This window comes from Shewanella sp. 38A_GOM-205m (assembly GCF_000518445.1).
Lineage (GTDB): Bacteria > Pseudomonadota > Gammaproteobacteria > Enterobacterales > Shewanellaceae > Shewanella > Shewanella algae.
The window spans coordinates 171167-227223 of the sequence record NZ_JADP01000004.1; the positions used below are offsets into that span (position 1 = coordinate 171167).

A 56057-nucleotide genomic window follows, 5' to 3' on the forward strand; every position below is an offset into this window, starting at 1 on the left:
CTGGGGCGGTGTTGGGCGCGGCAAGACCTATCTTATGGACACCTTTTTCGATGCCCTGCCGGGTGAGCAGAAACTGAGAGCGCATTTCCATCGCTTTATGCACAGAATTCATCGGGAACTGGACGAGCTCAAGGGAACCCGGGACCCACTGTTGGTTATAGCCAGACAGATGGCGCAGCAATATCGGGTGATCTGCTTTGATGAGTTCTTTGTTTCAGACATCACGGATGCCATGTTACTGGGCACGCTGTTCGAGGCCCTATTCAAGGAGGGCGTGGTCTTGGTGGCCACTTCCAACATAGTGCCGGACGACCTCTACAAGAATGGTTTGCAGCGGGCCAGATTTTTACCAGCCATCGCCGAAATCAAGGCCAATTGCCAAGTGCTGAATGTCGATTCTGGAATTGACTATAGACTGCGGACCCTGGAACAGGCCGAGATCTACCATCACCCGCTGGATGAAACCGCCGAGTGCAATCTGCAACGCTATTTCACCCAACTGGCGCCTGAGTCTGAAGTCTCTGAAACGCCGCTGGAGATAGATGGGCGCAGCATAGTGATCCGTAAGCAGGCCCAGGGTGTTTTGCTGGCCGACTTCCGCGCGCTGTGTGATGGGCCGCGCAGTCAGCGGGACTATATGGAATTGGCGCAGCTGTTTCACACAGTGTTGCTCAGTGGCCTGGAACAGATGGGCGCCCAGCAGACAGGGGATGATATCGCCCGCCGGTTTCTGGCGCTGGTGGATGAGTTCTACGAGCGGCATGTGAAACTTATCATCTCGGCCGAGGTACCGCTCGAGCAGATTTACACAGATGGGCAACTGAGTTTTGAATTTCGTCGCTGCCGCTCCCGTCTGATTGAGATGCAGTCCCGGGATTACCTGGCTTTGGAGCACCTGCCATAGGGGATGATTGCCCCTGTTTTGTTGCCGACAATCCAACCGAATGAGCGCGGTGACCAAGGCGTCGATGGTGCTAAAGCGGTAACGACTTGAAAAAGATCGTCTTTTACGGCGGGATCTCAAAAAGCAGGTGATTTTTAGTTCAGCTTTGTCTATAATCCGCCACCTGCCCACGTTACTCCGCCGATTGGGCGGATTTAAAAGCCAGATTCTTTGCTCGAAGGGGCATAGAAAGGCATTTTTGTGTTATCTGCATCCGCAGGTAGCATGTGACAGAATTTAACTTTGGGTTTTTGTAATAATGAAGACTTTTACTGCTAAGCCAGAAACTGTAGCTCGTGACTGGTACGTTGTTGATGCCGAAGGTAAGACCCTGGGTCGTATCGCCACTGAAATCGCTCTGCGTCTGCGTGGCAAGCACAAGGCTGAGTACACTCCTCACGTAGATACCGGTGACTACATCATCGTGATCAACGCCGAGAAAGTAACTGTGACCGGTAACAAGGCTGCAGGCAAGACGTACTACTCGCACTCAGGCTTCCCAGGTGGCATCAAGCAAATCAGCTTCGAGAAGCTGCAAGCTCACAAGCCAGAAATGATCATCGAGAAAGCAGTCAAGGGTATGTTGCCAAAAGGCCCTCTGGGTCGTGCCATGTTCCGTAAGCTGAAAGTTTACGCTGGCGCAGAGCACAACCACGCTGCACAACAACCTCAAGTTCTTGATATCTAAACGGGATTAAGCAAATGGCTGCAACTCAGTACTACGGCACTGGCCGTCGCAAAACTTCAACTGCTCGCGTATTCGCTAAAGCAGGTAGTGGCAACATCGTTGTTAACCAACGTCCTCTGGATGTTTACTTTGGTCGTGAAACCGCTCGTATGGTTGTTCGTCAACCGCTTGAGCTGGTTGAAATGACTGAAAAGCTGGACATCTATGTAACTGTTAAGGGTGGTGGTATCACTGGCCAAGCCGGCGCTATCCGTCACGGTATCACCCGTGCTCTGATGGAGCTGGACGAAGCTCTGCGTCCTACTTTACGTTCTGCTGGTTATGTAACCCGCGATGCTCGTAAGGTTGAGCGTAAGAAAGTTGGTCTGCGTAAAGCACGTCGTAAGCCACAGTTCTCCAAGCGTTAATATCGCTTTCGAGATACCAAAAACCCAGCATACGCTGGGTTTTTTTATGGCTGAGATTTATCCCTGGCAGCCCTGTATACTCAGGGTTGTTGTAGCAGGTTTAAATGGGGGTGAAACATGAGTTGGCAACTACTGTTGATGGCCTTGGGTTTGGTATTGATCCTGGAAGGGGTGGGGCCCTTATTATTCCCCAACCGCTGGCGTCGTTACCTGTTGGAAGTGGCTTCCCAACCGACAGTTATCATGCAACGCCTGGGCGGCGTCCTGGTTGTTGCAGGAATTGTCATATTGATTATTTTTTCATAAATACTTGCCCCTTCCATGCCAATATCTGTTAGAATCCTGCTTTAACCGCAACCTTGCAGCAAACAATGGGCAAAAATGTAGTTGTTCTCGGCACTCAATGGGGTGACGAGGGAAAAGGTAAGATTGTCGACCTTCTGACCGAACAGGCAAAATTCGTAGTCCGTTACCAAGGTGGCCACAACGCTGGTCATACTCTGGTTATCGATGGTGAAAAAACCGTTCTTCATCTGATCCCCTCAGGCATTCTGCGCGATAACGTCAAGTGCATTATCGGCAACGGCGTGGTTTTGGCGCCCGATGCTCTGATGAAAGAGATCGGCATGCTGAAAGAGAAAGGTATTCCGGTAGAGGAACGCCTGCTGATCTCTGAAGCTTGTCCTCTGATCCTTCCTTTCCACTGTGCGCTGGATATTGCTCGCGAAAAAGCGCGTGGCAACAAGGCTATCGGTACTACAGGACGCGGCATCGGCCCGGCTTATGAAGATAAAATTTCCCGTCGCGGTCTGCGCGTAGGGGATCTCTTCAATCCAGAACTGTTTGCCGAGAAGCTGAAAGAAGTGATGGCCTATCACAACTTTATGCTGACCGAATACTATAAGTGCGAAGCTGTTGATTACCAGAAGACTCTGGATGACGCGCTGGCACTGGCAGACTACCTGAAAGGTCTGTGTGTGGATGTCACCGAATTGCTGGATCAAGCCCGCAAGAATGGCGACAACATACTGTTTGAAGGCGCTCAGGGCACCTTGCTGGATATCGACCACGGTACTTATCCATTTGTAACCTCTTCCAACACTACCGCAGGTGGTGTGGCAACAGGTTCAGGATTCGGCCCACGTCACCTGGACTATGTCTGCGGTATCATCAAGGCTTATACCACCCGTGTGGGTGCCGGCCCATTCCCGACTGAACTGGAATGTGAAATCGGTGATCACCTGGGTACCAAGGGCCAGGAATTTGGTGCGACAACCGGTCGTAAGCGTCGTCCGGGTTGGTTGGACATAGTGGCTATGCGCCGCGCGGTTCAGATCAACAGCATCAGTGGTTTCTGCCTGACCAAGCTCGACGTTTTGGACGGCTTGAAAGAAGTGAAGCTCTGCGTAGGCTATCAGCACCCAGACGGTACTGTGTCCAATGTGACTCCGCTGGCGGCCGAAGGCTACGAGCACGTTACTCCTGTGTATGAGACTATGCCAGGCTGGAGTGAAAACACCTTTGGTGCCACTTCTCTGGAGCAACTGCCGCAGGCAGCAATCAACTATATCAAGCGGATTGAAGAACTGCTGGAAACACCTGTCGATATCATATCAACCGGGCCTGACCGGAATGAGACCATGATTCTGGTGAATCCATTCAGTTAAGTAAAAAGGCCGCCTAAGCGGCCTTTTTCGTTTATGGGGCTTACACTGTTTGCCCTTAAGAATTGGGTTATACTGCCGATGAAAAGACAGTCTATTTGTCATCAGGACAGCTTATGTTGCGTATAGCCCTATTACTCTTGTTAGTAACCAGTGCCAATGTGTTGGCCGAAGAAACCAAGGCCGTGGATATCTACAGCCAGGAAGAACTGCTGGAGCTTATTCGCAGCAAGCAATACCTGACCCGGGTCAAAGCCGATGACTGTCAGCTGGTGCAGGATATTGAGGCGCGCGCCGAAGTGCTCAAGCAGCCGTTGTACCAGTACCTCTGGGGTGAGATGCTTAATTTCGGCATCTGCGTCAAGGCCAATCCGCCCAGAGGAATATCGCTGCTCAGGGATGCCGCCGAGCAGGGCAGTGCCGAAGCCATGGTGCGCATTGCCGAGTATTATAAAGATGGCAAGTTTGTACTGCAGGACAAAGAACGTTCGGTGCAGTACCTGTTACCCGCTGCCGCCAACGGTGACCTGCCGGCCAGAATGATGCTGGTCGAACTGTTTGCCAAGGGTTATGGCAGCCCAAGGGATTATGTCTTGGGGTATCACTGGCTCTACAACCAGGTGTTCAGCGATGAACAGACCCAGCAAGACGCCAAAAGATTATTGCAGCTGTTAGCGGCTAAAATGCCCGCCAGTCAGGTGGAGAAGGCCAAAGAGGAACATCTGCAAAGCCGTTAATTAGCTTGTCGCACTGGATGCGACAACGAAAAAATTGGAAATTGAATGATAAAAGATCCTCATTTTGAGCGAGAACAAGATAAGTACGACAACCCCATCCCCAGCCGGGAATTTATATTGGAATATCTGCGCTCGCAGACCTCTCCCCTGAATCGTGAGCGGATCGCCACGGCCCTCAACATCTCCGACGAAGAACAACTCGAGGCGCTGCGGCGTCGGCTGCGTGCCATGGAGCGCGATGGTCAGCTGGTATTTACCCGTGGCCAGTGTTATGGCCTGCCGGAGCGGATGGACTTGATCCAGGGTACTGTACTGGGCCACAGAGATGGCTATGGCTTCTTCCGTCCCGATGAAGGCGGTGATGACCTGTTTATCAACCATGGTGACATGCTCAGATACTTCCATGGCGACAAGGTGTTGGCGCAAAAGGCCGGCGTCGATCGCAAGGGGCGCCGCGAAGCTCGCATAGTGCGCTTGGTCGCCGAGCGAACCGCCGCCTTGGTGGGGCGTTTCCATGTCGATTGCGGCATGGCCTTTGTTATTGCCGATGATAAGCGGATTACCCAGGAAATATTGATAGACAACGCCGATCGCAACGGCGCCCGTCAGGGCGATGTCGTGGTGGTGGAACTCACCCGCAGGCCGGGGCGCTATGTCAAAGCCGCCGGTAAGGTGGTTGAGGTGCTGGGTAAAGAGATGGCGCCGGGCATGGAGATAGAAATTGCCCTGCGCAACTATGATCTACCCCATACCTGGTCTGCCGCCATCGAAAAGAAACTGCGCAAAATATCCGATGAAGTGCAGGAAGAGGACAAGGTAGGTCGGGTCGACCTGCGGCAACTGCCCTTGGTCACCATAGACGGTGAAGATGCTCGCGACTTTGACGATGCTGTCTATGCCGAGCGCAAGCGCAGCGGCGGTTGGCGCCTGTGGGTGGCCATTGCCGATGTCAGCTATTATGTGCGTACTCAATCGGCGCTGGATCAAGAAGCCCGTGCTCGAGGCAACTCTGTGTACTTCCCGTCACAGGTGATCCCCATGTTGCCGGAAAAGCTCTCCAACGGCCTGTGTTCCCTGAACCCGGGAGTTGACCGTCTCTGTATGGTGGCCGAGATGACAGTGTCGGCGTCGGGTAAGTTATCCGGCTACAAGTTCTATCCGGCGGTGATGCATTCCCACGCCCGTTTCACCTATACCCAGGTGGCGGCCATGCTGGAAGGCGAAGAAGGCCTGGAAGAGCATAAGCCTTTACTGCCGCATCTCAAGGTGTTGCAGGAGCTGTATCTGGCGCTCGATAGCCAGCGGGCCAACCGTGGCGCCATCGCCTTTGAGACGCTGGAAACCCAGTTCATCTTCAATGAGCAGCGCAAGATAGACAAGATAGTGCCCAGAGCCCGTAACCAGGCGCACAAGATCATCGAAGAGTGTATGATCCTCGCCAACGTGGCGGCGGCCAAGTTTGTCAAAAAGCACAAGGGTGAAGTCCTCTATCGGGTGCACGAAGCGCCATCCGAGCAGAAGCTGACTCAGTTCAAGGAGTTTCTGGCTGAGCGGGGGCTCTCCATGGGTGGCGGTCTCGAACCTGAACCCAGTGACTACCAGGCTCTGATGGAAAAAGTCCAGGGGCGCGCCGATGCCGAACTCATTCAGGTGATGTTGCTGCGCTCCATGCGCCAGGCGACTTACACACCGGACAATGAAGGCCACTTTGGTCTGGCGCTGGAGGAGTATGCTCACTTTACTTCGCCGATTCGCCGTTATCCTGACTTGGTGTTGCACAGGGTGATCCGTTACCTGCTCGCCAAAGAGCGTGGCGAAGCGAGCGACAAGTGGACCCCGGACGGTGGCTATCACTATCAGCTCGATGAGCTGGATCAGCTTGGCGAGGAGTGTTCCAACACCGAGCGCCGCGCCGATGAAGCCACCCGTGACGTCTCCGACTGGCTTAAGTGTGAGTTTATGCAGGACCATGTGGGTGACACCTTCGATGCGGTGGTGGCTTCCGTCACCAGCTTCGGGCTGTTTGTGCGCCTCAATGAGCTGTTTATCGACGGCTTGGTGCATATCTCCACCCTGGGCAGCGACTACTTCCAGTATGATCCTATGCGCCAGCGCCTGATAGGTGAGCACTCAGGGCAGATCTACCAGATTGGCGATGCTGTGACGGTTAAAGTCGCCTCGGTCAATCTGGACGACAGACAGATTGACTTGCTGATGGTGGACGAAGAGGGACGCAGCCAGCGCCGTAAAGGCCGCAGCAAGAGTAAGCCGCTGACCGCACGGGAAAGGGTCAATATTGAAGGAGCCCGCCGCTCGGCCAAGGCACAGAAGCCGGCAGGTAAAGGGAGCGCCAAGTCTAAGTCCACAGGCGCATCCGCCAAGAGCAAATCAACCAAGGCTGCCGGCAACGCCGGGGCGAAAAAGCCCAAGGCAGCCAAACGAGTCAAGAGAAAGAAGTAAATGAAAAAACAGGAACTGGTGTTTGGCATTCACGCGGTCGAGTCTTTGCTGAAACACGCTCCGGAGCGGGTGCTGGAAATGTGGCTGCTCAGTGGTCGTCAGGATGACAGGGTCAAGCCCTTGTTGGAGATGGCGGCTCAGTGGGGCATTCGCGCCCAGCAGGCGTCCCGCAAGACACTGGATGACAAGGCCGAAAGTACTCAGCATCAGGGGATCATCATCCGGGTGCGTCCGGCCAAGGTCTTGACCGAAAACGATCTGGAAGCCTTGCTGGACAAGACGGACTCGCCATTTTTGTTGATCCTGGATGGTGTCACAGATCCCCACAATCTGGGGGCCTGTCTGCGAAATGCCGATGCGGCCGGGGTTCACGGCGTCATAGTGCCCAAAGACAACTCAGTGGGGCTGACGCCGACCGTCAGCAAGGTGGCTTGCGGCGCGGCCGAGACAGTACCGCTGTTTCAGGTGACCAACCTGGCGCGTACCATGAAGCGTTTGCAGGAAAGGGGTGTGTGGATTGCCGGCACTGCAGGCGAGGCCGACAGCACCCTGTATCAGGCCGACCTCAAGGGGGCTCTGGCCATTGCCATGGGCGCCGAAGGCAAGGGGCTGAGACGCCTGAGCCGCGAAAGCTGCGACACCCTGATCTCTATTCCTATGGCGGGTAGTGTCTCCAGTCTGAACGTGTCGGTGGCAACAGGTATCTGCCTGTTCGAAGCTGTGCGTCAGCGCCTCTAACTGCCGAATATGGCAGCCTCTCTTGAGAATACGGGCCATAAACTGTATAGCAGTGCCGGCCCGTATCTCATGCAACTGCAACAAGGCTATCTGGGTGAAATCTATGGCATGGCGTTCTTCGAGCGCCTCGGCCGGGATTATCATTCTCAGGTAACCGAGAGCCAGTTAACAGAAAGTCAGTTAACAGAAATCCACTTAACTGAAAGCCAGTTAACAGAAAGCCAAGCCGTGTTTTCTCTACTGTTCAAGGTGGAGCAATATACTGCCAAGGCTTTGCTGAAACTGCTGCCTGAGCTGACGAGTCTGGATGAGGCGTTGTTGGAGCAAGTGCGCATGCAGGCGCAGAAAGAGGTGGACAGTTGGCTTAAGCTTCCCTGGCATAAACTGCTTGCGGCGCTGCTTCTCTGGGTCGAACCTTACCAGCAAAAATATGCCAAGTGGGCGGATGATGCCCAGAGCAACTCTGAGTACGGCGCAGCCTTTCATCTGTTGGAGCAGCATGAAACCGCCATCTATCTTTACTTGCAGGCGCTTGAGCGCGGTGAAAAGCGCGCCGCGTTAATCCTGGAGCGTTTTCTTGGAGCTCTTTAGTTGAAAGAGCTCTTCAAGCGCGGGAGTTACTGAAAGGTATAGAGCAGGTTGAAGGTGGTGATGGTATCTGTCTGCTTACTGCCTTCCGGCACCACTTCTGTATATTTGACGTTGAAGCCTATCTTGAAGGCCCAGTCCTGAAACAGGGTGTTTTTATAGCCCATGTCCAGTGCCAGAGTATTGTTATTTTCGCCCACCTCGGCGGTCAGGTCGGCAGTGAAACTGGTGTACTCGTGGATCTTCTGTTCAAACTTGGCCGCGGTCCGTAGGATCACATCTTTCTCGGCCACAGGATCCGGCGCCGCGTCAGTTTCTATCGGCATGTTGTATCGGTAACCCGGGCCGACTTCGAGACTCAACTTGGTACGGCGGGTGCTGATGGCATCGAAACCATAACCGCTGGAAACCGTGTAGATCTCTGTGTAGGAACCGAACTTGTCCCAGATGAATTCACCACGGCCAAAGATATAGCCGCCGTTGAGTTTGTAGTTGGACTGCAGCTGCAGATCGTATTTTTCGGCAGTGGTTTTTTCAGAGTCAGAGGCGAAATAGGCCTTGAGGGTTCCTTCCTGCTTGGCGTTTTCCGTGTCGTAAACCAACTTGGTACGACCGTTGAAACTGCTTGAGTCTGTGTTACCTGTGTTGAGCTGAAAGCCGGCCTCAATTTCAGCGGTGAAGTCGCTTGGAGGCTCGCGATAATCCGGCGGCACCAAGGCCCACGCCGAAGTCGGTAGCGCAAACAATAACGCCAATACAGAGGATCTTGTCATTATTCTTATGTCTTTTGCTGTGACTGCCATAAATTTAGCGTCACATAATACCTGCTCATGGGGCCGAGGCAAAGTTATTGCTTGAGTTTACCGCAGCCTTTATGTACTATTTCGCGCCTAATTCAGTCACATTAATTTTCGTTCCTTGCCTCAATTTGGTCTGACTGAGCCAACAACGAGGCTAGATAACCGTAAGGAGCACTAAATGCGTCATTACGAAATCGTATTTATGGTTCACCCTGATCAGAGTGAACAAGTACCAGGTATGATTGAGCGCTACACAGGTGTTATCACCGAAGCTGGCGGTCAAATCCATCGTTTGGAAGACTGGGGTCGTCGCCAACTGGCTTACCCAATCCAGGATCTGCACAAGGCTCACTATGTTCTGATGAACGTTGAGACCACTGCAGAGTCTGTTGAAGAGCTGGAAACTGCTTTCCGTTTCAACGACGCCGTTCTGCGTAGCCTGGTGATGCGCACTAAAGCTGCCATCACTGAAGCATCTCCAATGGCCAAAGCTAAAGACGAGCGCGATTCACGTCGCAGCGCCGTTAGCGAAAAAGCTGCTGAAGAAACCCAAGAAAACGCTGAAGCAAGCGCTGAGTAAGTTTTTCTGTGACCACCAATCACTTGGTGTTGTCCGGTACCGTCATTCGGTCCAGACACTTTGATAGCCCGGCTGGAATACCTCACACGGTACTTCAATTGGAACACAGGTCGCAGCGTTTCGAGGCCGATTTGCCCAGAAACGTCTACTGCCAACTTCAAGTGATATTGAGTGGTGAACGCTTCAAGAGCGTAGCAGACAAGCTGAAAGCGGGTGTGGATATCCAAGTCAGTGGTTTTCTGGCTCTACAACAGAGTCGCAATGGCCAAAGCCGACTGGTGTTACACGCCGAAAATGTCGAATTGAAAAATTAGGAGACTGTCAAATGGCACGTTATTTCCGTCGTCGTAAGTTCTGCCGTTTCACTGCTGAAGGTGTTACGGAGATCGATTACAAAGATATCGCTACTCTGAAAAACTACATCACAGAAAGCGGTAAGATTGTTCCAAGCCGTATCACTGGTACTTCTGCCAAGTATCAGCGTCAACTGGCTCGCGCTATCAAGCGTGCTCGTTATCTGTCACTGCTGCCATACACTGATCTGCATCAGTAATCGGCACTGTTCTAGCTAGAGGAATTGATAATGAACGTTATTCTGCTTGATAAAATCGCAAACCTGGGCAACCTGGGTGACCAGGTATCAGTTAAGGCCGGTTACGCTCGTAACTACCTGCTGCCAAAAGGCAAAGCTGTTGTTGCCAACGCTGAGAACGTAAAAGTTTTCGAAGCTCGTCGTGCTGAGCTGGAAGCCAAGCTGGCTGCCGACCTGGCCGCTGCCACTGCTCGTGCAGAGCAGATCTCTGCTCTGGAAGCGGTTGTTATCGCTTCTAAAGCCGGTGACGAAGGCAAGCTGTTCGGTTCTATCGGTACCCGTGACATCGCTGACGCAGTAACTGCTGCCGGCGTTGAACTGGCCAAAGCCGAAGTACGTCTGCCACTGGGCGCTCTGCGCACTACTGGTGACTTCGAAGTTGAAGTTCAGCTGCACACTGAAGTAAAAGCGGTAGTTAAAGTAACTGTTGTTGCTGAAGCTTAATCCCGGCTTTTACTAGAAAAACACCGCCTTCGGGCGGTGTTTTTTTATGCCTGTTTGCTGGCCGGGGCCGACGGTTTTTCCCCTTTCTTCTTCGCCTGCTAATGCCAAACTTAAGCACACTGTCACTTACCCACAGTTATTGTGGCTATCTCAGGCAGAATCGCTGCTGACTGGATTGCTTATTACTACAGAGACAAAACACCCGCCGGGGCGGGTGTTTTCTGGGTTATTGCAGATTAGTGGCTATCAGTTGCGCACCAGTTCCAGCTCTTTGAGCAGGTTGTCGGCATGATCCACTTCATCCATCATCCACAGAATGTAGCGGATATCCACGTGCACGGCGCGGGTGATGGTGGGGTTGAAGTACCAATCTTTGGTGATGGCTTCATAGGTGGAGTCAAAGTTGAGGCCAACCAGCTCGCCCTTGCCGTTAAACACAGGGGAGCCTGAGTTACCACCTGTGGTATCCACGCTGGAGAGAAAGTTAACCGGTACAGAGTTGAACTCGGCCGGGTTATCCAGGCAGGAGAACAGGCGGCACAACCAGCTGCGGGGATCCTGATACAAGTGCTGCACCTTATGCTCGCCCAGTCGTCCCTGCTTGATGGCATCCAGCAGCTTTTGCGGTGCATTGTAGGGCTCTACACCTGTGTGCTTGGCAACTATCCCTTCCAGCTTGGTAAAGGGTTGCTTGTAGAGCGCATCACGGGACTGATAGCCATCGACCATACCATAGCTGATCCTTAAGGTGCCGTTGGCATCCGGATAGACAGGCTTACCCATGGCCTTGTTATAGGCAATGATCGCCTTCATGTAGGCGGGGCGGGCGATGGACAGCTTACCGGCCAGTTCCTTGTCGGCTTTTTCCTGCGCCATATTGGTGTCGTACAGGGCCACTGCCATGCGAATGAAGGGATCGCTGCTGCTCTCGAAAGCTTCCGGCTTGGCCTGCATCCAGTTGAGGCGTTTCTCTTGGTCGGTCAGCTCGGTCAGGGCATACATGCCTTCGAGCTTGTCGCCCAGGCTGATACCTTGCTCGGGTGTCAGCAACTGATCCATCACGGCGACCCGGTTATCCTGCGCCAGATAGGCGTCGATATCCATTTGCCACAGTGTCTTGTCGACGCTGATATCGAAGCTGGAGTCAAGTCGCTTGAGACGGGCGGCGAACATCTTCATGTCACGCTCTTGATAACCCGCTTCGCGCTCGGCATCCGGCTTTTGGTTTTCTTTGGCCAGGCGATAAAGCTGCTTGGCGGCGCTGAGCAAGGCACTGGATTGAGCATTGTCAAAATAGTAGCTCTGCTGATACTTGTGCTGTTGCTCGGCCAGCAGTTGTTCGAGCTCACTCAGTTGTGCCGTCAGCGGCTGTGCGTCTTTATCTTTGGCCAGCCAGTCGCGGAAGGCATTTTCCTCGACCTGCTTGATAGCGGCAATATCTGTGGCGTGGAAGCCATCCAACAAGCCGTTGAGTTTTTTCATCCGGTTGGCCATGCCGGCCAGAGTACCGGCATACTTGATGGCGATATCCTTGTCGGAAGCGCCCATGCCCTCAATGGTGTCGATTCTGGCCTGATAGCGGGCGGCTTGAGTCGGGTAGAGCCAGTCGCTGGCGAATCTCAACTCTGAGGTCAGGCGGTAGCGGCTGGTTGAACCTGGGTAACCGGCCACAAACACGCCGTCACCGGCCTTAACGCCATCGGCATTGACCTTGAGGAAGCTCTTGGGCTGATAAGGCACGTTATCCTCGGCATAGGCCGCCGGCTTGCCATCCTTGCCGACATAGGCCCTGAGGAAGGTAAAGTCGCCGCTGTGGCGAGGGTATTCATAGTTATCTATGTCGCCACCGTAACCGCCAACACTCTCGGGTGGCGCATAAACCAGGCGCACATCGCGAATAATCAGCTGTTTGATCAGGTAGTATTCAAGTCCATTGTGGAAACTACGTACTGAGCAGCGGTAGTTGTCGTCGGCTTCACACTCTTTGACCAGCGCCTTGCTGTTGGCTTGGATGGATTCATAACGCGCCAGTGGCTCGGTCGGCAGATTGGCAGTTATTTTATCTGTGACATCTGTGACCGCCTCGGTGACATAGAGGCGCTCGTTGGGGCCAGCCGAAGGCTCCAGGCGTTGTTCTTTGGCCAAAAAGCCGTCGGCCAGATAGTTGTGTTCTTTGGTGCTGTTGTATTGAATACCCCGATAGGCACAGTGATGGTTGGTGACAACCAATCCTTGGGGTGAGACGAAACTGGCGGTACAATAGCCGAGGCCCACCACGGCGTTCATGGGATACTTTCCGAGATCGGCCAGTTGCTCTGCCGGGATGGCGATGCCGCGCTCACTGAGCTTGTCGGCAATAGAGGGCATTTGGTAAGGTTGCCACTGCCCTTCATCGGCTATGGCGAGGCCAGAGGTCAGCGCCAAGGCTGCAGCCAATGCATTGCGCATGTTCATTCCTTATTTATTGTTAATGTCCGTTTGGATATGAAAAACAGGTTATTGTAGGTGTAAAATTCCTGTTCTGATTGAACCGGGTTTTATATCACATTTTGCCTGATTGTTGGAGAGTTGGAGATTTATGCAACAGCAAGGTGCCTTTAAGGCCAAAGACAAGCGAAGAGACGTCCAGGTTGACGCGCTCAAGCTGCCCCCCCATTCCATTGAGGCGGAACAATCCGTGCTCGGGGGACTAATGCTGGATGCAGAGGCTTGGGACAAGGTGTCCGAGGCCGTGGTCAGAGAAGACTTTTACTCCCGTTCCCACAGGCTGATTTTCGGTGCCATGCAAAAGCTGGTAGAAAACGGCCAACCCATAGATTTGATTACGGTTTCAGAACAACTGGAACTGACTGACGAGCTGGAAGATGCCGGTGGTTTTACCTATCTGGGTGAAATCGCCAAGAATACCCCCAGCGCCGGTAACATTCTCTCCTACGCCGAAATCGTGCGCGAGCGTGCCGTGGTGCGGGAGATGATCCGGGTAGCACATGAGATTGCCGACGCCGGTTACAACCCTGAGGGGCGGGACTCAGGCGCCTTGCTGGACTTGGCCGAAACCAAGGTGTTCAAGATAGCCGAGCAGCGCGCCAACGCCAACGAGGGCCCGGAGGGGATCAAGACCATCCTCGAAAAAACCGTCGACAAGATTGAGCAGCTGTACAACAACCCGCACAACGGTGTGACCGGGGTATCCAGCGGCTTCTCCGATCTGGATAAGATGACTGCAGGTTTCCAGTCCGGTGACCTGATCATTGTCGCGGCCCGTCCTTCCATGGGTAAGACCACCTTTGCGATGAACCTGTGTGAATACGCGGCGCTCAATGAAAACAAGCCAGTGCTTATTTTCAGTCTTGAGATGCCCTCGGAACAGATCATGATGCGTATGCTGGCGTCGCTTGGCCGGGTGGATCAGACCAAGATACGTACCGGCCAGTTGGATGACGATGATTGGGCGCGGGTGTCCTCTACCATGGGGATCATGCTCGAGCAGGGCAAGATGTATATCGATGACAGCTCGGGCCTGACGCCGACCGAAGTGCGCAGCAGGGCCAGGCGTATCGCCCGGGAATACGGCGGTCTGTCTATGATCATGGTCGACTACCTGCAGCTGATGCAGGTGCCGGCGCTGGCCGATAACCGGACCCTGGAAATTGCTGAAATCTCACGCTCGCTCAAGGCCTTGGCCAAGGAGCTGGAGATCCCGGTGATCGCTCTGTCGCAGCTGAACCGCTCATTGGAGCAAAGGGCCGATAAGCGCCCGGTAAACTCTGACTTGCGTGAATCCGGCTCTATCGAGCAGGATGCGGACCTTATCATGTTTATTTATCGTGACGAGGTGTATAACGACGATTCGCCCGATAAAGGCACGGCAGAGATCATCATAGGTAAGCAACGTAACGGCCCCATCGGCCGGGTCAGGCTGACTTTCCAGGGGATGTTCTCCCGCTTTGACAATTACGCCGGTCCGCAATTTGAAGAGGACTAAACCTCTGCGGACGGTTTTCCCGGCGCGGCCAGAGAGCGCGCCATCCAATCCAAGATTGAAGGTAAGCTTTGAAACCCTTTCCCAGAGCAGAGATTAGCAGCCGGGCGCTGCAACATAATCTGGCCAGGCTGCGTGAGATCGCGCCCGCCAGCAAAGTTATTGCTGTCGTCAAGGCCAACGGCTATGGCCACGGCTCGCTGAACGTGGCCAAGAGCCTGAGCAGTGCCGACGGCTTCGGTCTGGCGCGGCTCGAAGAAGCGTTGGAGCTCAGGGCCGGTGGTGTAACGGCCAAGCTGTTGTTGCTCGAAGGTTTTTTTCGCAGCACTGAGTTGCCTCTGCTGGTTGAGCATGACATAGACACTGTGGTGCATCATAAGTCGCAGTTGCAGATGCTGGAGCAGGCCAAGCTGGATAAGCCGGTAACTGTGTGGCTCAAGGTCGACAGCGGCATGCACAGATTGGGTTTTCGCAGCGACGAGTTTAGCGATGTGTATCAGCGGCTGCTGGATTGCCCGCAAGTGGCCAAGCCCATCAATCTAATGACCCATTTCGCCTGTGCCGATGAGCCGGACAATGACTATACCCGCAAGCAGCTGGAGCATTTCAACCAGCTCACCGCCGGGTTGGATGGCGACCGCAGTCTGGCCAACTCGGCCGGTGCCCTCTATTGGCCCAGCAGCCAGCAAAATTGGATTCGCCCGGGTATCGCCCTCTATGGGGTGTCGCCTGTTGTCGGTGACCGAGGCGCCAACCACGACCTGCAACCGGCCATGAGTCTGGTGTCACAGTTGATAGCCGTGCGCGAGCACAAGGCCGGGGAGAGTGTGGGCTACGGGAGTTTTTGGCGTTCATCAAGAGATACCCGCCTCGGCGTGGTGGCCATAGGTTATGGTGATGGTTATCCACGCAATGCCCCCGAGGGCACGCCTGTGCTGATCAATGGTCGCCGGGTGCCTGTGGTTGGCAGGGTGTCCATGGATATGCTGACTGTGGATCTGGGGCCGGATGCCCGGGATGCGGTCGGTGATGATGCCCTCTTGTGGGGCCCGGCATTACCGGTGGAAGAGGTGGCGGCTCATATCGAAACCGTGGCTTATGAACTGGTGACCAAGCTAACTCCCAGAGTGGCCGTCTGCCTCGATTAAGTGAGTCATGCCATTGAGTTGGCAAACAATAAAGGGCGCCTGGGCGCCCTTTGTCATTACTGATTCTCGAAACAGATCTCTATGTAGGCCGAGCCCTTGGGAGCGACAAAAGGCATGATGATCTTCTGGCCCTGGGCCTGATGGGAAATCTTGTGACCTATGCCGGAAACCACTACAGGGGTGGCCATTTCAAACTCATAGCCCTTGTCCGACAGCAGGTTCTTGGCGCCGCCGGTCACCATGTTGGTGATTTCCCCCACCAGATCTGTCACTTCTTCATTGATATTGCCGGGATTCTCTCCCAGCATATTTTGCATTATCTCCAGGATCAGTCCTTGTTCAAAGGTGATCGACAGCGACCCTTTGGTCTGCGGGCCCACCATACCGATAAGCCCGGAGACATCGCCCTTGGCCAGGTTGTCTGTCTTGAGTCTGGGCTTGCCCGGGGTCAACTGCATGTTGGCCATGGTGGAAACCACATTGAGAAGTGACTGAAGAAAGGGATTGATAAAAGTGACATTCATGCCGGATTTGTTCCTCTTGCTGCCTAGGGAAGTGCAGATAGCGTAAGGCTAATCCATAAGCGGTTTGACTCCCGCCCACTGGATCACACTCTTATTAGCTTAGAACAATGGCTTGGGCTCTGTGGCGATTTCTTGCCCGGAAAAACTGTGCCCGGTATAAAAACCGGGCACAGAGCGAGCTTCAGGAGACTTTTTCGATTTTCGCCGGTAGCCCCTGGCGGGCCGAGGCGCCGCTGGCCCAATCCACCAGAGGGTAGGAACCCGAACGGCTGGGATCCAGCACAGCGAGATCGTTGAGGTTAACCCCGGCGCGGATCAGCGGATTGGCAGCAACCTGCTTGCCATCTATGCTGAATGCCCGCGCGCCGAGCTCCTTGTGACCAAAGCCGTGTTCGATGGCGATGCACTCGGGATGCACGCCGGCGACGCACTCCACCAGTGCCAGCACACTGCCGTTGGGGGTGCTGATTTTCACTGTATCCCCTGTGGCTATCCCCAATCTTTGGGCCGTGTCTTTATTGATCCGCACCGGATTATTGGGGTGCACTTGCCTGAGCCTGTCAGAGCCGATACTCATGGAGCTCATGGTGTGTGACTTGTAGCTCGACAGCAACATGGGCCAGGACTGGCGGTCGAAGGCTTGCCTGAGCTCTGTGCCATCGACCAGGCGTTGACCATAGCTGCGCGGACAGCCACTGAGAAACTCGCCGCTCTGGGAGTGACGGCGACTGCCCACCTGGGGGTTCCACAACATCATAGGCTTGGGCCAGACTTTGGTGGGGTTGCCTTCGGCGTCCCTGGCCTTGTTCATTGATTCGAAACGGCCACCGCGGGCATAGAGATAAGCCACCCTGGATGCTTCCTCTTCGCCGAGACGGGCCTTGAGTTCGGGAATGATCCTGGCAACCCCGGACCAATAGAGATCTTCCTTGCCGATTGCGGGGACTTTCTCTCCCAACCAGGCGACGTTAGCGGCGCCGTAGAGAGAAAAGTCGGCGGCGCGGGTCAGCGGGTGGCGTGTGCCATCATGGGCCTGCACAGCGTTTTCACCGAAGCCGGGCAGGGCCAGCGCCATGGCAACCCGGGTAAGAAAGCTTTCCATACACACGGGATCGCCATCCACTGTGTGTTCCACCCTGGGTTTGACTATCGGCCAGCGGCCGGTGGCTATCTTGGTCATGGTGCCCTGCCAGGCCGAGGTCCAGCCCCAGGACTCATAGGTGAGGGTATCCGGCACTATATAGTCGGACAGTGCTGTGGTTTCGTTGATAAAGCTGTCGATACTGATAAACAGCGGCAGCACCTTGGGGTCTTTGAGTTTTTCGCCTATGGCGGCGCCGAGCCCGGCCTGGCCATAGACAGGGTTGCCCATATGGTTGATCCAGGCCTTGAGCGAATAGGGGTAACCGTTGACCGCCGCGGTTAGATGCTCGCTCAGCATGGGCGCCGAGATCGGGAACCAGGGTTCCCTGGCCGGGTAGGGGGACTCGCCGGCCTGCTGCTTGCGCTTGTATTCCGAGCTTTTTTCATAGGGAAAACGGGAGCGTGACAGGAATACTCCCTTAGGCTGTACCATGCCGTCAAACTCGGCCAGATTGTAGCGCGGGCCTTTGCCGAAGGCCGGGAAAGTGCCGCCCTTGGCCAGCGCGCCGCCCTTTTGGTTGATATTGCCTATCATGGCGTTGAGCATCATGATGGCCCAGGCGGTATAGAAGCCATCGCTGCTCATGGTGCCGCCATGGCTGATCACCGCCGCCTTGCTGCCATGGCTGGTGAACTTGTTGGCCAGGGCCTCAATCTCATCAACCGGCACATCGCATTCGGCGCTGTATTGCACCAATGTCTTGAGCCGGGCCGATTCGGCCAGCAGGCTGAAACTGCTTTTGCAGGCCAGGCTCTGGCCATTTGGGCCTGTGAGTCTGCGGTCCACTTCGAGCTGCGCCTTAGTGCAGGCCTCGGCGGCCATGGGTTCACCGCTGACGGCGTCCAGCACCAGCAAGGGGTCTTCATCACCGAAGGGCTTGCCGCTGAAGGCCAACCCCAATTCGCTGGCGCGCAGATATTGGCCGTATCTCGGATGCGCCTGGTCTGAATGCACCAGGAAACCTGCATTACTGAAACCGCGGAAACCGGCGGTTTTGGCGGCCTTGGCATTGGGAGCACTGAGAAACTCGGCGCTGTAGCGCTGATTGTCGATGATCCAGCGCAGCATGGCCATCGCCAGCGAGGCGTCTGTGGCCGGGCGGATCGGCAACCAGACATTGTCCGGTGCCGACGCCAGGTTGGAGGTGTTGGGCAACATGGGCGAAACCACAACATAGCTGAAGTTGCGGTTGTTGACCCTGGCATTGGCCAGTTGCCGAGCCTGGCGCTTGAAGGGGTTGCCGGACTGCTGCGGTGAAGTGCCGATGAACAGCAGAAACTCGGCATGATCCCAGTCCGGTTTCAAGTGGGCGTACTTTTTCAGATCGTCCAGCAAGGCGCCGGCACCGGCCCGATAGCTGAAGCCACAGTAAGAGCCGTGGTTGGCAAAGTTACGGGTGCCGAAGCTGTTGAAAGTGAAGCGTTTTATCAGCGTGTCCCGCCCTTCATCCGAGGCGTTGCTGACCAACAGCTGATTGGCCTTGGGGCCGTATTCAGGGTTGGCGGGATCCAAAGGCGTGTTGAGATCGCGAATCGCCCTGAGTCCATCCACATGGCCTTCACCAAACAGATCGCCGCCTTCGACAACCTCCTTGAGCAACTGCTCGAAGGCTATGCTCTGCCACTGGCCCGAACCTCTGGGGCCGACCCGTTTCAGGCAGCGCGTTACCCGATAGGGGCTGTCCAATAATTCCAGCATGGCGTTACCGCGGGCGCAGGCGGTGGAACGCCCGGCAAGCCCCTGCTCCTGCCAGGCGCTGGTGGACACCAGGGCATCGCGCACCGGGGTGTCAAAGTCCAGGTGTTCACGGGCCGACAGCGGATGATAAGGATTACCACTGATACGGATAATGCTGTCGGTTTCATTATCGATACGGGCTCGTACCCCGCACTTGGTCCAGCAGCCGAAACACATGGTGTTGGCCAGACGCTGGTTGTCATTGGCGCTCAGTTGGCCACTATTCAGGTCAACCCTGAGCTCAGGTGCCAGCGAGTTGCCATGAATCGCTTCTTGGGTGTTTTTGCCCGAGCTGCCATTGACCAGGCCCTTGCCTAGCTGGGTCAGGGTATGGCTGTAGCCTGCAACAAACAGTCCGGTACCACCTGTGATGGCAGCCCCTTTGATAAAACGGCGCTTACTCTTGTCCATTATGCGGCTCCTTTCAGTCCGGTGGCAGACTGACGTATCAGTTCGGAAATCAGGGTGATCAGGGCCAGCCATAGGCCAAAGGTACCCAGGATCCCCAGCAGCCCCTGTGGGCCCCAGGGCAGTTCATAGAAGTAGGTGCCGGCGCCATACTTGGGATCTGTCTGCGCCTGGATAAGCACCAGCCAGCGAAAACCCCAAGCCAGGTGGATGGCGGCAAAGCTGCCAAACAGCAAGGCCCAGCGGGGTAGATGTCTGAAGGCCAGCAGCAGCGCCAACAAGGCCAGGGTGGCCAGCACCCAGATAGCGGCCAGTTGCCAACTGGGGCTGTCGCCGAGCAGTAATCTGGCCTCATTGGCGCTGTTGCCGCCACTGAGAGCCCAGCCGATAAGCAACAGGGCAAACAGGGCGAAGGAGCCACGCAGCCAGAGCAGCAGCTGTTTGTCGGTCTCCTGCTTATGGCCGTTGAACAGGCGGTTGAGCCAAATCAGCATGCCGCTGCCGGCGGCCAGGGCGCTGGCGGCGAATAGAGGCGGCAGCCAGTAGCTGTGCCACAGTGGCCTGGCCTTGATGGCCATGGTTTCCATGCCGGTGTAGAGGGCGATACTCAGGCCGCTGAGCAGGGCAACCCAGGCCAGAGGTTTGAGCCAGGGCTCGCCTTGCCAGTTCCCCAGGCGTAACCAGTATCCCAGGCGGCTCCAGCCATCTTTGGGCTGAGTCGGAAGGGAAGGGCGCAGCAAGAGGTAGGCAAAGGCCAGCGCCGCTGCCATAAATAGCGGCAGTAACCAGGCGCCATACCACATCCAGGAATCCAGCCTGAGCTGCATATAGAAGTGCCAGGCGCGGGCGGGTTGGTGCAGATCGGCCAAGAGTGCCACAGGTGCCACTATGGCTGTGCTGAGGATCAGGCTGCCGCAGAGTGTCAGCAGGCGCCTATCTTTGGCGCCGGGGCGGATAATGGTCAGCGCCGCAATCCACACCGCGGAATAGGCCAGTCCCATCATAAAGAAGTACTGCACCGCCCAGGGTAACCAGGTGATGGCGATATCCGGGGTCAAGATCTCTTTAATGTCCATGGTGCAACTCCTCTCCAGTGGCGGTCATCAGGCTGCGAACCGGTGCTTCGCCGCGGATCCTTTCTTCAAATGCGGCTGTCATCCCCAGATAGAATACGCAGGGCGAGGTTTCGGCCGAGGGCTTGAGTACCTTGATCTCGTCTCTGTACTCGGCCAGCATGCGACTGATTTGGCTGCCGGGATCGTTGAGATCGCCGATGATCCTGGCTTCACCGACACAGGTTTCGACGCAGGCGGGCAGCAAGCCCGCCTCCAGCCGATGGGCGCAGAAGGTGCACTTGTCGGCGGTGTTGGTGTCATGGTTGATAAAGCGCGCATCGTAGGGACAGGCCTGGACACAGTAACCGCAGCCAACACACCAGTGGCTGTCGACCACCACTATGCCGTCCTGGCGCTGGAATGTGGCGCCTGTGGGGCAAACCGGGATGCAGGGGGGATTTTCGCAGTGGTTGCAGAGCCTGGGCAGCATCATAAAGGCGCTTTCCTGCCCTTGAGTCACTTCATACTGGTTGACTGTGGTACGAAACTGTCCCAGTGGGGGTTGGTTTTCTATGGTGCAGGCGACAGTACAAGCCTGGCAACCAACGCAGCGGCGCAGATCGATCAGCATGCCATAGCGTTTGCCACTGGTTGCCTGGGGCTTGGAAGTCGATGCCTGGGCGACGGGCAAAAACGCAGCTCCGGCGCTGATGGCGGCGATTTGCCCCAGTAGTTGACGTTTACTCTTGTCCATACAGACTCCTGAGTCTTGCGGTGATTGGAAACCCACCGGGCTCCTATTGCCTGTATTCTCGGCAACTGGCGCCCCTGGTCTCTATAGTGGTTTTCCACATATCGGGGCCGCTATTGATCCAGCGCAAGAAATTGAGGCTAGAATGGCGGGCAGACTGATGCTGACCCAGCCGCTTGTGGCCGCAAGATTTCCTAACCGGAGCCAAAATCAAGAGATGAGAACCCTGTATCTGCTGTGTTATCTGTTTGCGACTGTACTGCTCGGCCATTGGCGGTCAGCTGCGGCAGCGACTGAGCCTTTGCCGCTATCAGGCCCAGCCATGACAACTGGAGCGCTGACCGATAAGGCGGTGGTGGATATAGGTGTGTTGGCTACCCGGGGCTACAGCGACAGCATCAACCGCTGGCAACCCACCATGAATTGGCTCGAGCAGCAGATCCCGGGATATTACTTTCGCCTGCACCCCCTGACGCTGGAGCAGCTGTCGCAGGCGGTGGCCGCCCAGGAGCTGGACTTTGTGATCACCAATCCGGGCCAATCTGTGCTGTTGGCGCGGCAATACTCCTTAAGCTGGCTGGCAACCCTCAAGAGCCGCCTCAATGCCGGTGAGCCGATGCAGGTGGGTTCGGCGCTGGTGGTAAGAAGCGAGTCCAGCCTGCAACATCTGCAAGATCTCAGGCACAAGCGCCTGGGGATAGTCTCGACCCAGGCCTTCGGTGGCTACCTGACCTTGGTGTATGAAGCGCGGCTCAAGCAGATAGACCTGCCAAGCTATGTGGCCGAGATCCAATCTTTGGGATTCCCGTTGGATAATCTGCTCTATCGCCTGCGCGATGGCAGCATAGACGCCGCCGTGGTGCCTGTCTGTCAATTGGAGCAGATGGCGGCGGAGGGGCTTATCGATGCCGGGCACTATCGGGTGCTGGACAACCAGGCGCCGGCGGGGTTTGCCTGCGAGGTGTCTACCCGCCTCTATCCCAACTGGTCCATGGCCAAGACCAGCCGTGCCGGTCAGGGGCTGGCCAAGCAGTTGACCCTGGCTCTATTGGCACTGCCGGAAGACAGTGAGGCGGCCAAAATGTCCGGCTCGCTGGGGTGGACCACGGCGGTCAGTCAACTGGCCATTGATAAGCTGCTCAAGGATCTGGACCTGCACCCATTGCAGGCGCCTTGGTGGCAAAGGGCGCTGCAGTGGCTCAAGGCCCACAGTCATTGGGGCTGGAGCTTGCTGGCGCTGCTGGTGCTGCTCAACGGTTATCACTTCTGGCTCGAATACAGTTTCAGCCGCCGCGGCCGGGAACTGGCCAAGGCCCAGCGGCAACTGAGTGAAAACCTCAGTCTGCTGGAACATGCCCAGCGGGCGGCGGTGGCTGGTGAACTGGGCGCCAGCCTGGCCCATGAGCTGAACCAACCTTTGGCGGCCATAGGCAACTATTGCCACGGCGCCAGTGTCAGGCTGCAACAGGGGCAACTGGACAAGTTGCCGCTGGCACTGGAACAGATACAGGCGGAAGTGGGCCGCGCCCACGGTATCATTCAAAGGCTCAGGGGGCTTTTGAAAAAGCGCCCGCCGCAAAAGCAGTTGCAGCCGTTCAGCCCCTTGCTGAGCGAGACGCTTATTCTGCTGGGGCATGAACTGGAGAAACAAGCGATCCGCGTCGATTGGCAGATTGTCGGCGAAGAAAGCCCCATGCAACTGGATACGGTCGCCATGCAACAACTCTTGTTGAATCTGCTTAAGAATGCCATCGAAGCCTTGGCTGAAGAGCCTAAAGCCGAGCGAATTATTGCGCTGCGGCTGGATTATCAATCTCAGCCCGGCAAGCTCTTGCTGGAAGTGCAGGACAATGGCCCAGGGCTTAAACAGGATGGCAAGAGCCTGATGCAGGCCTTTACCAGTACCAAGAAAGATGGCCTGGGGCTGGGGCTGGTGATCTGCCGCGAAATTGCCGAGAGCCATGGCGGCAGCATCAGCCTGCTGCAGCCGCCTGAGGGTGGTTGTCTGGTCACAGTGTTGCTGGCTTAAACCCGTTTTGCCAAGGAGAAAGAAAAATGCCGGGACAATTTGCGGCCCAAAACAGTTCACCGACTGATGACAAGCGTCAGTCAGTCTATCTGGTGGATGACGATGATTCGGTGCGGCGCTCGTTGGGCTTTATGCTGGAAGGCTATGGTTTTGAGGTGCAGGCCTTTGAAGATGCCGAGCATTTTCTCAAGGCGCAGCTGCTGGAGCAGCCCGGCTGCCTGATCCTCGATATGCGTATGCCAGGGCTCAGTGGGGCGCAGCTGCAGCAGCTGCTCAACGAGCGTAATAGCCCGCTGGCGGTGATCTTTCTCACCGGCCATGGCGACGTGCCGCTGGCGGTGGATGCGCTTAAATCCGGCGCGGTGGACTTTTTTCAAAAGCCCGCCGATGGCGCTCGCCTCGCCGAGGCGGTCACCAAGGCGCTGAGTCACTCTGCCGAAATCGCCAAACGCCGAAAGCTGCAAGGCATCTACCAGGCGCTGACTCCGAGAGAGAAAGAGATATTGCATCTCATCGCCAAGGGCTATAAGAACCAGCAGATAGCCGACGAACTCTGTATCGCCATGCGCACAGTGGAGATCCACAGATCCAACCTGATGAAGGGCATGCAGGTGAGCTCACTGGCTGAAATGTTGTTGATTTATGCCGGGATAGAGACAGAGTTTGAGTAACTCGGGCCAAAAGTCTTCGGCGGCAACAGAATGACCTTTGATTCGGGTTTATGAGAGGGATTCATCTGCGGCTGTCGTTTTATGGCCGCAGAGGGTAAAATAGCGGCCCATTTTTGCGTACCGGATCCGTTAATGCCAAGCCCTATCGATGCCAACCGCCGTTTTTCCATTGCTCCCATGTTGGATTGGATTGGTTTTGTTTAATTTAATATTTAATTAAAATCAGATGGTTACTTGTGACTTTTGAGCTTGTGGGTACATTTTGGTACATTAATTTTGGGTTTAACTAGACACTTCTTTTAGGCTACCGCTTTCTTGGCATTTGCCTGATATCTATAAAACAACGCCTTGCACAGCTCATTAACCGTCACGAACGTTGCCTTAACTGTTGCAAGTGGACACAAGCCAAATTCACTTTGTAATTGCAACTAGGGAACTTTGAGCTCATAATTCCGTCTAACAAAACGTCCATTTTTTTGTCTGGTTGGGATAATCGTGGCTACAAAATACAAAAATCCACCTGTCGTTTATGCCGTGGCAAAGCTGATTTATGCTGAATCCATCGGTAAGTACGGTGAAGACAAGTACGAAGCACTGCTTTCTGCTCTTAAGTCGATTGGATTTGATTCCTATAGCGTAAGCAAGGTTATGGGGATTCAGCTTAAGCAGTCTGACAATCAATTCTCTGCTTCGCCAGCAAACTCCCAAAGGGTTGGGTATTTTTCTCCTAACAGGAAGCGTTGTGCCATCGTTGATGAAAATTCAGTTGAACTGCGCATCGCTGAGTACAGCAACCACACAACGTTCTTGGATGAGTTTGGGACTCTATTGAATCATTGCCAACAAAATGAAGTAGCTTTAGGAAATAAACCTAGAGAAGTGGAGCTTCATTATGTCGATCTATTCGTACCTGATAAGGTGGAACTGAAAAGCATGTTTTCATCTGTTTCCATGCCTGTCGGACAGTTCTATGCTGAAGACAATGATGCATTTAAGGTTGGCGTGACTAATTTTACTCGGGTTCTGCAGTCTGGTAGGGAAAAAGTCTCTGTTAGCTTAGAGCAGCTCTTTACTGTAGATCATAATAGACGGAAATATCTCCCTGACTCACTCGTCGAGCCTGATTCAAAATTGCGTATGCCACTGAATGTAGATAGATTGTTTGCCAATTATGATTCTGGACATTACGCTATTGTCCATACCGCATGTGGGGCGTTAGTTGGCTCTGCCGAACTCGATATTCAAATTGTTCGAGAAAAACTGGAATACCTGTACAGCGAAAGTAGGAAGACTTTCGATCATATGATTGAGCCAAGTGTATGCAATGATATTTGGCAGATGTATGAGCAGAAATAAAGGGAGGTTTTATGGATTTTGATGGCTACCTTGTTGATTACTCAGCAAGGACTGAACTTGTTCGCTATGTTGAGTCTCAGCCTCGCTTTTTGCCGATTCGAATCGTAAGTGACGGTTTTCATTATGATTTGCTGTTTTCAGACAATCACAACAACACTGTTTTGCTTTGCGGTGGCGCTAAAGCGGAGCAGGAGAATGATAAGTCAGCCAAAGGTATTACTGTTAATGATTGCGTTGATGCTTGCCTGAGAGTAATCGGTCTTAAGATCCACGAGATTGCTAAGTTGGTGGGTGTATCCAGAGCAACGTTAGACCTCCATCGTAAAGGGGCTAATGTAAAAGATATGGCTCGCTACCAAGAAGTGTTTAACTTCGCTATGTCAGTAGAGCAATTGTACGGTGAGAACATTAAGACTGGCGTGAGAAATGTGCTTATCGATAAGAAAACCTTAGTTCAGCATCTCATTGCCAATGCGGATAACTTGGATAACGCTTTTCCTATACTCGAAGACGTTCACGGTAAAGTTAAAGATATGAAAGTAGTGCCGTCACAAACATCAGCTAAAAAGGCTAATTTGAGACTTTCTGGCATTGGTCGTATGGCGTAGTTGTAAGGGAGTTGCAGAGTGACGGCGCTTATCGAGCTAGGTGTCAGACAGGGTAAAGTTTTAACCACTGGAGCGGATCTAAAAGCTGGAACAGAGCCGTTTAAGGTTTTAGAAAATCATATTAAAACGGGGCGTTGTGGGCTCTTCTGTGCGAAAGGTGTAAATGTTGAGCATCTATATGTAGTACTGACGCAGGACTGTACTATCTCTAGTGGTAAGCCAGTAGAGCTCGCTCCGATGAAGTTAAAAAAAGTGAAGGATGAAGGGAAGATCGAGCATCTGTTACTTGGAAAGGACTATAGCAAACTTTATCTGAGATTTGGTGAACAGTTCTATGAGGTCGAAGAGTCTCTTTTAACTAAACTTGAAAGCCAAACTTTGGAAGGAATCGTTCAAGACTCTACCTTAACTGTGGTGGGTGAGCTTGATATCAATGAGCAAAGAATACTTCTTGATTGGCGCCTAGGCTCTTACCTGAGAGAAGCTTTTCCTAATGGATTTAATGCGAGTTTATTTGAATATCTCTCACAAAATAAATGGTTTTCAGAATACCTTCAGGCGAATAGAGACAACATTCATTCTTTAAGAGTGTTTGTCAACCCAGAAGATGACGAAGAGGCTGATTTATATCACTTTTCAATCACTGCATTGCTTACTCAAGATGGTCAGGATTTTCAGGATGGCATCACCGAAAAAATGAATCAAATGGTGTCTGAATTTTCCACCTATAGAAATATTAATTGTTTACAGTTAGATGGAGCTGACTTGTCACAGATTGAGCTATCTGATGCTCTGATTTTGGCATTAACAGCAACCCTTGATGAGTTTACTTTCGCTAATGCTTATGAAATGAGAGAGTTTAATTTTCAATATCTTTGTTATGAGTGATTCGTAGAGAAGGGGAGGGGCATAATGCCCCCCTTTATTTCAACAGACAATCTCATGCCGCTTGTACCTTCTGCCACTCGATTCGGCCCAAAAACGGAGTAGGGGCCTCTTTGGATGATTTCATTGAGGTTATACCTGTTTCAAAGCTCGAACATGTAGGGCGTTTTGATATTGATGCTTATAAAAATTTCCATAAAAATGTCGCTGACAACTCGATTCATTATCAAACAATAGACTGGATGGAACAGCCTGTAGCACTAATAGATAAGGCACAATCGACAGAAGTAAATGAGACCAATCCTAAGTCGTCGTTATAATCATTAATACTGCTATTATATCATCACCATAAATCACACATAAAATAGATGAAACAAGTGTTCAAACTGATTTATCTAGTTTGAATCTGATGTCTTGGGGTACCCAAAGGCACCCAAGAAAGCAAAAATCCTTAAAAAAAAGTAAAAATAACTTAAAATAGCTACCCGAAAAGATTCAGATTAGAAAACTCAAGTTGCTGTGATGATAAAAAGGTCAATTAAATCAATAGATAGAGTGTTTAGTGTTGCCCCCATGTTGGATTGGACGGACCGCCACTATCGTTACTTTGCCCGGCTGATGTCGAGTCAGACGCTGCTCTACACTGAGATGGTGACCACAGGCGCGGTACTGCATGGCAAGGGCGATTATCTGGCTTATAACCAGGAAGAGCACCCGCTGGCATTGCAACTGGGCGGCTCCAATGTTGAGGATCTGGCCCGCTGCGCCGAAATCGCCCGGCAAAGGGGGTATGACGAAGTTAACCTCAATGTGGGATGCCCTTCGGATAGAGTACAGAACGGCCGCTTTGGTGCTTGTTTGATGGAAGAGCCCGAGCTGGTGGCCCATTGCGTCGATGCCATGCGCCAGAAGGTAGATATTCCGGTGACGGTCAAGACCCGCATCGGTATAGATGACAAAGATTCCTACGAATTTCTTTGTGACTTCATTACCAAGGTGAGTGCCGCCGGCTGCGATACTTTCATCATCCATGCCCGCAAGGCCTGGTTGCAGGGGCTTAGTCCCAAGGAAAACCGTGAGATCCCGCCATTGGATTATCCCAGGGTGTATCAATTGAAGCAGGACTTTCCCGGCCTGCATATCAGCATCAATGGTGGTATCAAGAGCTTTGAAGAGATGCATGCCCATCTGGCCCAGCTGGATGGGGTGATGGTGGGGCGTGAAGCCTACCAAAATCCCTATCTGTTGGCCGAGGTGGATCAGAAGATCTTTGGTCTCGATAGCCAGGTTATGAGTCGCGATCAGGTGGTGGATGCCATGTTGCCCTATGTGGAAGCTCATCTGCAGTCGGGTGGCCGCTTGAATCATATCAGCAGACACATGACAGGCCTGTATCAGGGGATCCCCGGTTCTCGCAGTTGGCGCCGTCATTTGAGCGAGAATGCCCACAAGCCGGGTGCCGGCATAGAAGTGTTACTGCAGGCTCGTGAAATGATGCACAGCGGAGTTTGACCTTGCTGTAATACCCGAGTGGTGAAAATCGCTATGGTGATAGTGCTTTTTACCAACAGATAGGAAATTGCTGTATTTTTGTGCTGTTACGGTCAGTCATTCTGTGTTAATGATTGGCCGTTTTTATTTTTTATTTCATTTAATATCATACTCTTAATTAAAGTTTTTCCCAGTTGGCACGCCCTTTGAATTAGTCATCTTGACCGCTGACCCGTTCAGCTTAACCAGAAAGGGATGACAAGCATGAAAACTTCCAACCTGACTATTAAATCTCTGTTTCTTGGCGTTGTTTTGGCTTCAGCCAGTGTTTCAGCCCAGGCCGATGTACTGCCTACTCAACCTATCCTCAGTGCTGTTGAACAGAACCTGAGTCAACAGGCCCAGACCATGTTGCTCAGTGCCAAGCGTGAAATGCTGGCCTCCCTGCAACAGGAACTGGAGCGTAGCGTGGCCCAACTGAGCGACGAGATGACTCAAGAAACCCTGAGTCAGATCACCGAATTACCCGTGGAGACCAGTGTTCTGACCCAAGCCAACGATTGAGGTGACTATGTGGATAAATAGCACCTTGGCACTACTGATGTTTCTGCCGTTGCTTGGCTACACCCTGGTGGCGTTGTTAGCCTGCGGTGCCCGGCAGATACAGTTAACGAGATAATCGGAGTCAGTTATGTTTGATTTGGAACGTACACTCAAGGGAAATTCTTCCATCGTCTGTGGCCTATGCCGCGATATGGCCGAGCGTTTTGGCTGGTCGGTATTCTGGACCCGAATTGTTGCCGCAGTCATCACTCTGATGCACCCATTGCTCGGATTGACGGCTTACTTTGCCCTGGCACTGCTGTGGCCCAAGTGGGTGAAATGAGTATGTATAACAAGAGTCGAAACAAGCACAGAAGATATAGGTTGCTGTCTCAGTTACTGGTATGGAGCATAGTCGGCGCGCTGATCCTTATGGTCTCTCTGCTCAGCCGCGAGTTTATGTCAGTGGGGATCTGGGGTAGCCCGTTTTTATGGCTGGATGCCGAGAACTGGAGCTGGGTGTTGACCCTGATAACCGCGATGCTGGCATTGGTGTGGGCCGCAATGACTTTCAGTGTGTTGGCTGTGGTGTGTGTACTTTGTGTTGCTGCGGCATTACTGATGTTTATCAGCGGCTTTGCAATGATTTGGCCCGTGCTGGTTTTGGCATTGGCAGTATGGGGAATAGGCAAGTCCAGTCAATGGCAGGAGTAGTGTTGCTGCGACTGGCTTGGTGTCAGCCCAGTCGCAGCAACATTGGATTCAGCCTCGATGATCTAACCTTTGTTGAGAAATTGGCGGAAAACCGCTTTGGCTTCATCGCTCTGCAGACGTTGGCCGAAGAGTTCCAACTCCTGATGCATCTGGTGTTGTACCCGGCTCTTGTGTGGCCGCATAAGTTGTCTGGTGAGTTGCAGCGCCTGAGGTGGCTTGGAGGCCAGAGCCTTGGCCTTTTCCAGCGCATAAGGGAAGAGTTCCACCGGACTCAACATGCGGTTGATGAGTTTGAGATCCAGCGCCGTTTCGGCATCGAAACTCTCGCCCAGCAACAGCAGTTCAGAGGCCTTTTGATAGCCGACCAATTCAGGCAGTAGCAGGCTGGAGCCGGCTTCAGGCACCAGTGCCAGGTCGATAAAGGGCAAACGGAACTGGGCTGTGTTATCGGCATAGACAAGGTCACAATGCAGCAGCAGCGTGGTACCGATTCCGACAGCGGCTCCGCTGACAGCGGCGACCAAGGGCTTTTTCAGCTCCAGCAGACAAAAGAGAAATCGCACTGCAGGGTGGTTGGGGCCCAGATCCGGCTGCTTGAGAAAATCCGCCACATCATTGCCTGAAGTAAAGCAGTTTTCACTGCCTGTCAGCAGAAAGGCACGGATCTCGTTGTCCGCTTCCCCCTGGATCAGGTATTCTGTAAGCTGCTTATACATATCGAGATCGAGGGCGTTACGTTTATCCGGACGGTTAAAACGTATGATGCGTACACCCTGCTCATCCTGAACCTGAATCGTGCTCATTCGTTGTTTCCTTTGCTGACGAAATGGGTTTTACATGGAGTTTAAGACATAGATGGCGATATTCAAACAACTGTTTAAAGTTATCTTGCTGGCCGGCATCAGTGCCAGCGCCTTCGCCTCGAACATAATGCTCGAACAAGGATATATCCGGGCCATGCCCGCTTCTGTTCCCAATACGGCGGCGTATCTGACACTCAGCAACCATGGCGCGGCGACTGAGCTGGTTTCTGCCAGCACCCCAGTGGCCCGTGAAGCCATGCTGCATACCCTGATTGAGGAAGATGACCTGGTTAAAATGCGCCATGTGGCGGCTTTCCCGCTGCCTGAGCATGGCCAGTTGACGCTGCAAAGCAGCGGCGATCACATCATGATCATGGGGCTCAAGGCACCGTTAGAGCTGGGGCAAAAAGTGCCTATTACACTGAGTTTTGCCAATGGTGAAACCCTCAATATCGAACTCGAAGTAAAATCCCCCAATGATGCTCCTGCAGCCCAAGAGCATCATCATCACCATCATTAAGGAGAACCCGGGATGCAAATGACATGGAAAAAAGGTGTCGGTGCAGCGGTCATAGTGTTCGTTATCGCATACGGCATCAGTGTTTGGTGGAGTATTGAACCCGAAGTGTTGACGCCCAAGGTGATGACATCGGAAAAGGGCGAGAAAATCACAGGTTATGCCACTACCAGCGCCTTGATTGAAACCATGGAGACCTTGCTGGATAAGCAAGGAGGCTGGTTGTCCAACGACATGATGCCGCCTTCTGTGATGATGGACAACATGCCGGCGTTTGAATTCGGTGCCCTGGAACAGGTGCGGGATCTCGCCTTGATCATGCGCAAAGAGTTCAGCCGCTCCCAGTCACAGTCCACCGCAGACAAAGATCTGCTGGAAGCACACTCCAAGCTGAATATTGAGCATACCAGTTGGCTGGTGCCCAGTGCCGAGAGTGAGTATCGCGATGCCATCAAGCTATTGAAGGTTTACCGGGCGCGGATGATGGATCCCAATAACCCGGATGCCCAGTTTTATGCCCGTGCCGATAACCTCAATGAGTGGTTGAAAGAGGTGCAGAAGCGCTTGGGCAGCATGTCACAGCGTCTGGCCGCCAGTGTTGGTCAGGAGAGGCTGAATACCGATCTGGCCGGTGACAGTGCCGCGCGTCAGTCGACCCCCAACCTGGCGAGCCAGCAGATTAAGACCAGCTGGTGGCAAATAGACGATGTCTTCTATGAATCCAGAGGCTCTGCCTGGGCCTTGCTGAATTTCATGAAGGCGGTTGAGGTCGATTTTGCTGACGTACTGAAGAAAAAGAATGCCGAAGTGAGTCTCAAACAGATCATCCGTGAACTGGAAGCGACTCAGCAAACAGTCTGGAGCCCAATGATCCTCAATGGTTCCGGATTCGGTTTGGTGGCCAACCATTCCTTGGTGATGGCCAACTATGTGTCCCGCGCCAATGCCGCGGTGATTGATTTAACCAACTTGCTTTCACAGGGTTAATTTATGAAAAAGACTTTATTGGCGACAGCCTTGCTGGCTTCTTTGATGGCGACCTCCGCCCAGGCAGCAACAGTCGTAGGCTTTAAGGTAGGCGCCGATTACTGGAAAGGAGATGCCAGCGGTACTTTCGCCGAGAAAGGCCAGCCGCAGCAGGAGTTCAACTATGACTCTTCCGCCCAGTACAGCCTTTGGTTCAGCGTTGAGCACCCTGTGCCACTGCTGCCCAACCTGAAGATCCGCGAAAACCGCCTGAAAGAAGATGGCGCTATGAGCAATGCCAACTTCAGTTTCAACGGCCACACCTTCAGCGGTGATGTGTATGCTACGGCCGACCTGAGCAACACAGACTTTATCCTTTACTATGAGCTACTGGACAATGATCTGGTTTCTCTGGATGTGGGTGGGGCCTACAAGTTGATGGATGGTTCTTTCCGGGTGGCAGACAAGGGGCATCCTGAGCAGCGTGATATCGACAGCGGTGTGGTCATGGGTTATGCCAATGCCGAGGTTGGCCTGCCTTTCTTCGGCTTGTACGCCTTTGCCGATGTGTTGGCCGGTATCAATGAATCCAGTGTCTATGACTACCAAGTAGGTCTGGGCTGGGAGTTTGATGGCGTGGCGCTGGATACCCGGGTACGTGCCGGCTACCGCGACTTTAAATTCGACGTGAACGGCTTCAACGGCATGAGCAGCAATATGCAGTTTGACGGCTTCTTTGCCGGTGTTGAACTGGTGTTCTAATTCCGTTTCAGTCGATTAGCCAATAAAAAACCGCCAGTTGGCGGTTTTTTATTGGTTAAGCTTCAGCTTACTGCTGTGCAGGAGCTGTCAGGCCGTTGTTGATTGAGATGACGTCATCTTCATTCAGGGTGCCTGTGGCTTGTTTCAGTGCCAATATTGACTTGATATAGCCGTAACGGGCGTTGGACAGCTGACGCTTGGAATCATACAGATCCCGGGTACGGTTCAGCACGTCGACTATAGTACGGGTACCCACTTCAAAACCGGCTTGAGTGGCTTTCAATGCACTTTCGGAAGAGAGTACTGATTGCTCATAGGCCTTGATGGAGCTGATAGAAGCACCAACGTTGTTGAAGTTGTTGCGAACATTTTTGACTACCTGGCGGTAAGTCTGTTCCAGCTTCTGGCTGGCTTCAACATAGGCGTATTGCGCCTGTTTCACCTGAGAGCTGACCTTGAAACCTTCAAAGATAGGCACCTTCAGGTTAACCCCAACGGTACCGTTATCGAAGTCAGGTTGGCTCTGGCTGCCGATTTCCTGCTCCAGGCCTTTGGTATAACCTGCGCTCAGGCTCAGAGACGGCATATGGCCGGCTTTATAGAGGCTGATGGTTTCCTGGGCGATATCTTTACCGATACGCTGGGTCAGCAGGTCGACACTGTTGGTCTCGGCCATCTTAAGCCAATCGCCTGGCACTGCCGGGGTTGGGCTGGCCGCAGAGAAGCGGTTGGTATCCAGAATGTCGATGCTCTTGTGATCTATACCTGTGATTTCACGCAGGGCTTCATAGCTGTTGATCAACTGATTCTCTGCCAAAATTTCATCGGCGGTCGCCAGGTCATACTGAGCCTGTGCTTCATGAACATCGGTAATGGCTGTCAGACCAACGGCAAAGCGTTGCTTGGTTTGTTCCAACTGACGCTCGATGGCACGCTTCTCGGCGCCTTTGAACTCATAGTTGTCCTTGGCGGCCAACACGTCAAAGTAAGCGGTTGTTACCCGGGTGATCAGTGTCTGCAGGGCAGAGGCGTAGACGGCATCGGCCTGTGATGCGGCTTTCTCCGCCAGGCTCAAACCGACCCAGGCAGAATGATCATAGATGACCTGGTCAAGTTTAATCGCACCTGTCAGGCCGCTGGTGTCGGCACTGGGATCGTTCCAGGCTTTGTCATAACCGACATTGGCACTGATGGTTGGCAGCAGTGGTGCGCGATTCTCTTCAATTTTCTCATACAACTGGTCTCTTTGGGCCTTGGCCTGGAGTACCACTGGATCATTGGTTAATGCCTGCTGATATATCTGAAGTAAATCGTCGGCTTGAACGGCCGGGGCAGAAACTGCGAGCGTTAACGCCGCGCATAAAGTGCGGATCTTGAATTTCATTGGCTGTCCTTATAGACAAACACCCTGTGACGGGCGGTTTCAACTTCGTTAGACTGTTAATGCCTTTGATAAAGGCGGTTTGCGCTTCCCGACGCTTCCCGATACAGCAAAACTTAATGGTTTTGATACTAAAAAATCAACCGTTTTCAAGTCAATTCGGAAGTGTAACAGATTTTATTGGCAAATGGTGCCGGGTGGTTTGAAATTGCACCTTTTATAGCTAAAGCGGAGTGAAAATGGCAGCAGAAAAATTCACCAAAGAGGATGTTCAGGTGCTGGGTCAGCGCACGCTATACCGTGGGTTTTTCCGTATGGAGGAATACCGTTTCCGTCATCGGCTGTTTGCCGGGGGCTGGAGCGATGAAGTGACTCGTGAGGTGTTTGAGCGCGGCCATGCCGTGGTGGTTTTACCCTATGATCCGCGAGAAGACAAAGTGGTGTTGATTGAGCAGGTGCGGTTTCCTGCGCTGGAAACCAGTGAATCTCCTTGGCTGCTGGAGTTGGTGGCGGGTATGATTGCCCCCGGCGAAGTGGCCGATGAGGTGGCCAAACGGGAACTTTTGGAAGAAACCGGACTCAATGCCAGTGCAATTTCGGCCGTAAGCAGCTATCTTTCCAGCCCCGGAGGTTGCAGTGAACGCTTCTTCTTTTACTGGGCGGCGGTGGATTCATCCAAGGCCAAAGGGCTGCATGGCTTGGCCGAAGAACATGAAGACATTAGGTTGCATGTGCTTTCCCGCAGTGATGCTTATGCCAAGGTGCTTAGTGGCGAAATCGACAATGCTTCGACCGTGCTCGGACTGCAATGGTTGCAGCTTAACTATCAAAGTTTAATCCAGGCCAATGAACAAGAAAGACAGTGACAAGAAATACCAGCCGGATGTCAGCCGCTTTTTAGCCCTGTGTGGCCGCAACTATGGCCATATTCAGCGCTGGTTGCCGGAGCAAGGTGAAGTGGGTGAAAGCTGGCAGGTAGAAGGTGATTTCGGCTGCCTAGATGTCGAGCTGCTGGAAAATACCCGCTATACCCAGTTGGTCAGTATTTCCCGCCATGTAGGGAAGGGCGGATTGATACCTGTCCCCAAGGTCACTGTGCGGATTTATCATGATGCTAAATTAGCAGAAGTGTTAAGCAGCCGACAGATTTACCAATTGCGGCCAGTGTATGATTATCCGAACTTACGCATGTACCACCGCGATGAAAAGTACCAGGTAAACGCCTTCCTGGAGGAGTTATTGAAAATAGACTGTCAGGCGCGCCTCGTTTGTCAGTCCTGAGATTGGGTAATCAAAGTGCTGAAAGAGGCAATCACATACAGTATTCCTGAGGACAAGAGTGTTCGTTTGGTGCAGATCACAGATCCTCACCTGTTTGCCGATCCTGAAGGACAGCTTCTTGGCGTAAATACCGCCAACAGTCTCAATGCCGTTATCAATACCATCCAGGCGGTCAAGTATCCCGCCGACATGCTGCTGGCCAGTGGTGACATTAGCCAGGATTACTCCGGTGAGTCCTACCGCAACTTTGTCGAAGCCATCAAACCGCTGAATCTGCCCTGCCATTATCTGCCTGGCAATCACGATGACCCCAGGATCATGTATCTGCATATGCAGGGTGAGCGTGTCTATGGTCACAGACGGGTATTGGCCGGGAATTGGCAGATTATCTTGCTGGACTCCACAGTGCGTGGAAAGCCCGGTGGCCATATGGCCGAAAGCGAAATTGAGATCATTCGCAGTGCCATAGCCGCTGAACCGGACAAACATGTGCTGCTGGTAATGCATCATAATCCTGTGCTGGTGGACTGCACCTGGCTGGATCAGCACTGTATGGATAATGGCGCCCATTTCCTCAAAGAGATGGGGCGTTATCCTCAGGTCAAGGGCATGCTCTGGGGCCATGTTCATCAGCAATTGGATACAGAATATCAGGGTGAAACCCACAAGTTATCTCTGATGGCGACACCATCGACCTGTATTCAATTTAAACCCTTGTCTTCCTATTTTGCGCTGGATGCACTGCAGCCTGGCTACCGTTTGCTGGAGCTCAAGCCCGATGGTAGCATGCTCACCAATGTTTATCGGATCCCGGGCGAGCGCTTCGCACCGGATGCTGAGGCCAGCGGCTACTGAATTTGCTTTGGAGCAGTGGCCCCTTGTGAGGAACTATGCTGCTCTACATTCACGGTTTCAACAGTTCTCCCTTGTCTGACAAGGCCGTGCTTACCCGCACCTATATTGAACAACATTTTCCAAGTGTGCGACTGGAGCAGCCACAGCTACCTACTTCGCCCAAGGCGGCAATGGCGTTGCTGATTCAGTTGACCGAAGCGGCCAAAGCCAAGGGCGAGCCACTGGCGTTTATCGGTTCATCCCTCGGCGGGTATTTTGCCTCTTGGCTGGCGGAGCGCTATGGCGGCAAGGCGGTATTGGTCAACCCGGCGGTGCGTCCCTTTGAGTTTTTCAGCGACTATTTGGGGCCGCAATACAACCCTTATACCGACGAACATTACCAATTATTGCCACAACATCAGCAGCAGCTGATTGAATTTGATACGCCGGTCATTCTCAATCCGGATCGTTTTTTTGTATTATTACAGACTGCCGATGAGGTGCTGGATTATCGCCAGGCCCTGGGCAAATATCACTGCTGTGAGATGCTGCTGGAAAGCGGTGGAAACCATAGTTTTGTGGGTTACGGCGACAAGCTGGACGCAGTCTGCCGTTTTTTACACTTATCTTGACAATCAGATCCTCGCGGCCCACCATGGCCTGAACATAAAAGACAGTGTGCGCTATGACCAATCAATACACCTCCGATGCCATTGAAGTACTGAACGGACTGGATCCGGTAAAACGCCGTCCCGGCATGTATACCGATACCACCCGACCCAACCACCTGGGTCAGGAAGTCATAGATAACAGTGTCGATGAGGCTTTGGCAGGGTTTGCAACCCGAATCGATGTGGTGTTACACACAGACAACTCGCTGGAAGTCACAGACGATGGCCGTGGTATGCCGGTGGATATTCACCCGGAGGAGGGGATCCCAGGGGTCGAGCTGATCCTGACCAAACTGCATGCCGGTGGTAAGTTTTCCAACAAAAACTATCAGTTTTCCGGTGGTTTGCATGGGGTGGGGATCTCTGTGGTCAACGCCCTCTCCAAAAGGGTTGAGATCACGGTTCGCCGCGATGCCAAAGTGTATGAAATGGCCTTTGAGCATGGCGACAAGGCCGAGAGTCTCAGGGAAACCGGTACCTGCGGGCGCCGCAATACCGGCACCCGGGTACAGTTTTGGCCCGATCCCAGCTATTTTGACTCACCGAACTTTTCGGTCACCAAGCTGACTTATCTGTTGCGGGCCAAGGCGGTACTCTGTCCTGGGCTCAGAATTCGTTTCGCCAACAAACAAAACGGTGAGGTTCATGAGTGGTTTTATGAAGAGGGCCTGACCGATTATCTGAAAGACTCCCTCAAAGAAGCCCCGGCGCTGCCACAGGAGCCTTTTGTCGGCAGTATCAAGACCAATCTGGAAGCCGCCGACTGGGCCATTACCTGGCTGCCTGAGGGCGGCGACAGTATCAGCGAAAGCTATGTCAACCTGATCCCAACGCCGCTTGGTGGTACCCATGTGAACGGTTTCCGTCAGGGACTGCTCGAGTCGATGCGTGAGTTCTGTGAGTTTCGTAACCTGATCCCAAGGGGAATTAAGCTTAGCCCGGAAGATATCTGGGACAAGGCCAGTTTTATTCTGTCGGTGAAGATGCAAGATCCGCAATTTGCCGGCCAGACCAAGGAGAAACTCTCCAGCCGCCAGTGCTCGGCGTTTGTGTCGGGTGTGGTGCGTGATGCCTTCAGCCTCTGGCTCAACAGCAACACAGATCAAGCCGAACTGCTGGCCGAGATGTGCATCAACAACGCCCAGAAGCGCCTCAAGGCGGCGAAGAAAGTCGCCCGAAAGAAGGTCACGTCAGGCCCGGCGCTGCCCGGTAAACTGACCGACTGCACAGGTCAGGATCCGGCGCGTTCCGAGCTGTTTCTGGTGGAAGGGGACTCGGCCGGTGGCAGTGCCAAACAGGCCAGGGACAGAGAGTTTCAGGCGATCATGCCGCTGCGAGGCAAAATTCTCAACACCTGGGAAGTGGAAGCGAGCCAAGTGCTGGCCTCTCAGGAAGTGCACGATATTTCAGTGGCCATAGGCTGCGATCCCGATAGCGACGATATCTCCGAACTCAGATACGGCAAGATCTGTATTCTCGCCGATGCTGACTCGGATGGTTTGCACATAGCAACCTTGCTGTGCGCGCTGTTTTTGAAACATTATCGCACTCTGGTTGAAAAGGGGCATGTGTATATCGCCATGCCGCCACTGTTCCGTATCGATATCGGCAAAGAAGTGTTTTACGCTTTGGATGAGCCTGAAAAGCAAGGCATTCTTGACAGAATTGCCGCAGACAACAAGAAAGGAAAAGTGCAGGTCACCCGCTTTAAAGGTCTGGGTGAGATGAATCCACTGCAACTGAGGGAAACGACCATGGATCCCAACACCCGTAGATTGGTACAACTGACCATAGATGATGTCGACGAGACTGTGGCATTGATGGACATGTTGCTGGCCAAGAAGCGCTCAGGTGATCGTAAGTCGTGGCTGGAAACCAAGGGAGACCTTGCTCAGCTGTAATCGCCCTTGATGTGCCAATAACTATAAAACTTAAAGGCAAGGATATGATGAACCTGAATAACAGAGTCGGTATCGCGGCCGGCGGAGGCTTGCTCCTGCTGGGAGCGGCGTTGCTGAGTGCGGCGGCCAATGCATCTCAGTCGATGATCATTACTGTGACCAAAGGCTTTGGTGTTTCTCTCTATGCCACAGATGTTGGCGATGCCAAGCAGATGGCAGTAGGAGATGAAGGTACCCTGTTTGTCGGTTCTCACAAGAGTGGCACGATTCACGCTTTGGTCGATAGTAACAATGATGGCCGGGTTGATAAGCGTTATCTGATAGCCAAGGGCCTGGATTACCCGGAGGCCTTGGCTTTTCACAAGGGCGATCTCTATGTTGCTCTGGAAGACAGGGTTGTGGTATTCCGTGATATCGAACCCAGGCTCAGGCGCCCTCCGCGGGCACGGGAAGTCTATGATCAACTTCCGGGCAATGGTAAGAAAAGCGCCAGAGCCATGCGCTTTGGCCCGGATGACAGGCTCTATATCGCCATCAGCGCCCCCTGCAATGTGTGTGAGCCCAGTGCCCCTTTTGGCAGCATCATTGCCGTGGATGTGAACTCGGGCAGTAGTCAGCAGATAGCGCTCGGAATACGCAATGTCATAGGTTTTGACTGGTCGCCACTGGATAACCGCCTCTGGTTTGCCGATATGAGCCGCGACTGGATGGGGGATAATCTGCCACCGGATGAAATCAACCGGGTCGATGTTGCCGGGGCGCATTATGGTTTCCCTTATGTGCATGGCAAAGCGGTGCAGGAGCCTGCCTATGAAGAGCCCAAGAGCCTGAATATTACCAAGCCAGTCTATGAACTGCCGGCGCATGTGTCTCCTATGGGGATGCTGTTTTATCGGGGAACCCAGTTTCCCGCCGAATATCACAACCAGATTTTATTGGCTGAGAACGGCTCCTGGAACCGTTCCAGTAAGGTGGGCTACCAGATAGTGGTGTTGGAAACCGATGGCCGTCAGGTGAGCAATCGCCGCACCCTGGTGAGTTTTCTCGATGGTGAGTTTCCGGTGGCCAGACCCCATTCACTGGCGATGGCCCCGGATGGCGCCGTCTATATTTCGGATGATCTGAAGGGAAACATCTACCGCCTGTACTACAAAGACACTGATGCAGAAGATGCTGATGCAGAAGATGCTGAATCTGAGTCGGACTATGCGCCGACACCTGAACAGGAAAATGAATAATGAGTGATGCGATAGCCTTGAGCCTGGATGGCGTGGAGCAGATGCCGCTCAGGCGCTTCACCGAAGAGGCGTATCTCAACTATTCCATGTATGTGATCATGGACCGGGCCTTGCCCCATATCGGCGATGGCCTCAAGCCGGTGCAACGGCGAATCGTCTACGCCATGAGCGAGCTGGGATTATCGGCGGCGGCCAAATACAAGAAGTCGGCCCGTACCGTGGGTGACGTACTGGGTAAGTATCACCCGCACGGTGACAGCGCCTGTTACGAAGCCATGGTGCTGATGGCGCAACCCTTTACCTATCGCTATCCCTTGGTGGATGGTCAGGGTAACTGGGGGGCTCCGGACGATCCCAAGTCGTTTGCGGCCATGCGTTATACCGAAGCCAGGCTATCCAAGTTTTCCGAGGTGCTGCTCAGCGAACTCGGTCAGGGAACAGTGGACTGGGGCGTCAACTTCGATGGCACCCTGAAAGAGCCCTTGGTCCTGCCAGCCAGACTGCCGCATATTCTGCTCAACGGTATTACCGGTATCGCAGTGGGTATGGCCACGGATATTCCGCCCCATAACGCCCGCGAGTTGGCCAATGCCTGTATCGAGCTGCTGGATAATCCCAAGGCTGACCTGCCGCGGCTAATGGAATTCGTGCCTGGGCCCGATTATCCGACAGCTGCCGAGATCATTACCCCGAGCGCCGAAATCGCCAAGGTCTATGAATCGGGCCGCGGCTCAATCAAGGCCCGTGCGGTTTACACTGTGGAAAACGGTGAAGTGGTGATAACGGCTTTGCCGCACCAGGCCAGCTCCAGCAAGATCCTCGAGCAGTTGGCGGCGCAGATGCAGACCAAGAAGCTGCCTATGGTGACAGACTTGCGCGATGAGTCGGACCATGAAAGTCCGGTTCGCTTGGTGATAGTGCCGAGATCCAACCGGGTCGATATCGAACAGTTGATGGCGCACCTGTTTGCCACTACAGATCTGGAGAAGAGCTACAGGGTCAACCTCAATGTGCTTGGTCTCGATGGTCGGCCTCAGGTCAAAGGGCTCAAGCAACTCTTGAGTGAGTGGCTGGAGTTTCGAATTCATACTGTGCGCCGCCGTCTGGAATTTCGTCTGGATAAAGTCCTGGCCAGGTTGCATATTCTTGAAGCCTTGATGATTGCCTTCCTCAATATTGATGAAGTGATAGAGATCATCCGCTTCCACGACGAACCCAAGGCCGAGTTGATGCGCCGCTTCGGGCTGACAGACAAGCAAGCCGAAGCAATTTTGGACCTCAAGCTGCGCCATCTGGCCAAGCTGGAAGAGATGAAGATCCGTGGTGAGCAGGATGAGCTTGAAGCCGAGCGGGAAAAGTTGCAGCAACTGCTCAGTTCGGAACGCCGCCTGAAGACCTTGATCAAGAAAGAACTGCAGGCAGATGCGGAAACCTATGGTGATGACCGCCGCTCGCCACTGGTGGTGAGAAGCGAATCCAGAGCACTGTCTGAGCAGGAGTTGGTGCCGACCGAGCCCGTGACTGTGGTGTTGTCTGAAAAGGGCTGGGTACGCTGTGCCAAGGGCCATGATATAGACGCCGCCGGGTTGTCCTATAAGGCAGGTGACAGTTTCCTCTGCGCCGCAGCGGGACGCAGCAACCAGCAATCTGTGTTTATTGACAGCGCCGGGCGCGCCTTCGCCACGGATACCCATACTCTGCCTTCGGCCCGTAGCCAAGGGGAACCTATTACCACCAGATTCAATCTGGCCCCAGGGGAGAGCATGGAGCACGTATTGCTCGGGGATGATGATAACTGCTTCCTACTGGCGAGTGATGCCGGTTACGGCTTTATCTGCGCCTTTAAGGACATGGTGTCGCGCAATAAGGCGGGTAAGGCTTTACTGACACTGCCGGCCAATGCCAAGGCTTTAACGCCGCGTAAACTGGACAAGTCCAGACCCAGTTCGATTCTGGCCATTACCAATGAAGGGCGGATGCTGATGTTCTCCATGGAGGCGCTGCCGCAGTTGGCCAAGGGTAAGGGCAACAAGATCATCGGCATCCCATCGGAGCGGGCGAAAAACCGCGAAGAGTTGGTGACCCATCTATATCTGGTGCCTGAAGGTGCCAATGTCACCCTCTGGGCCGGCAAGCGTAAGCTGACATTGAAGAGCAGCGATCTGGAGCATTACCGTGGTGAGCGTGGCCGTCGTGGTGCCAAGCTGCCAAGAGGGCTGCAAAGGGTCGACAGTGTCGAAGTCAGTTTGGAGGAGCCGGCGTTGTAGCCCGGCCCAGAAACTACAAAAGCCGCATCATGATGCGGCTTTTGTTTTTTTACCCAATATATCAGGCGACTTCGTAATAATTGGGCTCGATATCCAGCTGATTCTGGATGATTTGCGTCGCCATCCGTACACACTTACCGCATTGATCACCCACACCGAGGCGTTTTTTCACCTCGCTGAGGCTAATATCTCCCTGGCTGACAGCCTGCTTTATCTGGGTATCCGTAATCGCATGACACAGACAAACGTACATTTATCGGGCTCCGGTTGCTGCTGGTAAGTGGAAGGCAATTTTCAGTCCGTAATTCTAAATGAAAACCGTTATCAATACTAATAACACTTGGGTATATTTTAGGGCTGATCACCCTTTAGTTGGTTATTAGGTCTTTAGTCAGCCATAGCACCGCGCCCGGAGGAATGGGCGCGCTAGAGTAAGGATTAGTAGCCTCTGTCGAAGTACACCAGGTTCTCCAGTGATTCGGCATTGAGGTAGTGGTGATAGTTGCGAGCGAAGATATCGACCACCTGAGACGGGAAGCTGGGCGCCGAAATATGGGGAGTGATTACCGCATTGGGGCAATCCCAGATGGGGTGCAGCGGCGACAGCGGCTCCTGGGCAAACACATCCAGCACGGCTTTGAGCCGGTTTCTGCGGCCGAGTTCGACCACCAGGGCATCCAGATCTAGGGCGTCGCCGCGGCCTATGTTGAACAGTATCGCGCTGTCTTTGAGTTGTGCCAGCTTCTCTTTGCTCAGCAAGCCTCGGCTCTTCTGAGTGCTCGGCAGAGTGTTAACGACCACATCGGCCTGAGGCAAAAGCTCATCGAGCTGGGCCGGGCTGATGATGCAATCAAAGCCCGCGACGGCCCTTTGGCTGCGGTTCATACCCCAGACCTGCATCTTGAAGTGCTTGGCACTGGCGGCCAGGTACTCACCGATGGAACCCGTGCCCAGGATCAGCATCTTCATCCCCTGTAGGGTGGCCAGGGAGCCTGGGTGCCAGTATTTCTCCTGCTGCTGGTGATGATACAGCGCATGTTGGCGAACTTCGGCGAGCAGATAACCGAACACATATTCACTCATCAAGGGGCCGAAGATCCCCTTCACATTGGTCAGCAGGTAGTCTTTCCTGGTTTTAGCGCCAAGTAGTTTATCGACACCGGCGAAGGTTGATTGCAACCAACTGAGATTCTTGCCGTGACTCAGCAGCGGTTGGGCCAGAGCCGGCTCGGCCAGCCAGATATCGGCACTGGCGATATTGGCCGGGTCATCGCCCAGGATAGTAAGGCCAGGAAGTGATTTTTCTGACAACAACTGTCGATATTCAGCATTTTCCCGGGTGAGTAACAGCAGCTTGTATGCCATAGTATCTGTCCTTGTTGTTTTCGTTATTTTTATGGATTTTATATTTTAATGGATTCAGTTACGCAACTGCTGACCCAGCTGGGCAGTCAGCTCTATCCCTGGCTCAATGAGATAGCCACCGCCATGGTTGCCTGCGTCATTTTGGTGTTCGGTGCCGACTTCAACCGTTTTCTGCGCCGTAAGCTCGGGGCTCGCAATTTTGTGCTGCGCACGCTGATCTTTATTCTGGTCAACGCCTTTGGTTACGGCATGCTGATAGTGGCGCTCAGTCCCTGGCTCGCCAGGCAGCTGGCGCACCTACCGGCGCTGTGGACTTTACTCTTGGTCAGCGCCACCTTTATCTTTGTCGGCAGCTGGGCCCAGCGCAATAACCAGAGTTGAACACGCTAATCAGAGAGCATTCAAACGACTAATCACTCAAACCAGTGGCGGTAGTCGGTTTGTGACTCCTGAGTCAATGCGGCGGCGGCTCTGTCTGGATAGTTGGCAAAAATACCATCTACCCCCAGCGCCGCCAGTGCCCTGATATCATCGGCATCATCTACGGTATAGACATACACTTTGGCGCCACGCTGATGAGCATCGGCAACCAGTTCACGGCTGATAAAGCTGATATCCAGATGCAGTGACCAGGCTTTGAGTTCACTGACCACGGCGGCTTGGTTGAGAGCTATCCCTTCGAGCAGTGGCGCCACGGGTACGTCGGGCAACTGCTGTTTTACCTGTTTGAGCCAGAGATGATTGAATGAAGACACCAGCAGCTGCTCTGGCTGGTAGCCGAGTTGCAGTAGCTGCGGGTATTGCTGGATAAAAGGCTCGACGCAACCCACTCCCTTGAGCTCTATGTTGACAGTCATGCGCCCCTCGATAAGCTCAAGTACCTGGCGCAGGGTAGGGATAGGTTCTCCCTCGACCCTCAGCTGCCGTAGGTAGCTGCTGCTTTGCTGCGCGAGCAGCCCTTTGCCGTCGCTCTTGGGGCTCAGGCGGCGGTCATGGAAGACCCAGAGCTCACCATCGGCATGATGTACATCCAGCTCAACTGCCTCACAACCAAGCTCTAGTGCCAGCGCCATAGCCTTAAGGGTGTTTTCCGGCGCATAACCACTGGCGCCACGGTGCGCGAAAATCAACATCTGCGATTAACCTCTGATAATACCGCTGGTGTCTTTGTTGTGCGTGTTGCTGATATGCACTTCCAACTGAGGATAAGCCAGCTCCAGCTGGTTCTCCTTGAGCTTCTTGCTGATCCGCTTGTGCAGATCGTGGCGCAGCGGCCAGCGGGAAGACATATCTTTGGCGTAAGCCCTGACTTCATAGTCCTGAGTGTGCTTGCCGAAACCGGCAAACCAGACTTCCGGCTCAGGGGTTTCCAGTGCGTTTTCACACTCTTTCACTGCCTGATAGAGCGCGGCCTCCACCCGGGCAGGGTCTGAATCCCTGGCGACCGAAACATAGATGATCACCCGGGTAATGGGATCTGACAGCGACCAGTTAATTAACTGCTCTGTGATAAAGGCCTTGTTGGGGATGATAATCTCTTTCCTGTCCCAATCTATGATGGTGGTTGCGCGAATTTTGATCTTGGAAACCGTGCCTGTGAGCTCACGAATAGTGACGGTATCGCCGATACGCACCGGCTTTTCAAACAGTATGATAAGGCCCGAGATAAAGTTGGCGAAGATCTCCTGCAGACCAAAACCCAGACCCAGAGTCAAGGCCGCAATCAACCATTGTAGCTTGGACCACTCCATCCCCAGGGTGGCAAAGCCGATGACGATACCGATAAAGACCACCAGGTAACGGGTCACAGTGGTGATGGCAAAGCCGGTTCCCGGGGTGAGATCCAGCTTTTGCAGCACAGTCAGCTCCAACAGGCCGGGCAGATTGGTGGCTATCATCATGGAAAAGCCGACCACAATGGCGCCAAATACCAGCGACTTCATGGTGATGGGCAGAGGCTGCTCGACTCCGCCTACCCCGGTAGTCGTTGTTGTCCAAAGAGTAATGCCGTCGAGGAAGCTGAACAGGGCGGTGTGGGTTTGGGTCCACAGGCCGACCAAACAGGCCAGAAACGCCAGCAGCAGCAGGGATCTCACCAAACCCAGTGATTGGCTGGACATGGTTTCCAAATCGACTACCGGCTCTTCATAGGTGTCCTGATGATCGTTGGTGCCCGATGAGGTATCGCCTTTTTCCCGCTGCGCCAGACGCTCGGCTCGGCGGGCCTTGGCGCGATCGAAGGCGATGCGGCGCCTTTCAATCAACATCCAACGTTTCAGTAACTGGTACAGCAACAGGAAGCCGAGTCCCAGCAGTAAAGAAAGCTGCAGCTGCAGCAGCATCTGGAAGGCGGTGAAATAGTAGCCCCTGAATGCCAACACGGCGCTCAGTGGCGGCACCAGCAACAGCAGCAGCCACAGCAGCTTTTGCAGCAGGCGCTTGTTCTTGTCGTCCAGATGGCTTTCACGGTAGCGACGGGACAGAGTCAGTACGTCCCGATAGAGCATAAACAGCATGATACAGAACAGAATAAAGGCACCGCGGCCTATGCTGTTGCGCACCAGAGAGGAGTCGAGAATTTCGGTAAAGCCCATGACGCCCACCAGAGGCATGGCCATGATGACAAAGCGGCGAAAACGCTGTTGGCCTTGACGGATCACCTCTTGCGGCCGTTTGAAATGACCTATGAGCAGGCCCTTGTCCAGCGCCAGCAGATAGATGAAGCGATAGAGCTGGTACAGGCTGCCTATGGCCAGTACACCCATGCCTATGGCCTGAATGGGATTACTGTCGGACTGCAGCATAATCAAGCCGGCAGCCACTATGGGAAAGGGTTTGAATAGACTGTAACCGGCGCTGATCACTAATGTCTGGATGGTGTAAATGAACTTATCCTGGGTCACCTTGCCGACCGGCGCCTCACATTCGCGCATCATGGTCTTGAATCTGGGGGTGAGAATATCCTGGGCAACCAGACACAACACCACCAGGATGATCCACCAGGACCAGTAAGGACTCAGTTCGGTCAGTCCCTGCTTTATCTCAGGCAGACTGGTTTGTTGCCAGAGCCAGAGACTGGAGCGCTGCAGATCCGTCAGCCACAGCTTGCTGATGCTGTAGGCATTGGGTACCCAGAACAGGTGTTCATTGAGGGTGGACTTGAGCCTCTGGTAGCTGTCGGTGAGCAGCTCATACTTGCTCTTGAGCTTGGCCAGTTCACTGAGATAAGTGTCATAGCCTTTCAATAGTTGATTCAGCAAAGCCTGTTGCGACTCGAGCAGCCGCAACTGAGATTCATTGCTGTAGGCCTGGGTCGTTAGCAGTTGCTCATTGGCGGCAAACTGCTGCTCAATCTGATAGCGATTGAGTCTGGCATCGGCTATCTGGGTCTGCAGGTGCTCTTGGTTGGGAGGCTTTGGCAGTGACTGCAGGATCTGCAAAAAGCGCTCACCGAAAACCGGGTTCATCTTGACCCAGCTTATCTGCTCCTTGATGTTGTCCAGTTGCTTGCTGTGGGACTGATCCAGCTTCTCCGCTTGTTCCTGCAGGGCTATGGTCTGCGCCGTCTGCTCCGTCAGTAGCTGCAATTGCTGGCCATATCTCTGGTTGGCCAGACTCAGCTCTGTGGTCAGGCGATCGCGGCCATCAGCCTCGGCATTGAGGGTTTCGGCCAGTGTGGCATTGACCTGCTGCTGCCTGGCATCGGTAATGGCGCGGTTAAGCTGTTCGATAAGCAGCTCTTGTTGCTGCAACTGCTTGCGTACCAGTTGCAGTTGTAACTGATGTAATTCGCGCTTTTGTTGGCTGACTGCCAACTCGCTTTCCAGCGTGGTGAGCTGTTGCTCCAGTAATAACAACTGTGCCTGTTGCAGCTCTTTGGCGGCATTGTCAGTGGCCACTGCCTGGGCCTTTTGCTGTTGCAGCAGTGCCTGTCTGATTTTGACTATTTCGGCAGGTAATTCGCTGTGGCGTTTGAGCATGGCGCTGTTGGCCTGGCTTAGGCTGGTTTCACTCTCTTTCAGTTCGGAAAGACGCAGGTAGGCCATGGAGGCCTGCTGATCCAGATCCTGATGGAGTTCGGGCTTAAGTGGCGCGGCGGCTTCCTGCAGCTGATCATAAAGATGCTGGCGCCTGCTTTCGAAATTGAGTTGCAGTTCCTGATAACTGCGGTTGGTGTCGGCAAGCTGCTGAATGCTCTTTTCCAGCTGCGCCAGTTGTTGCTCCTGCGACAGAGTTTCAGTGTTTTGTTGGTTGAGACCCAGACGTTTATCCAACCCCAGTGGCGAGTTGGCCTGGGCGGAGGCGATAAATAGACAAAACAGCAGAAGGCAGGCTCGAACCATAGTTAAATTCAAAGAGCTAAATTCAAAGAGTTAATCGACAGCTCATATTAGCTAAGTTAAGCGGGTTTTGATATGTCAGCCAAGGTTCTTTTTCGGGGCTTGTGATTTGTGACTCTGTGATGTTTCAAACAAGGCGGTAGCTACCACTAAAGTGCCACCGATAGCGGTTGCCAGAGTCAGCGATTCATCCAGCAGCAACCAGGCGAGCATGGCGCCATAGAAGGGTTGTAAACAGGCAACCAAACCGACAGTCTTGGCGCTCAGGTATCTGAGTGCCGAAGTAAACAAGGCATGGGGCGCCGCGGTAAAGACGACTCCCAAAAGCAGCAGCAATCCCCAGGTTTGGTTGCTGATGTCACCGACATCAAGATTGTGCCATGGAGCCAACACCAGCACTGCTACCGCGGTTTGATAAAACATCGCCTGCTGGCCGCTGTAGGCGGTGAAGTAGCGTTTGTGCAACAGGTTACGGGCGGTGAACAAGATGGCGGAAACAACGCCAACCAGGATCCCAAGGGTAACATCATTGCCCAATGATGGCTCGGGGATCAGCAGAATCACCCCCAGCAGCACCGCCAAACCGCTGACAAGGTCTCTAAGGTGCAAGCGACTGCCGGTAAACCAGGGTTCGATCAGCACTGTCATCACGGGATAGGTGAAAAAGGCTATCATGCCGATGGCGACAGAAGAGAGTTGCATCGCCGCAAAGTAGGTCACCCAATGGAGGCTGACAATCACTCCAAGTAACAGGGCAATAAGGTAATCTTTGCCGCGCAGCAAGCGCAGGCGCTGACGGCTGAGTTTAACCAGCAGCGCCAGAACGATGGCGGCGATAACGCAGCGCAGCAGAGTGATATCGAGGGCGCTCAAGGGAATAAGCCGGGAGAACAGGGCGGTTCCCCCGAACAGGAGTACCGCCAGATGCAGTTCTGTCAGGCCTGTACGAGCTTGCCCCTTGGCAGACAAGTTCAGTCCTCTATTTTGGCAAAAGGTGCACCCATACGGGTCACGGCGCCTGGCTCAACACCATCGGCAAATTCATCTAGGGCGTCCTTGGCAAACAGCATGACCACGGTACTGCCCAATTTGAAGCGGCCCATCTCGGCACCTTTCTCCAATGTGATCGCATCCGGCCCTGTGGTGGGGTATTCCCAAGTAAAGACGCGTTTGCCTGTCGGCGGAGTGACAGTGCCGGCCCAAACGGTTTCAATACTGGCCACTATGGTGGCGCCGACCAATACCATGGCCAGGGGGCCAATCTCGGTTTCGAATATGGCTACCACTCGCTCGTTACGGGCAAACAGCCCGGGTACATTGCGGGCGGTCAACGGATTGACCGAGAAGAGTTCGCCGGGTACATAAGTCATTTTCGACAGCGTACCTTTGATGGGCATATGGATTCTGTGATAGTCCTTGGGCGCCAAATAAATGGTAGCAAAGTCACCGTCTTCGAAGCGTTCGGCGTCTTTGGCCTGATTGCCCAGCAGGGTCAGAGCCGAATAGTGGTGACCTTTGGCTTGAAAAATGCGGCCGTCTTCAATGGGACCACACTGACTCACGGCGCCATCGACCGGGTGCACTATATATTCTGCGTCCTGATGCAGAGGGCGAACGCCGTCTTTCAGGGCGCGGGTGAAAAAAGCGTTGAAGCTTTTGTAGGCTTCAGGCTCACTCTGAGCCGCTTCTGACATATCTATCTTGTACTGTTTGATAAACCAGCGAATAGCCCAGGTGGTCAGCTTGCCGGCTTCGGCCGCGGCCAGTTTCCCGACCAGACGGGACAACAGGTGTTTTGGCAGCATGTACTGCAGTGCAATCTTCACTTTATCCAATTTTTGCTTCCTTCAAATGGGCTTTGCCAGCCTAAATGTCGTCCATGCCGGCGCGGAAGTGGCGGGCGTGACGCTGTTCATCCAGACTGGTGATAATTCTGTGATAATTGTTGAATCTGTCTTCGGCAATTTTGCCTTCCTCTACCGCTTTACGCAATGCGCAGCCAGGATCGTCCAGATGTTTGCAATCGCGGAATTTACAGCCGCCGAGAAAATCCCTGAACTCCACGAAGCACCAGCCGACACGGTCGGCAGGTAAGTGCCAGAGGGCAAATTCGCGAACCCCTGGAGAGTCAATCAGATCGCCGCCGCTAGGCAGGTGAACCAGTTTGGCCGTGGTAGTAGTGTGCTGACCCAGGCCTGAGTTTTCCGAGACTTCCCCGGTTTGCAACTGCGCCTGTGGCAGCAGGGCATTGATAATAGACGATTTACCTACCCCGGATTGCCCGGCAAATACACTGGTTTTGCCTTGCAACAGGGTTTTCAGTTGCTCTATCCCTTCAGCGGTTTTACTGCTGACTTTATAGACCGGGTAGCCGATAGCGCGGTAACGGGCCAGGGCGGTTTCCACTTCAACAGCCTGAGTCTCGTCCAGCAAGTCGACCTTGTTGAGAATGATCACCGGCGGAATTTCTGTGTCTTCAGCCGCCACCAGATAGCGGTCAATAATCTGGGTAGTAAAGCTCGGCAGCACAGATGACACTATAAAAATTTGATCTATATTGGCGGCAATGACTTTAACGCCATCATAGAGATCGGGCCGGGTCAGTGACGAGCTACGCGGGTGGACGGCTTCAACCACACCGGCGACAGTAGTTTGTGGATCGGTCGCCAGACGTACCACTACTTTATCGCCGGTAACCAGGCTGCCTATGGTGCGGCGAAGATTACAACGAACCAGTTGGCCATCATGGGTTTCAATATCGGCATGCTGACCGAAACGGGAAATAACCGTGGCCTCCAGCTTGGGGCCGAGTGAGCTATCCTGTATTTCAGGAGCGGCCTCTGTAGCGTTTTTTCCACGTTGCAGACGCTTCTGATGATTGGCTTTCATACGGCGCAGTTGGCCATGACTCAATGGTTTCTTTTTACTCACAGGCTGTTCTTCGCGGTATAAGGTGATTTTGTGTCTTGGCAAAAAGCAGTATGATACACGGTCTTAAACAAAAAAGCCTGAATTTAGGCGAACAGGAGCGATAGGCTGAGCTATGGTTGCGGATGCAAATAACCTGATTTGGATAGATCTCGAGATGTCCGGGCTGGAGCCTGAAACCGATAGAGTACTGGAAATAGCCACCTTGGTTACAGACAAGGAGCTGAACATTATCGGTGAAGGGCCTGTGATAGCGATTCACCAGAGCGATGAAGTGTTGGCTGCCATGGATGATTGGAATCAACAACATCATGGCGCTTCCGGGCTAATTGAGCGGGTGAAAGCTTCGAAACACACAGAGGCTGACGCCATAGCCAAGACCATAGCTTTTTTGAGCCAGTACGTGCCTAAAGGGGTGTCCCCCATGTGTGGCAACAGTGTTGGTCAGGACAGACGCTTTCTGAACAAGTATATGCGTGAGCTGGAAGATTACTTCCATTACCGCAATATCGATGTCAGTACGGTCAAGGAACTGACCAAGCGTTGGCAGCCGGAAATCATGAAGGATTTCAAAAAGCAAAATACTCATCAGGCTTTGATGGATATTCAGGAGTCGATCGCCGAACTGAAATTCTATCGTGAACGGGTATTTAAAATTTGAGCGATCGGTAGATAAATCTGTTTCAGGGGGTTGCAGCAGATGGAAATTTCCATATAATGCGGCCTCACCTTTCCGCTGGTGGTAACCAGTGTGAACGGTTAAAGTAAGTGGAAATGCGACATTAGCTCAGTTGGTAGAGCGGTACCTTGCCAAGGTACAGGTCATCGGTTCGAACCCGATATGTCGCTCCAAATTCCAGACACCCACTGTCTTTAAATGTGGACTTAAGTGATGCGACATTAGCTCAGTTGATAAAACAGAGGTCGGTACCTTTGTTGATTATCAGCTCGGATGATGCAGCAAACAAGCAATGCGACATTAGCTCAGTTGGTAGAGCGGTACCTTGCCAAGGTACAGGTCATCGGTTCGAACCCGATATGTCGCTCCAAATTCCAGACTCCCACTGTCTTTAAAGGTGGATGCATTATTGCAATGCGACATTAGCTCAGTTGGTAGAGCGGTACCTTGCCAAGGTACAGGTCATCGGTTCGAACCCGATATGTCGCTCCAATCTTTATTTCCCCTTCAAAATTCTTAAAAAGTGCTTTTCGTGATCTGCCGCAGGTTTCTTGCGTTTTGTCTAATGTAGCGACATTTGTAAGCACTGATTTATGACCTTGTTCAAATATTCCCACCTTTTTTACTTCCATAATGTCTCCATACCGAATTGAATTGTGCCGTTGACGGCAGAAGAATGGAGATAGGCAGATGCGTATTCAACAGTTACGTGAACTCCTTGAATTTGTAGCGAAATGTCGTCTTGATATGGCTCAGCTCTATCACAGATTACACACTCAGGCCGACTCATCCAGGGTCAAACTAATGCTGGAATATTTTGAACAGCATCAGAAACATATTGCTGAAACTCTCGAAGACTATATCGATGATGCGCCAAACAAGATCCTCGATACCTGGTACAAAGACATTGTTTTTGAGGACTTTGGCAAGCGCTGCCGCGATACCATGCTGGCGGCCAATATGACAGAGGATGATGTGCTGAATCTGCATCTGGATCTGGAAAACCGCTTGATTGCCTTACTGGAAAAAACTGCCGGTTCGTCGGCTTCGGCCGAGGTAAAAGGGGCTTTGGAGGATTTGGTGCGGGTCGAGAAGATCCAGCAGCAACGACTGGTGCACAGTACCATACGTATGGACGATATTTAACGTCTCCCAGACTTGGCGGATCTGCTTGGGTCTGCCGTTAGTTCTGCCCGGCCCAGACCGGGCTTTTTCATTTTTATCAACTTGTTCTGATTCAAGTCATAAATACTCACTGACTTTACTGCTAGTGTGTTGTCAATCATCACAGTCTTTATGCTGATTTTTTATCGGTAGTGTCAGCGCCCGAAAGATGCCAACGGCGACCAATAAGGCGCAGAGAGCCAGGAGCCAGAACCAGGGAAATGCCCCGTTAAAGGGTAGTCCCAGCAGTAATACGCAGAGTATTAAAATAAGCAGTGTCAGCAGCATCATCCCTGTGCTTCCTTCCGGCATCCTTTGCCACAGCATAAGTTTAGTGAACGAGTGGATTTTTTCGAGTTAACAAGTCATCAGTATCTGTCAGTCAGGAGATAGGAGAATCGATATGGCCCAGGATTTGTCAGATATGCCCCGTCAGCTGTATAGCGCCAAGGCCGTGCGCCAGGCCGAATTGGACTGGGTGGCTGCCGGCCAGGGCAGCCTCTATGAGTTGGTCGAGCGGGCAGGGAAAGCTGCCTTTGAGTTATTGGCGGCCAAGCTGACTCAAGGCAGCCGGGTACTGGTCATTGCCGGGCAGGGAAACAACGGCGCCGATGCCTTGGTCTGTTTGCGCTGGTTATTGAACTCGGGTTTCAACGCCAGCCTGTTTATCTTTCCCGCCAGTCAGCCCAGCACCGAGTGGCAGCAAGCCTGGGATAAGTTGCAGCAATCCGCGCCGAAGGTGGCTCAGGTATCAGATATAACCGCAGCCGAATATGATTGGATAGTGGACGGCCTGTTGGGAACCGGCCTCAAGGGCGATGTCCGGCCGGAAGCCGCCGTCATGATAGCCCGGATAAACGCCGCGCGGGCCAAGGTGCTGAGTCTGGATTTGCCTTCCGGTATAGATGCCGATACCGGCGCAGCTCTAGGGGCGGCAGTCGAAGCCGAGCAGACACTCTGTTTTGCGGCCCTTAAGCAAGGGCTACTGACCGGCAGGGCCAGGCACTGCTGCGGCGAACTGCATTTTGTTGACTTGGGGCTGAGTGAATTCCTGCCACCATCGGATGTGGTCAGAGTCGGCGCTGAGTACCTCAAGGGGCTTTTCGATGCCCGCCCCAGGGACAGCCACAAGGGCAAATCGGGCAAGGTCACCGTTATAGGCGGCGATTATGGCATGGGGGGGGCAGTCAGGTTGGCGGGCGAAGCCTGTCTCAGGGCCGGCGCCGGTTTGGTTACTGTGGTGAGCCGGCCGGAGCATCAGCTCACGGTCAATGCCAACAGGCCGGAACTGATGTTCTGGGGCTGTGAATTGGTGGATATGGAGGTTTATTTGCGCCTTGGCTGGGCACAGGTACTGGTGTTGGGGCCAGGGCTTGGCCGCGCCGACTGGGGATACAATCTGTTCAAGGCGGTCAGCCTGAGCGATAAGCCCTGCGTGCTGGATGCCGATGCGCTCAATCTCTTGAGCCAGGAAAAACGCTCCCAGGACAATCGGGTTCTGACCCCTCATCCGGGGGAAGCCGCCAGGTTGCTGGCAACGGGTACTGCTGATGTCGAAGCCGACAGGTTTGCAGCGGTTAGAAAGCTGCAGGCTCAATATGGCGGTGTGGTACTGCTTAAGGGCGCGGGTACTCTCATTTATGATGGTAAACAGCTGTTTGTTGCCCCTGTGGGGAATCCCGGGCTCGCCAGCGGTGGGTGCGGCGATGTGTTATCTGGTATAATCGGCGCGCTGATGGCTCAGGGGCTGGACAACACCCGCGCGACTGTGGCAGGCGTGATAGTTCACGGCGGCGCTGCCGACCTTGCTGCCCGTGATGGGGAGAGAGGCATGCTCGCCAGCGATCTTATGCCCTGGATCCGCCATCTGGTAAACACTGACTTGTAAGCTTAATGGGCCAATGTAAGGCGTGGATCCACACTTAAATGACTATCGAACACAGCTTGACTCTGCAATTGGCAGATGAGACTCAAACTGTCGCCTTCGGGCGGCAATTGGCGGCCTTGATCAGTGCGCCGCTGACCATTTATCTGACCGGAGAACTTGGTGCCGGCAAAACGACTTTCAGCCGTGGCTTAATTCAAGCCTTGGGTCATCAAGGTGCGGTTAAGAGTCCGACCTATACACTCGTGGAACCTTATGAGCTTGAAGGAATCGAAGTATATCATTTCGACCTTTATCGACTCAGCGACCCTGAAGAACTGGAGTTTATGGGGATCCGGGATTACTTCAACGAGCGCAGCCTTTGCATTATTGAATGGCCGGAACAGGGAATGGGGTGCTTGCCCGCTGCCGATATACATCTGCATATCAAGTATGCTAATACTGGTCGCGAAGTCTCTCTGCAAGCCGGTTCCGACAAGGGTAAGGTGCTATTAAGAAAAATAACAAACAATGGTAAAGACTAATAACATCTTATTTAAACTGACTTTTTTTGTTATCTGTTGGGTAATGGCGGCGCCAACTTGGGCAGCCAATAAACTCGACGGTGTGCGTATTTGGGCGGCGCCCGAGTCTACCCGGGTGGTATTTGACTTAAGCCAGGCGCCTGATTACAGCTATTTCACGCTGAGCAACCCTGACAGACTTGTGGTGGATCTGAAAAAGAGCACCAATGGCGTCAAGCTGGAAAAAGTTGAAAACAACAGCCCCTTGGTCAAAAGGGTGCGTTTGAGCCAGCCGCCGGAGAAAGGCACCTTGCGGGTGGTCATAGATCTCAAGCGGGCCGCTAAGGCCAATCTGTTCTCCCTGCCGCCAACCGCACCATACGGCAACCGTTTGGTGGTGGATCTCGATGACAAGAGCACTTCGGCCAAAGCCAGGGTAACCCCGACAGCCACTGAAGCGGTGCGGGATGTGATTATTGCCATCGATGCCGGTCATGGCGGTGATGACCCTGGTTCTATCGGGCCTTCCGGTTTGTACGAGAAAAAGGTCTCACTAGCGATTGCCAAGCGAGTCGAGCAGAAAATCAACGCGACTCCCGGACTTAAAGCCGTGATGATTCGCACCGGTGACTACTTTGTTAACCTGAACCGTCGCTCGGAACTGGCGCGACAGAGTAAGGCCGATCTGCTGATCTCAATCCACGCCGATGCCTTTACTTCACCTCAGCCCAGAGGCGCCTCTGTATGGGTGCTCTCCATGCGCAGAGCCAATACCGAGATCGGCCGCTGGCTGGAGCAGAAAGAGAAACATTCAGAGCTGCTCGGCGGTGCCGGTGAGATTATTCAAAATACCGACAATGAGCAGTATCTGGCGATGACCTTGCT

Annotated in this window: 57 protein-coding genes and 3 tRNA genes (2 of these 60 running past the window's edge); 44 read left to right on the plus strand and 16 right to left on the minus strand. The window is 53.5% G+C overall.

Annotated features, from left to right (window positions below; all coding sequences use genetic code 11):
- From zapE to N512_RS24505, 9 genes are all read left to right on the plus strand, one after another.
- Positions 1–904, plus strand: the 3' portion of a protein-coding gene (gene zapE, locus N512_RS0105320) for a cell division protein ZapE (RefSeq protein WP_028779660.1). It extends 191 nt beyond the left edge of the window; 904 of the gene's 1095 nt are visible here — the last part of the coding sequence; its start codon lies off the left edge, out of view; the stop codon is at positions 902–904.
- 298 nt (positions 905–1202) lie between these two features.
- Positions 1203–1631: a 50S ribosomal protein L13 gene (gene rplM / locus N512_RS0105325; RefSeq protein ID WP_025009334.1), complete on the plus strand. Its 429-nt coding sequence runs from the start codon at positions 1203–1205 to the stop codon at positions 1629–1631.
- Between the two features lie 14 nt (positions 1632–1645).
- Positions 1646–2038, plus strand: coding sequence for a 30S ribosomal protein S9 (gene rpsI, locus N512_RS0105330; RefSeq protein WP_025009335.1), 393 nt, complete (start codon positions 1646–1648; stop codon positions 2036–2038).
- A gap of 117 nt (positions 2039–2155) precedes the next feature.
- Positions 2156–2344, plus strand: a complete 189-nt coding sequence (locus tag N512_RS0105335) for a DUF2065 domain-containing protein (protein WP_028779661.1) — start codon at positions 2156–2158, stop codon at positions 2342–2344.
- A 65-nt stretch (positions 2345–2409) separates the two neighbouring features.
- The gene (locus N512_RS0105340) at positions 2410–3705 is read left to right on the plus strand and encodes an adenylosuccinate synthase (RefSeq protein WP_028779662.1); all 1296 of its coding nucleotides are present in this window, start codon (positions 2410–2412) and stop codon (positions 3703–3705) included.
- A 113-nt stretch (positions 3706–3818) separates the two neighbouring features.
- A complete protein-coding gene (locus N512_RS0105345) occupies positions 3819–4439 on the plus strand; it encodes a tetratricopeptide repeat protein (RefSeq protein ID WP_037474261.1) in 621 nt (206 codons plus the stop codon).
- Between the two features lie 45 nt (positions 4440–4484).
- A complete protein-coding gene (gene rnr / locus N512_RS0105350) occupies positions 4485–6899 on the plus strand; it encodes a ribonuclease R (RefSeq protein WP_028779664.1) in 2415 nt (804 codons plus the stop codon).
- A complete protein-coding gene (gene rlmB, locus N512_RS0105355) occupies positions 6900–7637 on the plus strand; it encodes a 23S rRNA (guanosine(2251)-2'-O)-methyltransferase RlmB (RefSeq protein ID WP_025886866.1) in 738 nt (245 codons plus the stop codon).
- A 69-nt stretch (positions 7638–7706) separates the two neighbouring features.
- On the plus strand, positions 7707–8228 hold the full coding sequence (locus N512_RS24505; RefSeq protein ID WP_197021432.1) for a hypothetical protein: 522 nt from the start codon (positions 7707–7709) through the stop codon (positions 8226–8228).
- A gap of 26 nt (positions 8229–8254) precedes the next feature.
- On the opposite strand, the gene N512_RS0105365 is transcribed toward N512_RS24505, so the two are convergent.
- Positions 8255–8998, minus strand: a complete 744-nt coding sequence (locus N512_RS0105365; protein ID WP_025886868.1) for a DUF481 domain-containing protein — start codon at positions 8996–8998, stop codon at positions 8255–8257.
- Between the two features lie 205 nt (positions 8999–9203).
- Between N512_RS0105365 and rpsF the strand changes: the two genes are divergently transcribed.
- Genes rpsF through rplI form a run of 4 tightly spaced genes read left to right on the plus strand, consistent with a single transcriptional unit; the run spans position 9204 to position 10641 of the window.
- Complete coding sequence (rpsF, locus tag N512_RS0105370) at positions 9204–9605, plus strand: 30S ribosomal protein S6 (protein WP_025009342.1); 402 nt, start codon at positions 9204–9206, stop codon at positions 9603–9605.
- Positions 9606–9613: 8 nt separating this feature from the next.
- The gene (gene priB, locus N512_RS0105375) at positions 9614–9919 is read left to right on the plus strand and encodes a primosomal replication protein N (RefSeq protein WP_028779665.1); all 306 of its coding nucleotides are present in this window, start codon (positions 9614–9616) and stop codon (positions 9917–9919) included.
- An 11-nt stretch (positions 9920–9930) separates the two neighbouring features.
- Positions 9931–10158: a 30S ribosomal protein S18 gene (gene rpsR / locus N512_RS0105380; protein ID WP_025009344.1), complete on the plus strand. Its 228-nt coding sequence runs from the start codon at positions 9931–9933 to the stop codon at positions 10156–10158.
- A gap of 30 nt (positions 10159–10188) precedes the next feature.
- On the plus strand, positions 10189–10641 hold the full coding sequence (gene rplI / locus N512_RS0105385) for a 50S ribosomal protein L9 (RefSeq protein ID WP_025009345.1): 453 nt from the start codon (positions 10189–10191) through the stop codon (positions 10639–10641).
- Positions 10642–10887: 246 nt separating this feature from the next.
- Here rplI and N512_RS0105390 read toward each other — a convergent pair whose 3' ends face one another.
- Positions 10888–13089: a S46 family peptidase gene (locus tag N512_RS0105390; protein WP_028779666.1), complete on the minus strand. Its 2202-nt coding sequence runs from the start codon at positions 13087–13089 to the stop codon at positions 10888–10890.
- 130 nt (positions 13090–13219) lie between these two features.
- Between N512_RS0105390 and dnaB the strand changes: the two genes are divergently transcribed.
- A complete protein-coding gene (dnaB, locus tag N512_RS0105395) occupies positions 13220–14626 on the plus strand; it encodes a replicative DNA helicase (protein WP_025009346.1) in 1407 nt (468 codons plus the stop codon).
- Between the two features lie 68 nt (positions 14627–14694).
- Positions 14695–15771 (plus strand): alanine racemase, encoded by a 1077-nt coding sequence (gene alr, locus N512_RS0105400; RefSeq protein ID WP_028779667.1) that lies wholly within the window; start codon positions 14695–14697, stop codon positions 15769–15771.
- A 56-nt stretch (positions 15772–15827) separates the two neighbouring features.
- Here alr and N512_RS0105405 read toward each other — a convergent pair whose 3' ends face one another.
- From N512_RS0105405 to dsrO, 4 genes are all read right to left on the minus strand, one after another.
- Entirely contained in the window at positions 15828–16295 is a 468-nt protein-coding gene (locus tag N512_RS0105405) for a chemotaxis protein CheX (RefSeq protein WP_028779668.1), read from the minus strand.
- A 181-nt stretch (positions 16296–16476) separates the two neighbouring features.
- Positions 16477–19587, minus strand: coding sequence for a tetrathionate reductase subunit A (locus N512_RS0105410; protein WP_028779669.1), 3111 nt, complete (start codon positions 19585–19587; stop codon positions 16477–16479).
- Entirely contained in the window at positions 19587–20660 is a 1074-nt protein-coding gene (gene nrfD / locus N512_RS0105415) for an NrfD/PsrC family molybdoenzyme membrane anchor subunit (protein ID WP_028779670.1), read from the minus strand. The genes N512_RS0105410 and nrfD overlap by 1 nt, the downstream gene beginning before the upstream one ends.
- Positions 20650–21393, minus strand: coding sequence for a sulfate reduction electron transfer complex DsrMKJOP subunit DsrO (dsrO, locus tag N512_RS0105420; RefSeq protein ID WP_028779671.1), 744 nt, complete (start codon positions 21391–21393; stop codon positions 20650–20652). Before dsrO ends, nrfD begins: the two co-directional genes overlap by 11 nt.
- A 214-nt stretch (positions 21394–21607) precedes the next feature.
- Between dsrO and N512_RS22335 the strand changes: the two genes are divergently transcribed.
- The 10 genes from N512_RS22335 to N512_RS0105470 all read left to right on the plus strand — a co-directional run bounded on the left by N512_RS22335 (position 21608) and on the right by N512_RS0105470 (position 29687).
- Entirely contained in the window at positions 21608–23419 is a 1812-nt protein-coding gene (locus N512_RS22335; RefSeq protein WP_081737094.1) for a sensor histidine kinase, read from the plus strand.
- A 26-nt stretch (positions 23420–23445) separates the two neighbouring features.
- Positions 23446–24090, plus strand: coding sequence for a response regulator transcription factor (locus N512_RS0105430; protein ID WP_051472674.1), 645 nt, complete (start codon positions 23446–23448; stop codon positions 24088–24090).
- 495 nt (positions 24091–24585) lie between these two features.
- A complete protein-coding gene (locus N512_RS0105435) occupies positions 24586–25446 on the plus strand; it encodes a TIGR04255 family protein (protein ID WP_028779673.1) in 861 nt (286 codons plus the stop codon).
- Positions 25447–25457: 11 nt separating this feature from the next.
- Positions 25458–26054, plus strand: coding sequence for a hypothetical protein (locus N512_RS0105440; RefSeq protein WP_028779674.1), 597 nt, complete (start codon positions 25458–25460; stop codon positions 26052–26054).
- An 18-nt stretch (positions 26055–26072) separates the two neighbouring features.
- Entirely contained in the window at positions 26073–26942 is an 870-nt protein-coding gene (locus N512_RS0105445; RefSeq protein WP_028779675.1) for a hypothetical protein, read from the plus strand.
- Positions 26943–27052: 110 nt separating this feature from the next.
- Positions 27053–27259 (plus strand): hypothetical protein, encoded by a 207-nt coding sequence (locus N512_RS0105450; RefSeq protein ID WP_028779676.1) that lies wholly within the window; start codon positions 27053–27055, stop codon positions 27257–27259.
- A 202-nt stretch (positions 27260–27461) separates the two neighbouring features.
- Positions 27462–28451: a tRNA dihydrouridine(20/20a) synthase DusA gene (gene dusA, locus N512_RS0105455; RefSeq protein ID WP_028779677.1), complete on the plus strand. Its 990-nt coding sequence runs from the start codon at positions 27462–27464 to the stop codon at positions 28449–28451.
- Positions 28452–28694: 243 nt separating this feature from the next.
- The gene (locus N512_RS22340; protein WP_037474266.1) at positions 28695–28994 is read left to right on the plus strand and encodes a hypothetical protein; all 300 of its coding nucleotides are present in this window, start codon (positions 28695–28697) and stop codon (positions 28992–28994) included.
- 127 nt (positions 28995–29121) lie between these two features.
- Positions 29122–29316: a PspC domain-containing protein gene (locus N512_RS0105465; RefSeq protein WP_025009353.1), complete on the plus strand. Its 195-nt coding sequence runs from the start codon at positions 29122–29124 to the stop codon at positions 29314–29316.
- Complete coding sequence (locus N512_RS0105470) at positions 29313–29687, plus strand: hypothetical protein (RefSeq protein ID WP_129585965.1); 375 nt, start codon at positions 29313–29315, stop codon at positions 29685–29687. Before N512_RS0105465 ends, N512_RS0105470 begins: the two co-directional genes overlap by 4 nt.
- Before the next feature lie 62 nt (positions 29688–29749).
- Here the strand turns inward: N512_RS0105470 and N512_RS0105475 are convergent, their stop codons facing one another.
- A complete protein-coding gene (locus N512_RS0105475) occupies positions 29750–30490 on the minus strand; it encodes an enoyl-CoA hydratase (protein WP_025886877.1) in 741 nt (246 codons plus the stop codon).
- 52 nt (positions 30491–30542) lie between these two features.
- On the opposite strand from N512_RS0105475, the gene N512_RS0105480 reads away from it, so the two are divergent.
- Genes N512_RS0105480 through N512_RS0105490 form a run of 3 tightly spaced genes read left to right on the plus strand, consistent with a single transcriptional unit; the run spans position 30543 to position 32735 of the window.
- Positions 30543–31010, plus strand: coding sequence for a copper chaperone PCu(A)C (locus N512_RS0105480; protein ID WP_028779679.1), 468 nt, complete (start codon positions 30543–30545; stop codon positions 31008–31010).
- Between the two features lie 12 nt (positions 31011–31022).
- Positions 31023–31994 carry a DUF2333 family protein gene (locus N512_RS0105485; protein ID WP_025009356.1) on the plus strand — a complete coding sequence of 324 codons (972 nt, stop codon included), beginning with the start codon at positions 31023–31025 and terminating at the stop codon, positions 31992–31994.
- Positions 31995–31997: 3 nt separating this feature from the next.
- A complete protein-coding gene (locus N512_RS0105490) occupies positions 31998–32735 on the plus strand; it encodes a TIGR04219 family outer membrane beta-barrel protein (RefSeq protein ID WP_025009357.1) in 738 nt (245 codons plus the stop codon).
- A 67-nt stretch (positions 32736–32802) separates the two neighbouring features.
- Here the strand turns inward: N512_RS0105490 and tolC are convergent, their stop codons facing one another.
- Positions 32803–34119: an outer membrane channel protein TolC gene (gene tolC / locus N512_RS0105495; protein ID WP_028779680.1), complete on the minus strand. Its 1317-nt coding sequence runs from the start codon at positions 34117–34119 to the stop codon at positions 32803–32805.
- 236 nt (positions 34120–34355) lie between these two features.
- Here tolC and nudF point away from each other — a divergent pair, with 236 nt between their 5' ends.
- Genes nudF through parC form a run of 7 tightly spaced genes read left to right on the plus strand, consistent with a single transcriptional unit; the run spans position 34356 to position 42308 of the window.
- Complete coding sequence (gene nudF, locus N512_RS0105500; RefSeq protein ID WP_028779681.1) at positions 34356–34982, plus strand: ADP-ribose diphosphatase; 627 nt, start codon at positions 34356–34358, stop codon at positions 34980–34982.
- Positions 34963–35397 (plus strand): DUF1249 domain-containing protein, encoded by a 435-nt coding sequence (locus N512_RS0105505; protein WP_028779682.1) that lies wholly within the window; start codon positions 34963–34965, stop codon positions 35395–35397. The genes nudF and N512_RS0105505 overlap by 20 nt, the downstream gene beginning before the upstream one ends.
- A gap of 15 nt (positions 35398–35412) precedes the next feature.
- Entirely contained in the window at positions 35413–36252 is an 840-nt protein-coding gene (gene cpdA, locus N512_RS0105510) for a 3',5'-cyclic-AMP phosphodiesterase (protein ID WP_025009361.1), read from the plus strand.
- 35 nt (positions 36253–36287) lie between these two features.
- Positions 36288–36863, plus strand: coding sequence for a YqiA/YcfP family alpha/beta fold hydrolase (locus N512_RS0105515; protein WP_028779683.1), 576 nt, complete (start codon positions 36288–36290; stop codon positions 36861–36863).
- Between the two features lie 53 nt (positions 36864–36916).
- Entirely contained in the window at positions 36917–38803 is a 1887-nt protein-coding gene (parE, locus tag N512_RS0105520; protein ID WP_025009362.1) for a DNA topoisomerase IV subunit B, read from the plus strand.
- A 47-nt stretch (positions 38804–38850) separates the two neighbouring features.
- The gene (locus tag N512_RS22345; protein WP_156029086.1) at positions 38851–40041 is read left to right on the plus strand and encodes a DUF7133 domain-containing protein; all 1191 of its coding nucleotides are present in this window, start codon (positions 38851–38853) and stop codon (positions 40039–40041) included.
- Complete coding sequence (parC, locus tag N512_RS0105530; protein ID WP_028779684.1) at positions 40041–42308, plus strand: DNA topoisomerase IV subunit A; 2268 nt, start codon at positions 40041–40043, stop codon at positions 42306–42308. Before N512_RS22345 ends, parC begins: the two co-directional genes overlap by 1 nt.
- A 61-nt stretch (positions 42309–42369) precedes the next feature.
- Here parC and N512_RS0105535 read toward each other — a convergent pair whose 3' ends face one another.
- Positions 42370–42561 (minus strand): bacterioferritin-associated ferredoxin, encoded by a 192-nt coding sequence (locus N512_RS0105535; protein WP_028779685.1) that lies wholly within the window; start codon positions 42559–42561, stop codon positions 42370–42372.
- 185 nt (positions 42562–42746) lie between these two features.
- On the minus strand, positions 42747–43673 hold the full coding sequence (locus N512_RS0105540; RefSeq protein WP_028779686.1) for a D-2-hydroxyacid dehydrogenase: 927 nt from the start codon (positions 43671–43673) through the stop codon (positions 42747–42749).
- A 48-nt stretch (positions 43674–43721) separates the two neighbouring features.
- On the opposite strand from N512_RS0105540, the gene N512_RS0105545 reads away from it, so the two are divergent.
- Positions 43722–44054 carry a DUF3392 domain-containing protein gene (locus N512_RS0105545; protein WP_025009366.1) on the plus strand — a complete coding sequence of 111 codons (333 nt, stop codon included), beginning with the start codon at positions 43722–43724 and terminating at the stop codon, positions 44052–44054.
- A gap of 32 nt (positions 44055–44086) precedes the next feature.
- Here the strand turns inward: N512_RS0105545 and N512_RS0105550 are convergent, their stop codons facing one another.
- From N512_RS0105550 to rsgA, 5 genes are all read right to left on the minus strand, one after another.
- On the minus strand, positions 44087–44806 hold the full coding sequence (locus N512_RS0105550) for a glycerophosphodiester phosphodiesterase (protein WP_028779687.1): 720 nt from the start codon (positions 44804–44806) through the stop codon (positions 44087–44089).
- 6 nt (positions 44807–44812) lie between these two features.
- A complete protein-coding gene (locus N512_RS0105555; RefSeq protein ID WP_028779688.1) occupies positions 44813–48016 on the minus strand; it encodes a mechanosensitive ion channel domain-containing protein in 3204 nt (1067 codons plus the stop codon).
- Positions 48017–48091: 75 nt separating this feature from the next.
- The gene (locus N512_RS0105560) at positions 48092–48982 is read right to left on the minus strand and encodes a DMT family transporter (RefSeq protein WP_375336923.1); all 891 of its coding nucleotides are present in this window, start codon (positions 48980–48982) and stop codon (positions 48092–48094) included.
- Positions 48983–48984: 2 nt separating this feature from the next.
- A complete protein-coding gene (gene asd / locus N512_RS0105565) occupies positions 48985–49848 on the minus strand; it encodes an archaetidylserine decarboxylase (RefSeq protein WP_025886885.1) in 864 nt (287 codons plus the stop codon).
- Positions 49849–49879: 31 nt separating this feature from the next.
- Positions 49880–50944: a small ribosomal subunit biogenesis GTPase RsgA gene (rsgA, locus tag N512_RS0105570; RefSeq protein WP_028779690.1), complete on the minus strand. Its 1065-nt coding sequence runs from the start codon at positions 50942–50944 to the stop codon at positions 49880–49882.
- A gap of 112 nt (positions 50945–51056) precedes the next feature.
- On the opposite strand from rsgA, the gene orn reads away from it, so the two are divergent.
- From orn to N512_RS0105595, 5 genes are all read left to right on the plus strand, one after another.
- Entirely contained in the window at positions 51057–51602 is a 546-nt protein-coding gene (orn, locus tag N512_RS0105575) for an oligoribonuclease (RefSeq protein WP_028779691.1), read from the plus strand.
- 115 nt (positions 51603–51717) lie between these two features.
- Positions 51718–51793 (plus strand) — tRNA-Gly (locus N512_RS0105580).
- Between the two features lie 121 nt (positions 51794–51914).
- Positions 51915–51990, plus strand: a tRNA-Gly gene (locus N512_RS0105585).
- Positions 51991–52036: 46 nt separating this feature from the next.
- Positions 52037–52112: transfer RNA gene (locus tag N512_RS0105590), tRNA-Gly, on the plus strand.
- 198 nt (positions 52113–52310) lie between these two features.
- Positions 52311–52766 (plus strand): hypothetical protein, encoded by a 456-nt coding sequence (locus N512_RS0105595; RefSeq protein WP_028779692.1) that lies wholly within the window; start codon positions 52311–52313, stop codon positions 52764–52766.
- Between the two features lie 132 nt (positions 52767–52898).
- Here the strand turns inward: N512_RS0105595 and N512_RS24330 are convergent, their stop codons facing one another.
- The gene (locus tag N512_RS24330) at positions 52899–53075 is read right to left on the minus strand and encodes a hypothetical protein (RefSeq protein ID WP_156029077.1); all 177 of its coding nucleotides are present in this window, start codon (positions 53073–53075) and stop codon (positions 52899–52901) included.
- A gap of 112 nt (positions 53076–53187) precedes the next feature.
- Here N512_RS24330 and N512_RS0105610 point away from each other — a divergent pair, with 112 nt between their 5' ends.
- The 3 genes in view from N512_RS0105610 to N512_RS0105620 are tightly spaced (at most 38 nt apart) and all read left to right on the plus strand, a layout consistent with a single transcriptional unit that may run on beyond the window.
- Positions 53188–54672 (plus strand): bifunctional ADP-dependent NAD(P)H-hydrate dehydratase/NAD(P)H-hydrate epimerase, encoded by a 1485-nt coding sequence (locus N512_RS0105610; protein ID WP_028779693.1) that lies wholly within the window; start codon positions 53188–53190, stop codon positions 54670–54672.
- Positions 54673–54710: 38 nt separating this feature from the next.
- Positions 54711–55193: a tRNA (adenosine(37)-N6)-threonylcarbamoyltransferase complex ATPase subunit type 1 TsaE gene (gene tsaE / locus N512_RS0105615; protein WP_028779694.1), complete on the plus strand. Its 483-nt coding sequence runs from the start codon at positions 54711–54713 to the stop codon at positions 55191–55193.
- On the plus strand, positions 55180–56057 hold the 5' portion of the coding sequence (locus N512_RS0105620) for an N-acetylmuramoyl-L-alanine amidase (RefSeq protein WP_028779695.1). 448 nt of this gene lie beyond the right edge of the window; only the first 878 of its 1326 coding nucleotides appear in the window; it begins with the start codon at positions 55180–55182; its stop codon lies off the right edge, out of view. The genes tsaE and N512_RS0105620 overlap by 14 nt, the downstream gene beginning before the upstream one ends.

What these genes read in the sequence shown, in the direction of transcription:
- rplM (WP_025009334.1), top strand. Translation starts at nt 1,203, where the DNA reads ATGAAGACTTTTACTGCTAAGCCAGAAACTGTAGCTCGTGACTGGTAC.
- rpsI (WP_025009335.1), top strand. Translation starts at nt 1,646, where the DNA reads ATGGCTGCAACTCAGTACTACGGCACTGGCCGTCGCAAAACTTCAACT.
- N512_RS0105335 (WP_028779661.1), top strand. Translation starts at nt 2,156, where the DNA reads ATGAGTTGGCAACTACTGTTGATGGCCTTGGGTTTGGTATTGATCCTG.
- N512_RS0105340 (WP_028779662.1), top strand. Translation starts at nt 2,410, where the DNA reads ATGGGCAAAAATGTAGTTGTTCTCGGCACTCAATGGGGTGACGAGGGA.
- N512_RS0105345 (WP_037474261.1), top strand. Translation starts at nt 3,819, where the DNA reads ATGTTGCGTATAGCCCTATTACTCTTGTTAGTAACCAGTGCCAATGTG.
- rnr (WP_028779664.1), top strand. Translation starts at nt 4,485, where the DNA reads ATGATAAAAGATCCTCATTTTGAGCGAGAACAAGATAAGTACGACAAC.
- rlmB (WP_025886866.1), top strand. Translation starts at nt 6,900, where the DNA reads ATGAAAAAACAGGAACTGGTGTTTGGCATTCACGCGGTCGAGTCTTTG.
- N512_RS24505 (WP_197021432.1), top strand. Translation starts at nt 7,707, where the DNA reads ATGCAACTGCAACAAGGCTATCTGGGTGAAATCTATGGCATGGCGTTC.
- N512_RS0105365 (WP_025886868.1), bottom strand. Translation starts at nt 8,998, where the DNA reads ATGACAAGATCCTCTGTATTGGCGTTATTGTTTGCGCTACCGACTTCG.
- rpsF (WP_025009342.1), top strand. Translation starts at nt 9,204, where the DNA reads ATGCGTCATTACGAAATCGTATTTATGGTTCACCCTGATCAGAGTGAA.
- rpsR (WP_025009344.1), top strand. Translation starts at nt 9,931, where the DNA reads ATGGCACGTTATTTCCGTCGTCGTAAGTTCTGCCGTTTCACTGCTGAA.
- rplI (WP_025009345.1), top strand. Translation starts at nt 10,189, where the DNA reads ATGAACGTTATTCTGCTTGATAAAATCGCAAACCTGGGCAACCTGGGT.
- N512_RS0105390 (WP_028779666.1), bottom strand. Translation starts at nt 13,089, where the DNA reads ATGCGCAATGCATTGGCTGCAGCCTTGGCGCTGACCTCTGGCCTCGCC.
- dnaB (WP_025009346.1), top strand. Translation starts at nt 13,220, where the DNA reads ATGCAACAGCAAGGTGCCTTTAAGGCCAAAGACAAGCGAAGAGACGTC.
- N512_RS0105405 (WP_028779668.1), bottom strand. Translation starts at nt 16,295, where the DNA reads ATGAATGTCACTTTTATCAATCCCTTTCTTCAGTCACTTCTCAATGTG.
- N512_RS0105410 (WP_028779669.1), bottom strand. Translation starts at nt 19,587, where the DNA reads ATGGACAAGAGTAAGCGCCGTTTTATCAAAGGGGCTGCCATCACAGGT.
- nrfD (WP_028779670.1), bottom strand. Translation starts at nt 20,660, where the DNA reads ATGGACATTAAAGAGATCTTGACCCCGGATATCGCCATCACCTGGTTA.
- dsrO (WP_028779671.1), bottom strand. Translation starts at nt 21,393, where the DNA reads ATGGACAAGAGTAAACGTCAACTACTGGGGCAAATCGCCGCCATCAGC.
- N512_RS22335 (WP_081737094.1), top strand. Translation starts at nt 21,608, where the DNA reads ATGAGAACCCTGTATCTGCTGTGTTATCTGTTTGCGACTGTACTGCTC.
- N512_RS0105430 (WP_051472674.1), top strand. Translation starts at nt 23,446, where the DNA reads ATGCCGGGACAATTTGCGGCCCAAAACAGTTCACCGACTGATGACAAG.
- N512_RS0105440 (WP_028779674.1), top strand. Translation starts at nt 25,458, where the DNA reads ATGGATTTTGATGGCTACCTTGTTGATTACTCAGCAAGGACTGAACTT.
- dusA (WP_028779677.1), top strand. Translation starts at nt 27,462, where the DNA reads ATGATAAAAAGGTCAATTAAATCAATAGATAGAGTGTTTAGTGTTGCC.
- N512_RS22340 (WP_037474266.1), top strand. Translation starts at nt 28,695, where the DNA reads ATGAAAACTTCCAACCTGACTATTAAATCTCTGTTTCTTGGCGTTGTT.
- N512_RS0105465 (WP_025009353.1), top strand. Translation starts at nt 29,122, where the DNA reads ATGTTTGATTTGGAACGTACACTCAAGGGAAATTCTTCCATCGTCTGT.
- N512_RS0105470 (WP_129585965.1), top strand. Translation starts at nt 29,313, where the DNA reads ATGAGTATGTATAACAAGAGTCGAAACAAGCACAGAAGATATAGGTTG.
- N512_RS0105475 (WP_025886877.1), bottom strand. Translation starts at nt 30,490, where the DNA reads ATGAGCACGATTCAGGTTCAGGATGAGCAGGGTGTACGCATCATACGT.
- N512_RS0105480 (WP_028779679.1), top strand. Translation starts at nt 30,543, where the DNA reads ATGGCGATATTCAAACAACTGTTTAAAGTTATCTTGCTGGCCGGCATC.
- N512_RS0105485 (WP_025009356.1), top strand. Translation starts at nt 31,023, where the DNA reads ATGCAAATGACATGGAAAAAAGGTGTCGGTGCAGCGGTCATAGTGTTC.
- N512_RS0105490 (WP_025009357.1), top strand. Translation starts at nt 31,998, where the DNA reads ATGAAAAAGACTTTATTGGCGACAGCCTTGCTGGCTTCTTTGATGGCG.
- tolC (WP_028779680.1), bottom strand. Translation starts at nt 34,119, where the DNA reads ATGAAATTCAAGATCCGCACTTTATGCGCGGCGTTAACGCTCGCAGTT.
- nudF (WP_028779681.1), top strand. Translation starts at nt 34,356, where the DNA reads ATGGCAGCAGAAAAATTCACCAAAGAGGATGTTCAGGTGCTGGGTCAG.
- N512_RS0105505 (WP_028779682.1), top strand. Translation starts at nt 34,963, where the DNA reads ATGAACAAGAAAGACAGTGACAAGAAATACCAGCCGGATGTCAGCCGC.
- N512_RS0105515 (WP_028779683.1), top strand. Translation starts at nt 36,288, where the DNA reads ATGCTGCTCTACATTCACGGTTTCAACAGTTCTCCCTTGTCTGACAAG.
- parE (WP_025009362.1), top strand. Translation starts at nt 36,917, where the DNA reads ATGACCAATCAATACACCTCCGATGCCATTGAAGTACTGAACGGACTG.
- N512_RS22345 (WP_156029086.1), top strand. Translation starts at nt 38,851, where the DNA reads ATGAACCTGAATAACAGAGTCGGTATCGCGGCCGGCGGAGGCTTGCTC.
- parC (WP_028779684.1), top strand. Translation starts at nt 40,041, where the DNA reads ATGAGTGATGCGATAGCCTTGAGCCTGGATGGCGTGGAGCAGATGCCG.
- N512_RS0105535 (WP_028779685.1), bottom strand. Translation starts at nt 42,561, where the DNA reads ATGTACGTTTGTCTGTGTCATGCGATTACGGATACCCAGATAAAGCAG.
- N512_RS0105540 (WP_028779686.1), bottom strand. Translation starts at nt 43,673, where the DNA reads ATGGCATACAAGCTGCTGTTACTCACCCGGGAAAATGCTGAATATCGA.
- N512_RS0105545 (WP_025009366.1), top strand. Translation starts at nt 43,722, where the DNA reads ATGGATTCAGTTACGCAACTGCTGACCCAGCTGGGCAGTCAGCTCTAT.
- N512_RS0105550 (WP_028779687.1), bottom strand. Translation starts at nt 44,806, where the DNA reads ATGTTGATTTTCGCGCACCGTGGCGCCAGTGGTTATGCGCCGGAAAAC.
- N512_RS0105555 (WP_028779688.1), bottom strand. Translation starts at nt 48,016, where the DNA reads ATGGTTCGAGCCTGCCTTCTGCTGTTTTGTCTATTTATCGCCTCCGCC.
- orn (WP_028779691.1), top strand. Translation starts at nt 51,057, where the DNA reads ATGGTTGCGGATGCAAATAACCTGATTTGGATAGATCTCGAGATGTCC.
- N512_RS0105595 (WP_028779692.1), top strand. Translation starts at nt 52,311, where the DNA reads ATGCGTATTCAACAGTTACGTGAACTCCTTGAATTTGTAGCGAAATGT.
- N512_RS24330 (WP_156029077.1), bottom strand. Translation starts at nt 53,075, where the DNA reads ATGATGCTGCTGACACTGCTTATTTTAATACTCTGCGTATTACTGCTG.
- N512_RS0105610 (WP_028779693.1), top strand. Translation starts at nt 53,188, where the DNA reads ATGGCCCAGGATTTGTCAGATATGCCCCGTCAGCTGTATAGCGCCAAG.
- tsaE (WP_028779694.1), top strand. Translation starts at nt 54,711, where the DNA reads ATGACTATCGAACACAGCTTGACTCTGCAATTGGCAGATGAGACTCAA.